The 56949-nt window shown below is 44.1% G+C and carries 64 protein-coding genes (1 of these 64 only partly in view); 8 read left to right on the top strand and 56 right to left on the bottom strand.

Annotated elements, in window-relative coordinates:
* The 3 genes from PGU50_RS13825 to PGU50_RS13815 all read right to left on the bottom strand — a co-directional run.
* Nucleotides 1–56, bottom strand: the 5' end (the start) of a protein-coding gene (locus PGU50_RS13825) for an ABC transporter permease (protein ID WP_118199185.1). The gene continues 844 nt to the left of window position 1, outside the view; 56 of the gene's 900 nt are visible here — the first part of the coding sequence; the start codon lies at nt 54–56; the stop codon falls past the left edge of the window.
* Nucleotides 49–1011, bottom strand: coding sequence for an ABC transporter permease (locus PGU50_RS13820; protein ID WP_044998647.1), 963 nt, complete (start codon nt 1009–1011; stop codon nt 49–51). The genes PGU50_RS13825 and PGU50_RS13820 overlap by 8 nt, the downstream gene beginning before the upstream one ends.
* Nucleotides 1012–1095: 84 nt before the next feature.
* Nucleotides 1096–2700 carry an ABC transporter substrate-binding protein gene (locus PGU50_RS13815; RefSeq protein ID WP_008370544.1) on the bottom strand — a complete coding sequence of 535 codons (1605 nt, stop codon included), beginning with the start codon at nt 2698–2700 and terminating at the stop codon, nt 1096–1098.
* A gap of 324 nt (nt 2701–3024) precedes the next feature.
* Here PGU50_RS13815 and PGU50_RS13810 point away from each other — a divergent pair, with 324 nt between their 5' ends.
* Nucleotides 3025–3906: an AraC family transcriptional regulator gene (locus PGU50_RS13810; protein WP_117834743.1), complete on the top strand. Its 882-nt coding sequence runs from the start codon at nt 3025–3027 to the stop codon at nt 3904–3906.
* A 113-nt stretch (nt 3907–4019) separates the two neighbouring features.
* Here the strand turns inward: PGU50_RS13810 and PGU50_RS13805 are convergent, their stop codons facing one another.
* The 17 genes from PGU50_RS13805 to PGU50_RS13725 form a co-directional block, all read right to left on the bottom strand.
* Entirely contained in the window at nt 4020–6344 is a 2325-nt protein-coding gene (locus PGU50_RS13805; protein ID WP_270247211.1) for a C40 family peptidase, read from the bottom strand.
* Between the two features lie 272 nt (nt 6345–6616).
* Nucleotides 6617–9244, bottom strand: coding sequence for an NlpC/P60 family protein (locus PGU50_RS13800; RefSeq protein WP_270247210.1), 2628 nt, complete (start codon nt 9242–9244; stop codon nt 6617–6619).
* A gap of 260 nt (nt 9245–9504) precedes the next feature.
* Nucleotides 9505–9804: a hypothetical protein gene (locus PGU50_RS13795; RefSeq protein ID WP_008370556.1), complete on the bottom strand. Its 300-nt coding sequence runs from the start codon at nt 9802–9804 to the stop codon at nt 9505–9507.
* A 223-nt stretch (nt 9805–10027) separates the two neighbouring features.
* Nucleotides 10028–11311: a bifunctional phosphoribosyl-AMP cyclohydrolase/phosphoribosyl-ATP diphosphatase HisIE gene (gene hisIE, locus PGU50_RS13790; protein ID WP_270203537.1), complete on the bottom strand. Its 1284-nt coding sequence runs from the start codon at nt 11309–11311 to the stop codon at nt 10028–10030.
* Nucleotides 11312–11333: 22 nt separating this feature from the next.
* Nucleotides 11334–11924 carry an imidazoleglycerol-phosphate dehydratase HisB gene (hisB, locus tag PGU50_RS13785; RefSeq protein ID WP_022220612.1) on the bottom strand — a complete coding sequence of 197 codons (591 nt, stop codon included), beginning with the start codon at nt 11922–11924 and terminating at the stop codon, nt 11334–11336.
* Between the two features lie 3 nt (nt 11925–11927).
* A complete protein-coding gene (gene hisD / locus PGU50_RS13780; RefSeq protein WP_118199182.1) occupies nt 11928–13226 on the bottom strand; it encodes a histidinol dehydrogenase in 1299 nt (432 codons plus the stop codon).
* Nucleotides 13227–13231: 5 nt separating this feature from the next.
* On the bottom strand, nt 13232–13888 hold the full coding sequence (gene hisG, locus PGU50_RS13775) for an ATP phosphoribosyltransferase (RefSeq protein WP_022220614.1): 657 nt from the start codon (nt 13886–13888) through the stop codon (nt 13232–13234).
* 10 nt (nt 13889–13898) lie between these two features.
* Nucleotides 13899–15137: an ATP phosphoribosyltransferase regulatory subunit gene (hisZ, locus tag PGU50_RS13770; protein WP_270247209.1), complete on the bottom strand. Its 1239-nt coding sequence runs from the start codon at nt 15135–15137 to the stop codon at nt 13899–13901.
* Nucleotides 15138–15285: 148 nt separating this feature from the next.
* Nucleotides 15286–15825 carry a Holliday junction resolvase RecU gene (locus tag PGU50_RS13765; RefSeq protein WP_008370565.1) on the bottom strand — a complete coding sequence of 180 codons (540 nt, stop codon included), beginning with the start codon at nt 15823–15825 and terminating at the stop codon, nt 15286–15288.
* Nucleotides 15798–16823: an RluA family pseudouridine synthase gene (locus tag PGU50_RS13760; RefSeq protein WP_270247208.1), complete on the bottom strand. Its 1026-nt coding sequence runs from the start codon at nt 16821–16823 to the stop codon at nt 15798–15800. Before PGU50_RS13760 ends, PGU50_RS13765 begins: the two co-directional genes overlap by 28 nt.
* Before the next feature lie 21 nt (nt 16824–16844).
* Nucleotides 16845–17420, bottom strand: a complete 576-nt coding sequence (locus PGU50_RS13755; RefSeq protein ID WP_117834734.1) for a hypothetical protein — start codon at nt 17418–17420, stop codon at nt 16845–16847.
* A gap of 12 nt (nt 17421–17432) precedes the next feature.
* Nucleotides 17433–18212 carry an SDR family NAD(P)-dependent oxidoreductase gene (locus PGU50_RS13750; protein WP_055260535.1) on the bottom strand — a complete coding sequence of 260 codons (780 nt, stop codon included), beginning with the start codon at nt 18210–18212 and terminating at the stop codon, nt 17433–17435.
* Between the two features lie 24 nt (nt 18213–18236).
* Entirely contained in the window at nt 18237–20288 is a 2052-nt protein-coding gene (locus PGU50_RS13745) for a YgiQ family radical SAM protein (RefSeq protein ID WP_270247207.1), read from the bottom strand.
* Nucleotides 20288–20956, bottom strand: coding sequence for an HAD family hydrolase (locus tag PGU50_RS13740; protein ID WP_055157179.1), 669 nt, complete (start codon nt 20954–20956; stop codon nt 20288–20290). Before PGU50_RS13740 ends, PGU50_RS13745 begins: the two co-directional genes overlap by 1 nt.
* Complete coding sequence (locus PGU50_RS13735) at nt 20950–21654, bottom strand: pseudouridine synthase (protein ID WP_270247206.1); 705 nt, start codon at nt 21652–21654, stop codon at nt 20950–20952. The genes PGU50_RS13740 and PGU50_RS13735 overlap by 7 nt, the downstream gene beginning before the upstream one ends.
* Nucleotides 21651–23036 (bottom strand): RsmF rRNA methyltransferase first C-terminal domain-containing protein, encoded by a 1386-nt coding sequence (locus tag PGU50_RS13730; protein ID WP_270247215.1) that lies wholly within the window; start codon nt 23034–23036, stop codon nt 21651–21653. The genes PGU50_RS13735 and PGU50_RS13730 overlap by 4 nt, the downstream gene beginning before the upstream one ends.
* A 38-nt stretch (nt 23037–23074) precedes the next feature.
* Nucleotides 23075–23893 carry a M23 family metallopeptidase gene (locus PGU50_RS13725; RefSeq protein ID WP_270247205.1) on the bottom strand — a complete coding sequence of 273 codons (819 nt, stop codon included), beginning with the start codon at nt 23891–23893 and terminating at the stop codon, nt 23075–23077.
* Between the two features lie 119 nt (nt 23894–24012).
* Here PGU50_RS13725 and PGU50_RS13720 point away from each other — a divergent pair, with 119 nt between their 5' ends.
* Nucleotides 24013–24951 (top strand): nucleoside recognition domain-containing protein, encoded by a 939-nt coding sequence (locus tag PGU50_RS13720; RefSeq protein WP_270247204.1) that lies wholly within the window; start codon nt 24013–24015, stop codon nt 24949–24951.
* A gap of 5 nt (nt 24952–24956) precedes the next feature.
* Here PGU50_RS13720 and PGU50_RS13715 read toward each other — a convergent pair whose 3' ends face one another.
* The 18 genes from PGU50_RS13715 to PGU50_RS13630 form a co-directional block, all read right to left on the bottom strand.
* Nucleotides 24957–25568, bottom strand: a complete 612-nt coding sequence (locus PGU50_RS13715) for a hypothetical protein (RefSeq protein ID WP_008370579.1) — start codon at nt 25566–25568, stop codon at nt 24957–24959.
* 29 nt (nt 25569–25597) lie between these two features.
* Nucleotides 25598–26077, bottom strand: coding sequence for a pantetheine-phosphate adenylyltransferase (coaD, locus tag PGU50_RS13710; RefSeq protein WP_195502716.1), 480 nt, complete (start codon nt 26075–26077; stop codon nt 25598–25600).
* 4 nt (nt 26078–26081) lie between these two features.
* A complete protein-coding gene (gene rsmD, locus PGU50_RS13705) occupies nt 26082–26690 on the bottom strand; it encodes a 16S rRNA (guanine(966)-N(2))-methyltransferase RsmD (RefSeq protein WP_082421123.1) in 609 nt (202 codons plus the stop codon).
* 122 nt (nt 26691–26812) lie between these two features.
* Nucleotides 26813–27712: a mechanosensitive ion channel family protein gene (locus PGU50_RS13700; protein WP_270247203.1), complete on the bottom strand. Its 900-nt coding sequence runs from the start codon at nt 27710–27712 to the stop codon at nt 26813–26815.
* Between the two features lie 3 nt (nt 27713–27715).
* The gene (pgeF, locus tag PGU50_RS13695) at nt 27716–28573 is read right to left on the bottom strand and encodes a peptidoglycan editing factor PgeF (RefSeq protein ID WP_270247202.1); all 858 of its coding nucleotides are present in this window, start codon (nt 28571–28573) and stop codon (nt 27716–27718) included.
* A 61-nt stretch (nt 28574–28634) separates the two neighbouring features.
* Complete coding sequence (locus tag PGU50_RS13690) at nt 28635–29012, bottom strand: YraN family protein (RefSeq protein ID WP_022220621.1); 378 nt, start codon at nt 29010–29012, stop codon at nt 28635–28637.
* A 41-nt stretch (nt 29013–29053) separates the two neighbouring features.
* Nucleotides 29054–29815, bottom strand: a complete 762-nt coding sequence (locus PGU50_RS13685) for a ribonuclease HII (RefSeq protein ID WP_270247201.1) — start codon at nt 29813–29815, stop codon at nt 29054–29056.
* On the bottom strand, nt 29808–30383 hold the full coding sequence (gene lepB / locus PGU50_RS13680) for a signal peptidase I (RefSeq protein ID WP_117558649.1): 576 nt from the start codon (nt 30381–30383) through the stop codon (nt 29808–29810). The genes PGU50_RS13685 and lepB (PGU50_RS13680) overlap by 8 nt, the downstream gene beginning before the upstream one ends.
* On the bottom strand, nt 30376–31233 hold the full coding sequence (ylqF, locus tag PGU50_RS13675; protein ID WP_008370590.1) for a ribosome biogenesis GTPase YlqF: 858 nt from the start codon (nt 31231–31233) through the stop codon (nt 30376–30378). The genes lepB (PGU50_RS13680) and ylqF overlap by 8 nt, the downstream gene beginning before the upstream one ends.
* A 14-nt stretch (nt 31234–31247) precedes the next feature.
* On the bottom strand, nt 31248–31841 hold the full coding sequence (lepB, locus tag PGU50_RS13670) for a signal peptidase I (protein WP_008370592.1): 594 nt from the start codon (nt 31839–31841) through the stop codon (nt 31248–31250).
* Between the two features lie 68 nt (nt 31842–31909).
* Complete coding sequence (rplS, locus tag PGU50_RS13665) at nt 31910–32257, bottom strand: 50S ribosomal protein L19 (protein WP_008370594.1); 348 nt, start codon at nt 32255–32257, stop codon at nt 31910–31912.
* Nucleotides 32258–32355: 98 nt separating this feature from the next.
* Nucleotides 32356–33126, bottom strand: coding sequence for a tRNA (guanosine(37)-N1)-methyltransferase TrmD (gene trmD / locus PGU50_RS13660; protein ID WP_270247200.1), 771 nt, complete (start codon nt 33124–33126; stop codon nt 32356–32358).
* A 24-nt stretch (nt 33127–33150) separates the two neighbouring features.
* Nucleotides 33151–33663 carry a ribosome maturation factor RimM gene (rimM, locus tag PGU50_RS13655; protein ID WP_270247199.1) on the bottom strand — a complete coding sequence of 171 codons (513 nt, stop codon included), beginning with the start codon at nt 33661–33663 and terminating at the stop codon, nt 33151–33153.
* Between the two features lie 179 nt (nt 33664–33842).
* Complete coding sequence (locus tag PGU50_RS13650) at nt 33843–34073, bottom strand: KH domain-containing protein (RefSeq protein ID WP_008370600.1); 231 nt, start codon at nt 34071–34073, stop codon at nt 33843–33845.
* Nucleotides 34074–34096: 23 nt separating this feature from the next.
* Nucleotides 34097–34342: a 30S ribosomal protein S16 gene (gene rpsP / locus PGU50_RS13645; RefSeq protein WP_022220623.1), complete on the bottom strand. Its 246-nt coding sequence runs from the start codon at nt 34340–34342 to the stop codon at nt 34097–34099.
* Between the two features lie 79 nt (nt 34343–34421).
* Complete coding sequence (gene ffh, locus PGU50_RS13640) at nt 34422–35786, bottom strand: signal recognition particle protein (protein WP_008370602.1); 1365 nt, start codon at nt 35784–35786, stop codon at nt 34422–34424.
* Between the two features lies 1 nt (nt 35787).
* Nucleotides 35788–36132 (bottom strand): YlxM family DNA-binding protein, encoded by a 345-nt coding sequence (gene ylxM / locus PGU50_RS13635; protein ID WP_008370603.1) that lies wholly within the window; start codon nt 36130–36132, stop codon nt 35788–35790.
* Entirely contained in the window at nt 36132–37076 is a 945-nt protein-coding gene (locus tag PGU50_RS13630; protein ID WP_270247198.1) for a S8 family peptidase, read from the bottom strand. The genes ylxM and PGU50_RS13630 overlap by 1 nt, the downstream gene beginning before the upstream one ends.
* 135 nt (nt 37077–37211) lie before the next feature.
* Between PGU50_RS13630 and PGU50_RS13625 the strand changes: the two genes are divergently transcribed.
* On the top strand, nt 37212–37478 hold the full coding sequence (locus PGU50_RS13625; RefSeq protein WP_117834725.1) for a chorion class high-cysteine HCB protein 13: 267 nt from the start codon (nt 37212–37214) through the stop codon (nt 37476–37478).
* 66 nt (nt 37479–37544) lie between these two features.
* Here PGU50_RS13625 and PGU50_RS13620 read toward each other — a convergent pair whose 3' ends face one another.
* Both PGU50_RS13620 and PGU50_RS13615 read right to left on the bottom strand, forming a co-directional pair.
* A complete protein-coding gene (locus PGU50_RS13620; RefSeq protein ID WP_022220625.1) occupies nt 37545–37676 on the bottom strand; it encodes a hypothetical protein in 132 nt (43 codons plus the stop codon).
* 37 nt (nt 37677–37713) lie between these two features.
* Nucleotides 37714–37950, bottom strand: coding sequence for a hypothetical protein (locus PGU50_RS13615; protein WP_044998655.1), 237 nt, complete (start codon nt 37948–37950; stop codon nt 37714–37716).
* Between the two features lie 265 nt (nt 37951–38215).
* On the opposite strand from PGU50_RS13615, the gene PGU50_RS13610 reads away from it, so the two are divergent.
* Nucleotides 38216–38518: a hypothetical protein gene (locus PGU50_RS13610; protein ID WP_270247197.1), complete on the top strand. Its 303-nt coding sequence runs from the start codon at nt 38216–38218 to the stop codon at nt 38516–38518.
* A 63-nt stretch (nt 38519–38581) separates the two neighbouring features.
* Nucleotides 38582–39316, top strand: a complete 735-nt coding sequence (locus PGU50_RS13605; protein WP_182420283.1) for a tRNA pseudouridine synthase A — start codon at nt 38582–38584, stop codon at nt 39314–39316.
* Nucleotide 39317: 1 nt separating this feature from the next.
* On the opposite strand, the gene PGU50_RS13600 is transcribed toward PGU50_RS13605, so the two are convergent.
* Together PGU50_RS13600 and PGU50_RS13595 are read right to left on the bottom strand one after the other, a co-directional pair.
* Entirely contained in the window at nt 39318–39722 is a 405-nt protein-coding gene (locus tag PGU50_RS13600; protein WP_117834723.1) for a secondary thiamine-phosphate synthase enzyme YjbQ, read from the bottom strand.
* Nucleotides 39723–39734: 12 nt separating this feature from the next.
* Entirely contained in the window at nt 39735–40592 is an 858-nt protein-coding gene (locus PGU50_RS13595) for a patatin-like phospholipase family protein (protein ID WP_117834722.1), read from the bottom strand.
* Between the two features lie 177 nt (nt 40593–40769).
* Between PGU50_RS13595 and PGU50_RS13590 the strand changes: the two genes are divergently transcribed.
* Entirely contained in the window at nt 40770–42410 is a 1641-nt protein-coding gene (locus PGU50_RS13590; protein WP_022220629.1) for an ABC-F family ATP-binding cassette domain-containing protein, read from the top strand.
* 143 nt (nt 42411–42553) lie between these two features.
* Here the strand turns inward: PGU50_RS13590 and galT are convergent, their stop codons facing one another.
* Entirely contained in the window at nt 42554–44044 is a 1491-nt protein-coding gene (galT, locus tag PGU50_RS13585; RefSeq protein WP_270247196.1) for a UDP-glucose--hexose-1-phosphate uridylyltransferase, read from the bottom strand.
* Nucleotides 44045–44186: 142 nt separating this feature from the next.
* Complete coding sequence (locus tag PGU50_RS13580; RefSeq protein WP_270205062.1) at nt 44187–45470, bottom strand: galactokinase; 1284 nt, start codon at nt 45468–45470, stop codon at nt 44187–44189.
* Nucleotides 45471–45678: 208 nt separating this feature from the next.
* Between PGU50_RS13580 and PGU50_RS13575 the strand changes: the two genes are divergently transcribed.
* Nucleotides 45679–46680 (top strand): LacI family DNA-binding transcriptional regulator, encoded by a 1002-nt coding sequence (locus tag PGU50_RS13575; RefSeq protein ID WP_270247195.1) that lies wholly within the window; start codon nt 45679–45681, stop codon nt 46678–46680.
* A 155-nt stretch (nt 46681–46835) separates the two neighbouring features.
* Here the strand turns inward: PGU50_RS13575 and PGU50_RS13570 are convergent, their stop codons facing one another.
* Entirely contained in the window at nt 46836–47468 is a 633-nt protein-coding gene (locus PGU50_RS13570; RefSeq protein WP_055248837.1) for a histidine phosphatase family protein, read from the bottom strand.
* Nucleotides 47469–47863: 395 nt separating this feature from the next.
* Here PGU50_RS13570 and PGU50_RS13565 point away from each other — a divergent pair, with 395 nt between their 5' ends.
* Nucleotides 47864–48343 (top strand): S-ribosylhomocysteine lyase, encoded by a 480-nt coding sequence (locus PGU50_RS13565; protein ID WP_117558667.1) that lies wholly within the window; start codon nt 47864–47866, stop codon nt 48341–48343.
* A gap of 127 nt (nt 48344–48470) precedes the next feature.
* Here PGU50_RS13565 and PGU50_RS13560 read toward each other — a convergent pair whose 3' ends face one another.
* The 11 genes from PGU50_RS13560 to PGU50_RS13510 form a co-directional block, all read right to left on the bottom strand.
* Nucleotides 48471–49028, bottom strand: coding sequence for a 5-formyltetrahydrofolate cyclo-ligase (locus PGU50_RS13560; protein WP_270247194.1), 558 nt, complete (start codon nt 49026–49028; stop codon nt 48471–48473).
* Nucleotides 49006–49227: a DUF896 domain-containing protein gene (locus tag PGU50_RS13555; RefSeq protein ID WP_008370794.1), complete on the bottom strand. Its 222-nt coding sequence runs from the start codon at nt 49225–49227 to the stop codon at nt 49006–49008. Before PGU50_RS13555 ends, PGU50_RS13560 begins: the two co-directional genes overlap by 23 nt.
* A 51-nt stretch (nt 49228–49278) precedes the next feature.
* Nucleotides 49279–49641 (bottom strand): hypothetical protein, encoded by a 363-nt coding sequence (locus PGU50_RS13550; RefSeq protein ID WP_055296647.1) that lies wholly within the window; start codon nt 49639–49641, stop codon nt 49279–49281.
* Nucleotides 49642–49736: 95 nt separating this feature from the next.
* Nucleotides 49737–51407, bottom strand: a complete 1671-nt coding sequence (locus PGU50_RS13545) for a putative polysaccharide biosynthesis protein (RefSeq protein WP_118219038.1) — start codon at nt 51405–51407, stop codon at nt 49737–49739.
* 23 nt (nt 51408–51430) lie between these two features.
* Nucleotides 51431–51925 carry an rRNA maturation RNase YbeY gene (ybeY, locus tag PGU50_RS13540; RefSeq protein WP_173685450.1) on the bottom strand — a complete coding sequence of 165 codons (495 nt, stop codon included), beginning with the start codon at nt 51923–51925 and terminating at the stop codon, nt 51431–51433.
* Nucleotides 51922–52929 (bottom strand): PhoH family protein, encoded by a 1008-nt coding sequence (locus tag PGU50_RS13535; RefSeq protein WP_270247193.1) that lies wholly within the window; start codon nt 52927–52929, stop codon nt 51922–51924. Before PGU50_RS13535 ends, ybeY begins: the two co-directional genes overlap by 4 nt.
* 3 nt (nt 52930–52932) lie before the next feature.
* Nucleotides 52933–54183: a sporulation protein YqfD gene (locus tag PGU50_RS13530; protein WP_182420282.1), complete on the bottom strand. Its 1251-nt coding sequence runs from the start codon at nt 54181–54183 to the stop codon at nt 52933–52935.
* 15 nt (nt 54184–54198) lie between these two features.
* Nucleotides 54199–54441, bottom strand: coding sequence for a sporulation protein YqfC (gene yqfC / locus PGU50_RS13525; protein ID WP_022219963.1), 243 nt, complete (start codon nt 54439–54441; stop codon nt 54199–54201).
* Between the two features lie 100 nt (nt 54442–54541).
* A complete protein-coding gene (locus PGU50_RS13520) occupies nt 54542–55303 on the bottom strand; it encodes a hypothetical protein (protein WP_270247192.1) in 762 nt (253 codons plus the stop codon).
* Between the two features lie 189 nt (nt 55304–55492).
* Nucleotides 55493–55708 (bottom strand): FeoA family protein, encoded by a 216-nt coding sequence (locus PGU50_RS13515; RefSeq protein WP_008370804.1) that lies wholly within the window; start codon nt 55706–55708, stop codon nt 55493–55495.
* Between the two features lie 336 nt (nt 55709–56044).
* Complete coding sequence (locus PGU50_RS13510) at nt 56045–56881, bottom strand: MBL fold metallo-hydrolase (protein WP_270247191.1); 837 nt, start codon at nt 56879–56881, stop codon at nt 56045–56047.
* Nucleotides 56882–56949 lie beyond the last annotated feature (68 nt).

The raw sequence follows: 56949 nt of genomic DNA, 5'->3' as shown, positions 1-56949 counted from the left end.
GAAATCAACTCCTGGGTTTTCTTTTTTTCAATTCGTTTAAATCTAGTATCAGTCATTTGCCATATCCTCCCTCTTGATTCTCGGATCTGCAAATGCATACAGAATATCTGCAATAAAGTTACCGACAACCAGAATAATTCCGGACAACATGACGTATGCCATAATCACCGGATAATCACGGACACCGATCGCAGTCATTGCAAGGGTACCTATTCCCGGCCATCCAAAAACACTTTCAATGATAAACGATCCACAGACTATGGATGCCAGATTCATTCCAAGCAATGTGATGATCGGAAGCAGTGTATTTTTCAAAATATGTCTTTTTAAAAGTTTTCCACCTGTCGTTCCTTTTGCTTTTGCTGCAAGAACGTATTCTTCTCCAAGCTGTCCGATCGTATTAGAACGGATATAGCGGATAAAGACTGCCAGGTTGGAAAGGCTCAGGGTGATACATGGCATGATCATATGCTTCACCGTATCCAGGAACGATTCATTTCCCACCGAATGCATCCCCGATGACGGAAGAATATGAAGCTTTGCTGCAAACACAATAATCAGCACCATTCCAAGCCAGAAAGACGGAATCGACATACCAATATAGGAAAGTCCACTGATGATATTATCAATCCAGGTATTCTTGCGGTATCCCGACCAGAGTCCGAGTGGGATTGCCAGAAGCACAGAAAGAACCAATGCGGCTCCCATCAGCTGCAGGGTTGCCGGAAGACGCTTGATGATCTGCTCAGATACGGAAGTATGGTTTGCAAGAGAAATTCCGAAATCTCCTTTCAGCACTTCTTTTGCCCATCCCCAATACTGCTCCGGCATACTTTTGTTAAGTCCGAGATTCTCTCTGATTGCTTCTTTTTCCTCATCTGACATCTGTTCATTCAAATACATACCGGAAATATCTCCCGGTGCTGCATAGATCACGGCAAATGAGAAAAAAGAAATCAAAATCGTGACAATAATCAGCTGAATCCCTTTCTTTACGAAATATTTTGCCATATTTCTTTTCTCCTTTAAAAGAGGGACCGGCACAAAGGTCATCTTGTGCTTCAGCCCCTCTTCGTCTGCTAAAATACGATATAATTAGTCTACTTTGATCTTCAGGTAATCAACGAATTCCGGAACAACCGGTACTGCATCCAGACCTGTTACATTTTTCTGAGATACCATCACATAATTGGTGTAAGTAAGTGGGTATTCCCAGTATTCTGATAAAGTCAGATCCTGCAGATCATTTGCAAGCTGCTTTGCTTCGTCTTTGTCTGCTGCTGCGTTTACCTTTGCTGCAAGCTGTCCGGCTTCATCACTGAATCCCCATGCTTTGGAGCTGCTGTTGATGTAGCTGTAAGCCTGTCCAAGACTGCTTCCACGCTCAGAATCCCATCCATTTGTACCAAGATCCCACTGATCTTCTTCCCCTGACTGGAACATAATTGCGAAGAATCTCTGGAAGAATGCGTTGGAATCCAGACCTTCTACATCAAGCGTTACGCCGATTTCTGCGAGCTGCTGCTGAAGAACTGTTGCAACTTCTTCCATGTTCGGACGGTCTGCATTGTAAACATATTTCAGAGTTGTTCCTTCGATTCCTGAAGATTTGGCAAGTTTCTTTGCTTCTTCAAGATCCTGCTCGTAACCTTTGCAGTCTTTGTTGTAAAGAGACTGATCTGGTGTCAGAAGACTGTTTGCAACCGTTGCAAGTTCGTCACTTCCGTATGCGGTATCGATGATCTCATCTGCATTGATTGCAAGGAAGATCGCTTTTCTTGCATCTTCTGTAAGTTTGTCTTTTGCAGGTCCGTAAGGATTGATCTGCAGGTAATTCAGTCTTGCTTCTGAGAAGGAGCTGATATTGTAATTATCGTCACCTTCATATTTTTTCAGTTCTTCCGGAGTTGTAATTCTCATGTAAGAGATTTCTCCGTTTTCAAATGCAACCTGTTTGGTGCTTCCGGAACCGATCGTCTTCATAACAACTTTCTTAACGCTCGGTGTTTCTCTGTAATAATCATCACGTGCAGTATATACGATACTGTCATCATTGATCTCTGCTACCGTGTAAGCTCCGGAAGTAGCCATATCTGTGGAATTAAAGTATCCGCTTCCTTCTACTTTTGTATAATCATTGTCAAATGCGTGTGACGGATAAATCATCATTCTGCCAATTGCTGCTGTATAAGTTGCATATGGTTCAGGAAGGACAATTTCCAGTGTCTTATCATCTTTTTTGTTAAATACAACTTCCTGTTTATTGATTGTATTATAAGAAGATTTTCCACCAGAATTTCTTCCGGCATAATTCATTGTAAATAAGATATCATCTACAGTAACCGGTTCGCCATCGCTCCAGTTTGCTTTCTCATTCAGATGAATGGTGTATGTTTTGGCATCTTCTGAAATATCAAGCTTATCTGCCAGATAATATTCGATTCCATCCTTTGTTTCTACAAATAATGGTTCAAAGATCGGACGAACCAGAGAGGTCTGGTCATCACTGGCTGTACTTGGCTCCAGAGATGTTGGCATATAATTCAATGCAACTGTAAAAGTCCCATCACTTTTTGCCTCTTTCTTCGTGTCTTCTGTCTTTGCGCTGCTGTCTTTCTTGTCAGAACTTCCACCACATCCGGCAAGCATACCGACTGCTAAAATTCCTGCACACAATAATGCGAGTGCTCTTCTTTTCATTTTCCTTTTTCCTCCATTGTATTTTCCTTAAGTTGCTCTGTCGGTATATCCCCTAGTTAACAACTCTTCAAAAATACTACCAAAATGTTTTTTTCTTTGCAAATAGCTTTTTTCTATCACTTTTTGTACTTATTGCTATTATTTATCAATAATTCCAGAAAACGGCGATTTCTCGTTATTTTTGTAACTTTTAACAATTTATTGTTTTTATCTATAACAAAAAACATAATTTTTTTACAATTTATTTTACCTTTTTTGCAATGTGTATTGTATAATGATTACAAAAGATTTGTTAAATTATTATTCATCATGAAAGGTTTATAAATGAAAAAATTATATGAGCAAAGCCCTGAAATGCATCTGTCCGGCAAACGCCATCTGCGCCATGTAAAATGCACGCACCACAAAGGATATCTGATGGAAGATCTTTCTATGATCAAAAGCGGATTTTATGAGATCAGCTTTTGTAAAAGCGGAGATTTTCTGTTTCGCATCGGCCAGAAACGGCATTTTATTACAAATGGCGATATTCTGGTTATTCCACCGGATATTCCACACTACTTTACCTCCAGTGATCTTGTTGCAAACTATTATGATTTTATCACTGTATGGCTGGAAAAATCATATATTTCCAATCTGAAAAGCCAGCTTCCGGCTCTTGAGGAATCTGTTTTCAATATTGACACACCTCATCTTCTTCATACTACCAATAAGCTGTGCAATTTTGAGGAAGAATTTGAAACCTTTTACCGGGAATATGCTTCTTATGGGGAGCTTTCCGAAACCTATGCCTGTGGTGCATCCACCTGTCTTCTGGTAAAAATCATCAATTATGCCCTGAAATATTCCACCGAATTTATTGAGATTGAATCCGATCAGACCAACCAGATTGTCCGCTATCTGGATCAGCATTTTCTGAAAGAAATCGGCGTGGAGGATCTGGCGCGTACTTTCCACATGAGCAAGAGCAGCCTGAACAAATTTTTTCAGAAACAACTGAATACGACCTGTCATCAGTATATTTTAAAGAAACGGCTGGCACTTGCGGTCTCGCTGATCCGGCAGGATGTTCCGCTTAAAACGGTTGCTGTCCAGTCCGGTTTTGGAGACTATTCTTCATTTTTTCGTGCTTTTAAGAAAATGTATCATATTTCCCCGACCGAATGTCAGGCAGACAATGAAAAACTGAAAAAGATCAAACATTAGCCGGGAGAATGACTTGTCTGAATAGTGTAGACATGCAAAAAACTTCGGATATTCTGGATTTTCGCCAGTGATCCGAAGTTTTTCTTGTTTAATATTTCTTTTTTTGATTGTCTTTATTTCACCAGATGTACTTCTGCCTTCTTCTCATTCAGCTTCTGTGCAGTCTCATGCTCATTGACATAGATACTGATATGTTTTTCTTTGCCGGAAGTATCGTAATCTTCAACAGTAAATACATGTCCGTCAATGATCACCTTTGTTCCATACGGAATCTCATCCGGGTCAACCGCAATGGTCTGCCCTTCAACAATCGGAGTTCCGGTTGCTTTGACTTTGCTTGCCTTCGCACGGCAAGTTTCGCAGGAACAATAATAATCAATGGTATACTCTCCAATACTGTCTCCATACTGTTCGGCTGTAGCGTTCTGTTCGTTCACATCCTTGCCTTCCAGATTATAATTTTCTTCCAGGATTCTGGTTGCCCAGACAGCTTCCGGAATATATACCGTTCCGGAAATGATTCCCTGGTCTTCATTTGCAGCTTCGATGGTCTTTCCGTCTCCTGCATACATCACAACATGATGGACATAACCGTCTTTTGCATAGAAAATCAAATCCCCCGGCTGTGCGTCTTCAACCGGAATCTTGGTTCCATACTGGCTCTGATCTTCGGCTACTCTTGGCAGATTATAGCCAAAATTCTTATAGATTTGCTGTACAAATCCGGAGCAGTCCGACCCTTCTGTCAGGCTTGTACCGCCCCATACATAAGAATTGCCAATGAACTGTGCGGCAAAATCCAGCATTGCCTGACGGATCGCATTCCCCGGTGTTCCCGGCTTTACAGAAGCATAGCTATAATAAAGTGCCTGGTTATCTTCCGGTGCGATCAGTTCTGTAGCTGTCTGGTAAGCACCTTCGCCTGCTGCTTCTACCTGCGCTTTTACTTCATCCCCAGTCTGAACAGCCTCTTTAGAGACAAACCCACGGACATCCCCGGACTCCACATAAATCCAGTCTTTCTCTGCATCCGCAAGGATATAACACAGATTACCCTGGGACATGATTCCGATCACACGTGACTGTCCATTTGCCTCTTCCTGGATTGCTACAGTTCCATCCGACTTTGATGCATCTGCCAGTGCATATTTTTTCGTAGCCAGTGTCTGATTTACGGTTGCACGTACATGGGTAAATGCCTGATTTTCATTTGCCGGAACCGTTTCTTTTGCAAGGGATGCTGTTCCTTCGATTCCAGTGTATGCAATCTTAGCTTTTTTTGCAGTTTTTTTTGCCTGCTTCTGGTATCCACTCAGCAGTACCTGTGCGGCATCTCCGGTATAAAGCTCGGATTCTTTTACAAATCCTCTGACCTTTCCGGATTCTACATACAGCCATCCATTCTTTTCTTCTTTCAGAATGTAGAGAAGTCCATCCTGTGAAATTTCTCCGACAGAACGCACCTTTTCGGCCAACTGCCGGGATGCAAGGGACGCATTTAAAGTATCATCCTGCAATGCTGTAGCAGTATCCGAGTTTAAGGATGACTTCTTTTCCGAAGTGTCTGCTGTGTTTTTTAATGTCCCGGCAGAAAATGTATTAAGCTGTACTTTCTTTTCCATTTTCGTCTTTTTCGCAGAAGATTTCGTCTTTGATTTCTTCGCTTTTACAGAAGTTTCCTTATGAAACAGTTTTTTAGCATCGGCTGTTGCTTCCTGAATATCACTTTCTGTCCGATCAGTATCAACGGCTCCACTGATATCTTCCGGAATTGCCTCACGTATGCTGATCTTTGTCTTTGCAAATGCATATTTTCTCGCAACTGTCCAGAAACGGAAATCTTCTTCGTATTCCGGAAGACTGACGATCTGCTGTCTCTTGACCAGTTCTTCATTGGTCATCTTGTGTTCATTATCCTGCGTATTTTTTTCCTGCTCCTGCGTTTTGTTTTTTTCTTCTGAGCCTTCTGTCTGATCTTCCGAAGGCTGCTGTTCATTGTTCACATTGCCATCTGAAGGCTGCTGTGGTGTATCCGGATTGACCGGATCTGTCGGTTGCTCCGGCGTAACCGGCACATCCGGATTAGCCGGGATTACTTCTACTTCATCCCCTGTTATCGGATCAACCTTCCATCCTGTTTTCGCTGCATCACGCAGGCCGGTATCTTCCAGATATCCTGTCTCTTCATTGTATCTTATTTCTTCATTCTGAATCATCTCCAGGACAAGATCTGATACTTCTGTAAGTGTATCACGCCCATCAATGGATTTTGCCTGTAATTTTTCTCCATTTTCTGATCCATTAGAAGTAACATCTGTAAGACCGCCCTCTGCCGCCCAAGCTGTTGCCGGAATACTGAAAGTAAGTCCGAAAACAAGTAATCCTGCGAGAATTTTTGCTCCTGTCATTTTTGCTACCTGTATATTTCTATATTTCAAAATCTGTTGCTCCTTCTTACAAATTCTGTAAAATCCAGTCCTTTTAGTCGAAACGCGACATTTTTATTTTACTACTCTTTGACAAAACCGTCCATATTTCATTAAAAATATTTCTGATAAAATTTTTCAAACTCAGAGAGTAATTTCTTTCGGAAAATATTTTGGTAAAATGAAAAAAAGGAAATGTCCTGACATATTTTACGTCAGAACATTTCCCTGTTTTTATGGCTTTAGATAAACTCCGAAAGAACAAATTATCCTTCGCTTAATTTTTATTTAACCAGATATACTTCTGCATTCGTCACGCCGAGAGCAAGTGCTTCTTCATGGCTGTTTACATAGACATCAATGTGGTTTTTCTTGATCGCACCACCACAGTCTTCAGCAGTAAATATATGTCCGCCGATGATGACTTTTGTTCCGTAAGGGATCACACTCGGATCCACCGCAATGGTCTGTCCTTCAATGACCGGGGTTCCGGTTGCTGTGATCCCGTCTGCTTTGTTACAGCAGATTTCACATGCACAGTAATATGTAATCGTAAAATTACCAAGATCTGCGCCGTACATCTCTTCTGTCGCATTGACTGTTCCGATTCCGCCACCTGCAACAGTATAATGATCGTCCAGGATCCGGGTTGCCCATACTGCATCTTTGTTATAAACAGTTCCGTAAATGATTCCCACATCTTCATTTGCTGCTTCGATCGTCTTTCCATCTCCGGCATACATCACAACATGATATACATAACCGTTCTTTGCATAGAAGATCAGGTCTCCAGGCTGTGCGTCTTCTACTGGAATCTTGGTTCCATACTGGCTCTGATCCTCGGCAACACGCGGAAGATCATATCCGTAAGCCTTGTAAATCTGCTGTACAAATCCGGAACAGTCTGCTCCGTTTGTCAGACTGGTTCCGCCCCACACATAAGGATTACCGACAAACTGGGATGCATATTCAATCATTGACTGGCGGATTTCACCACTCGGCGTTCCTTCTTTTGTAGAAGTCAGCGTATAGTAAAGAGCTTTATTATCTTCCGGATCCATGTTTTCCTCTGCCATTGAATAGGCATCAGCTCCTCTTTCTGTCACCTGTGCTTTGGTTTCAGCGTCTGATTTCAAATACTTCTTTTCCGCAAAACCTCTGACATCTCCGGATTCTACATAAACCCAGTCTGAATCTTCATCTGCGAGAATGTAGCAGAGCTCTCCTGTTGTCATTGTCCCAACAACTCTGGAATCCGCATTCTTCTCTTCTTGAATATTCAGGATTCCTTTTTTATCGGTATCTAGCTGATCGCTTACCAGTGCCGGTTCTTTATCTGCAACCGTCTGCTTCACCGTCGCACGGAGATAGGTATATGCCTGATTATCTTTTGCATCTATCAGTGCCTGTGCCGTCTTTGCGGTTCCCTCGATTCCGGTATAGTCTTTGTTTTCTTTGGAAGCTTTTAACCTGGCCTGTGTCTGATAGACATCCAGAAGTTCCTGTGCCGCATCTTCCGTATAAATTTCAGACGCCTTTACAAATCCCCTGACATTACCGGATTCCACATACAACCAGCCATTGTTTTCTTCTTTCAAAATATAAAGAAGCCCGTCCTGCGAAATCGTTCCGACCGAGCGGACCTTTTCTTCCATCTGCTGTGCTGCCAGGTCAGCAGTCACTTTTGCCGCCTGTTCTTCTTTTTGCTTCTGCAGATCCTTCTCAGCCTGTCTTGCTGTTTCAGCTCTTTTTCCAGCTTTTAGATTGGTCTGATTCGGCGCCTCTGCCTTTAATTTCGCTGATGAAAAAATGTTGAGTCCGGTCAGTTTGATCTGTGTAGATTTTTTTACACCTTTTGCCGTTTTTGTACGTTTCACTTTTTTCGTGTTGTATTTTTGATTCTCTTTATCAAATCCGGCTCTCAGCTCTTTTGCATCTTTTTTTGCCGCTTCAAGCTCTGCTTCTTTGGCTTCCTCGGAAGCATCTGCCCTGCCATCTGCAGCTTCCGGAATTTCCTCCCGTACATTGATCGCTGTTCTGGCAAATGCATATTTTCTTGCCACAGTCCAGAAACGGAAATCCTCTACCATCTCTGGCTGCTTCACAATCTGCTGACGGCTGATCAGTTCAGAATTACTGACTGCAGTTTTTGATTCGTTCTGACCGGCTGTTTCTTCTGCTTTGCCGATCTCCTGTGTATGGTCGATCTCACTTCCCGGAATTGGGTCGGTCTTTGTATCTTTCCGGTCTTCGGAAGAATCTGCCTTATCAGTATCCGGTGTCTGAATCGGATCTTTGGAATCGGATTTGCCGGAATCCGGGCTATCCGGATTTTCCGGAGTGCCTGGTTTTTCCGGTGTCTCTGGAGTTCCCGGAGTATCCGGCTTTTCTGGAGTTTCTGGTTTTTCCGGTGTCTCTGGAGTTTCCGGAGTATCCGGCTTTTCTGGAGTTTCTGGTTTTTCTGGTGTCTCTGGAGTTTCCGAAGTGTCCGGTTTTTCCGGTGTCTCTGGATTTTCCGGAGTGTCCGGTTTTTCCGGAACCTCTGGGTTTTCTTGATTTCCAGGGGTGTCCGGTATGGCTGGTGTCTCCGGAACATCCGGTGTCTCTGTCAGGCGTTCGCCTGTCTCCGGATCCACTTTCTGACCAGTCGAGGTATCTTCCAGATAGCCGGTTTCATTATTCAGCCTGACTGCTCCGCTTTCCATCATTCCCCATACATAATCAGATACATTCACAAATGCTTCTGATCCATCTGTCTTTTTTGCCTGCACTGTATTCTCTGCTACAACGGCCGTTTCCCCATCATCGGCAAATGCCGCCATTGGCGAACCAAGAGCCATTCCAAATGCCAGAAGACTTGCCAGTGTCTTTGTCCCGATCCTTTTTGCTATAAATTTGTTCCTAAACTTCAATAATTGATCCTCCTCTCGTAAATAGACTATAAGTTGTATGTTAATTTTTGAAGTTTTCAAAAAATTCTTCTTCGCATTAACAATTGCATTAATAAAATGTATGAAACATTAAATTTAGGGGTTTCATTCATCTTTTATTTGATTATTTTTAATTATAGCATAAATTCAACCATATGTGGTGTTTTTTTAGTAAAAATACACAATTCTACACCTTTTTCTACAAGTCCGTCTCCGCCATAGAACTGCTTTCCTATCTTCTCTTACCAGTTTCCAGTCATAATATCCGGTTGGTACTCAATCTGTGACACGATCTGTGAGGGCGTATATTTCCAGATTTTCTCTCCTGTATAATCTGCCGCCACAAACATCCCAAAGATAAGGAAACTGATAAACATCCGCGCAAAGAAACTGCTTCCGCCATTTTCTTCTGAAGAATGTTCTCCATATAATCCCCTGTATACATGCTGATACCTTGGATGCACCGCCGGGATACTGCCTTTTCTCCATTTTTGACGTGACATCCTAAGCAACTCCTCGCGGCGTTCCTGTGATTCGTTCATTCCAATCTCTCCCTTCTGCTAAAGCATCCAATTAAAATGAATGTGCCTCGGTGCATTCTACACCGAACGCAGTTACTTGCAACATTCTTCTTTGCGCGAGTGCGCATCTTTGGCAGGTAGTTCTTTTCATTTACCAGAAAGTTCTTTCCCAATTTCAGACAAACAAAAAGGACATATACCTCTACCTCAGTATATGTCCCTCTTTTTTTCAAATATGCTATTTTTACCGTTTTGCCATCTCTTCCATGATGTCATCCCAGGTGATCCCCCGTTCTGCCATCAGCACCATCATGTGATACAGGAAGTCGCACATCTCATATTTGAGTTCTTCCGGGTTCGGATTCTTCGCCGCAATGATGATCTCGGCAGCTTCTTCTCCAACCTTCTTCAGAATTTTGTCAATACCTTTTTCAAACAGATAGTTCGTGTAAGAACCTTCCTTTGGATACTCTTTGCGGTCCATGATCGTATGATACACGCTCTCGAATACCTGCTGCGTATTGATTTCTTCATACTGATCCCCTACGATTGGCTGGAAGAAGCAGGTCGGATTGCCGGTATGACATGCCGCACCTACCTGATCGACTTTTGCAAGCAGGGTATCTTTGTCACAGTCGATGGTCAGGGATTTGACATACTGAAAATGTCCGGATGTCTCGCCTTTTGTCCAGAGACTCTGTCTGCTCCGGCTGAAATAGGTCATCCGTCCGGTTTTCACTGTTTTTTCAAATGCCTCCTGATTCATGTATGCCACCATCAGCACTTCGGACGTCTTATAATGCTGTGTGACAACCGGAAGCAGTCCATCGGAATTTAATTTAAATTCGGAAAAATCCATCAGACTCTCAAAGGATGTCATACGAATTCCTTTCTGGCTGCACTCTTCTTTGAAATCAGCACAATTGATTTCTCTCTGACTCACATACATTCCAGAAAGTCCTTTCACACCCGGACATTCCAGGATCTTAAAAAGTTCTTCCTTTTCCAGTGTATCGGTCACAACCACACACGGAATATCCGTAATATTTACAACGGAATTCAGATCCAGACGGTGCATAAATACAATCTGGCTACTGTAAGTCTGGATCAGATGCTGCTGCTTAAATAATGCATCAAAGTCATTCAGTGACACCGCGATCTTCTCTTTCCCAAACCGCTTTGCCACCGATTCGATCAGTTTCTGTGAATCCGGCTTTGAAAAATTCAGCATGGCACGCTTTGCACCGGTGTAGAGGATTTTCTTCACATCCTCCTGCCGCTTTACATTTCCTCCGGCAACCATCGGGATCCGGATCACGCGGTTGATCTTTTTCATCAGTTCAATGGACTCATCATGATCCTGATCCGTGCTTGACAGGTCAAATACCAGAAGTTCATCCGCCCCGTTATCGCTGTACTCTTTTGCCAGCGCGATCACATCTTCAGATACAACTGTCGGGTCATCAAACCATTTTACCGCCTTCCCTCCAAGAATAAAAATGCAGGGAATCAATCTTTTATAACTCATACGAGAAACTCCTTTTATCTTTTTACAGACTGCCTTTTGTAGACCACACTTCTTTCATCCGTGGTTCTTCGGATACAGCCATATCAAGCGCTTTTCCAAATGCTTTAAACAACGCCTCTGCCATATGATGGTTGTTGCCGCCATCCAGGACTTTCAGGTGCAGGTTCATTGCACCACTGTAGGAAACAGCATAGAAAAATTCTTTTACCATCTCCGTGTCTAGTTCTCCTAATTTATCACAGGTAAATGTGGCGTCAAAATTCAGATATGGTCTTCCGGAAAGGTCGATTGCCGAAAGCACCAGTACCTCATCCATCGGAAGCATAAAATGTCCATACCGCTTGATTCCTTTTTTATCTCCCAGTGCTTTTGCAATGGTCTGTCCCAGCACGATTCCGGTATCCTCGATCGTGTGGTGGCTGTCTACCTCCAGATCTCCGGTAACTTTGACAGTCAGATCAAAAAGTCCATGTCTTGCAAAGCCGGAAAGCATATGGTCAAAGAAACCGATGCCAGTGGAAATGTCAGTCTTTCCTGTTCCGTCCAGATTCAGTGTCATCTCGATCTGTGTTTCTTTTGTCACACGACTGCAGGATGCAACTCTGCTCTCCATCTTTTAGCCCTCCTCTTCAAAACGTACATGGATCGAATTGGCATGTGCAGTCAGCTGTTCCGCTTTTGCAAAGCTTTCGATATCCTTATGTACCTTCTGCAGTGCTTCTCTTGAATAAGAGATGATACTGGATTTCTTAATGAAATCGTCTACAGAAAGCGGGGAAAAGAATTTAGCGGTTCCGTTGGTAGGAAGGATATGGTTTGGTCCGGCGAAATAATCGCCCAGCGGCTCGCTTGCATATTCTCCGATAAAGATAGCTCCTGCATTGCGGATCTTGGTCATCACTTCAAATGGATTTTTTGTCTGGATTTCCAAATGCTCGGATGCGATCTCATTTGCCACGTCGATCACATCTTCCATCGTATCGGCAAGCAGAATATATCCGTAATTATCCAGAGATTTGGAAATGATTTCTGCTCTTGAAAGTTCTTTTAAGAAACCATCTACCTGATCGGATACCTCATGTGCCAGCTTTTCACTTGTCGTAACAAGAATTGCGGAAGCGAGCTCATCATGCTCTGCCTGGGAAAGCAGGTCTGCCGCAACATATCTCGGATTAGCTGTCTCATCTGCCACAACCAGGATTTCACTTGGTCCTGCAATGGAATCAATGCTGACATGACCGTAAACTGCTTTCTTTGCAAGTGCTACATAGATATTTCCAGGTCCTACGATCTTGTCAACCTTCGGGATACTCTCTGTTCCGTATGCAAGGGCTGCAATTGCTTGTGCACCGCCGACCTTGTAGATCTTATCCACACCGGCTTCTTTGGCTGCAACCAGTGTATTCGGACTTACTTTTCCATTTTTTCCAGGAGGCGTTACCATGATGATCTCATCCACACCGGCAACCTTTGCCGGCATCACATTCATCAGTACCGAAGACGGATAAACTGCCTTTCCTCCCGGCACATACACGCCGACTCTGTGAAGCGGAGTGATCTTCTGCCCAAGAATGGTTCCGTCCGGTTTACTGTCAAACCAGCTGTTCTGACGCTGTTTTGCATGATAACTTTCGATATTGTCTTTTGCTTTGCGGATGACTGTAAGAAGTGTATCATCAACCTGCGCATATGCTTCTTCAATTTCTGCATCTGTGACTTCAATCGTATCTGCAGTAAGCTCTGCCCCATCAAATTTGGCAGTGTATGCAAAAACTGCCGCATCTTTTTCTTCTTTTACTTTATCTAAAATTTCTTTTACGCTTGCCTCATACTGTCCATAATTGTTCGGACTTCTTTTCAGCAGATCTTCCAGCAGATTTTTCTTTGTATCGCTGTTCAGCTTTTGTATTCTCATGTGCATTAAGCCTCCCTTTTTAATATACTTCTGAGTTTATAAAGAAGTTCCTTGATCCTGTCATTTTCCAGACGCATGCTGACCGGGTTTACGATCATACGCGCTGATAACGGGCAAACCTCATCGAGAACTACAAGTCCGTTCTCCTTCAGGGTGGATCCGGTTTCCACGATATCCACGATCACCTCTGAAAGGCCAACGATCGGTGCAAGTTCAATCGAACCGTTCAATTTGATAATCTCTACCGTCTGGTGTCTGGTATTATAAAAATAATCCTTTGCAATATTCGGATATTTTGTTGCCACACGGATCAGTTCGTGATTCTCCAGATATTTTTTCGCATCTGCCGGTCCGCATACGCACATCCTGCATTTACCAAAACCAAGATCCAGTACCTCATGTACCTTCTTTCCCGCTTCCAGAATCGTGTCTTTTCCGACCACGCCGATGTCCGCCGCACCATATTCTACATAGGTCGGTACATCCGGTCCCTTCGATAAGAAAAATTTGAGTTTTAATTCTTCATTCACAAAAATCAGCTTTCTGGAATCTTTATCTTTCATTTCCTCACAGGTGATCCCCAATTCTTCCAGAAGCTCCAGTGTCTGTTTTGCGAGCCGCCCCTTACAGAGCGCAAATGTCAAATATCTTGTGTCTTTCATCGTCTCACCCCTACCCTACAATTTTCTCTTCGCCGGTCATCAGGTTCACCATCTGCACATCTCCTTTGCTGCGAAGATACAGCATGCTTCCTGCAAGACTGCGTTTTCCATAATCCACATAGAATTCCAGCGACTTATCCGATGCTTTCTGAAGGATCTGGGTATTCTTGTCCTTTCCTCTGAATTCCATGGCAAGCTGGATTGCATCCTTCAACCGTTCTTTATCATATAAGATCAGGGAACTCTTCTCGCCACTTGAGATCTGGATCTTCTGGCGGGAAAGTGCGCTCATCAGTTCATCTACTACGATCGCAAAACCGATCGCCGGCTCTGCTTTTCCAAACTTTTCAACCAGGTGGTCATAACGTCCGCCTTTTACAATGGCATCCCCGGTTCCAAAAGTGTATCCCCGGAAGATAATACCGGTATAATATCCGTAAATTCCGCTCATGCTCAGATCAAACGTAATGTACTGTTCCATTTTGTAGACAGATAAGATCGCGTATATTTTTTCGAGACGCCGGATTGCTTTCATCGCTTTTTTGCTTGGCGCTACCTTTTTCGCCTCCTCCAGGATCTCCACACCACCGACCATCTCTGAAAGTGCAGAAAATGCTTTTCTTGACACCGGTTTTGCATCAGCCTCTTCTAAAAGTTCGTCTGCACCGAAAAAGTTCCGGTTGTTAATCAACTCACGCAGACGTTCTTCTGTCTCATCATCAATCTCGGATTCCTCGATCAGACTCTGGAAAAAGTCTACATTTCCTATACTGATCTGAAATTCTTCCAGTCCGGCATTCTTCAGACAGTCAATGACAAGTGCCAGCATCTCCGCATCAGCATCCGCCGCATCCAGTCCGATCATCTCCGCGCCCATCTGGGTACTTTCCTTTAATCGTCCCTGATAACTGGAATGATTGATAAATGTATTCCCCATATAGCAAAGCCTTGCCGGGAGCTCATCATCCTTAAACAAAGTTGCCGTCGCACGTGCGATCTGCGGAGTGATATCCGGTCTTAACACCAGTGTGTTGCCGTCTCTGTCAAAAAATTTATATAATTCCCTTGAAGGAATGGTTCCGATCTCTTTTCTGAATACATCAAAATATTCATACATAGGAGTCTGGATATCATGATATCCGTACAAATGCAGAGTCTTATGAAGTCGGTTCTGAAGTGCCAGCTTTTTGGCGCATTCTTCGTGATAAATGTCTCGGACCCCTTCGGGTGTATGTAATAACTGCTTCATAGATTGTAACTCCTCTTTTTTGTTTATTCGTCACTTTAGTATGTTACCATATTAAAACGTGACCTTGTTGTATTATACGAACTTTGACGCGGCTTGTCAAGCCTGCATACTCAGAAGTTCTATCCTGCTAATCTCTTTTCCATGCTTCTTATCTTTCTTCCCGGTGATCCAGATCCTTCTGGAGCATCTCCAGATACGGAACGAATACGCCCTGCCTTAGCTGCATAAAATATTCCTCATCCAGTTCTTCAAAGCGTACGCTTTTCCGTCCGCCCTGCTTCATCCGCTCCCAAAACACTTCTATTTCTTCAAAACGCATGTAATAAAGCAGGTTTTTTGTACTGTAATAGATAAGAAAAAAGGAAATTCCATCCTGTTTTTCAAAATCCCGCATAAAGTTCATCTGGTGTTCATGGATATTGTGTAGTGGAAAGGTATCCATACTGCACTCTTTTGCGTCAAAACATACGGGAATTCCCTGTACTGCTCCAATATAATCGACCGTACTGCGCTGGTCAAAATAGGCCAGCGTGATCTGGCGGTGATCTTTGTCCATTCGTACCGGAGTGATCGGTGTCGGGATTTTCTGAATGAGCGCCAGTCCCTGCTGCTGATAGCGTTCATTCGTCCGGTTAATAAAATCCTCCAGGGTTGAACCTCTTAGCCCTCTTGAATTCCAGGTTCCCATTCTAATCCTTCTCCTTTTATGATGGTTGTAAATCCTTCCGGAAGAGGCGCGGTAAGCTCCTTTTCCGATACCTTTGCAAGCGCATCCTCTCTTTTCGGGAACTGCATTTTCCATGCATGTAAAAGTTGATATTTTAACGCATATTTTTTCCGGAAAATAGAATTGACCTTTGGATTACCATACTTGCTATCCCCGATGATCGGATGACCGGTCGAAGACAGATGTGCACGGATCTGATGGGTCCGTCCCGTGATCAGATGCACCTTCAGAATCGTCTGCTGACCATTATCCGCAAGCGGAATATACTCTGTGGCTATCGGCTTTGCCTCGCCTTTTGCTTCTTTCAGAATTTTCACCTGATTGGTCATCTCATTTTTCAGAAGATATCCTTCGATCTTCTGACGGTCTTTTATCACCCCATCCACGATCGTGAGATAATATTTTTTCACGGTCCTGTCTCTTAAAATCTCGCTGAGCTGCTGTAATCCCGCAAGGCTTTTCCCTGCGGTTACAAGACCACTGGTATTCCGGTCCAGGCGGTTACAGACAGATGGGCGGAAAGTAGCAAGCTCAGCTAGTTTCAGATCGCCTTTTTTCAGCAGATAAGCGATCATATATTCATTCAGGGAAAGGTCAGACGGTGCTGCTTTCTGAGAAAGCATGCCTGATGGTTTGTTCAGGATCAGAATATCCGGATCCTCATAGATTACCGACAGCCGGATGCTGCTTTTCATTGCCCGTGCAAGATCTGCCGGAAGCTGCTTTTCTGCTCCCGGTGCTCCTGCGAATTTCTGCCAGGTATCATCTGAGAGAAATACTTCAACCAGGTCTCCTTTTGTCAGTTTTTCATTTCCCTGCGCTTTTTTCCCGTTTAACTTGATGTTCTTTTTCCGCAGCATCTTGTAAACAAAGCTCATCGGCGCATTACTTAAATATTTTCCAAGAAGCTTGTCCAGACGCTGTCCTGCTTCATTTGCCGAAACGGTTATTTTCTGCATGCTTTTAATTCCTCCTGCCTTTTACAGTGAAATGTCCAGGAGGAGTCCTTTGATCATCTCTTCGTGTTTTCTTGTATCCTGCTGTTCTACAGAAGCAATGTTGTTCATTCCCTCGGCGCGGGTCAGAAATGCTTTGTAATCATGGAAAAGCTTGACCACCACCTTGTCGAACTGGTTCTGCTTCATAATGGATTTGATATGCTTTGCGGCATAGTCCACATCCACTTTTTTCACCGGCACATAGCCACAGATCGTATTGTTGTAAATTGCAACAGCTGCTACCGGCATTGCCTTTTTCTCACTGGTGATCACAAGATCGTATGCAACGGTAAGTTCTTCGGTGACAGCCGAGATTTCAAGCTCAGTTGCCTCATCGATGGAATCATGCGGCATGACCATGATCAGATTGACCAGGATCCGGCTTGCCGGAAGACATCCGAGTACCGCTACTACAGTGAGCAGATTGAGCTTTGTCTTTGTTGTTACATAACCGGCGATTATCAGTGCGGCAACCAGTCCAAAAGAGACAACAGCTTCTAGTATCAATAATCGTTTTCTTCTGCGCAGATAACCTGCATCTCCTTTTTGTATCTTCATCTTGTCTTTCGCTTACTCCTTTGTTATTTTCTCCATCATTGACATGGCTTTTAAGATCATTCCATGCGGAAGTACTTTGGTTGCAGCTTCTGCCCCTTTCATTGCCGTGCCATATACAGAAACCTCTTTTTTGTATTTGGCATCAATGAGCGCCTGCTTTACAACCTGTACCGGATCTGCCATCACAGCCTCTTTCATGCCACCGGGCAACTTCCCTGACACTTCAAAAAACGGGGTGTCCACAGGTCCCGGGCAGACCGCTGTGACGAAGATTCCTTTTTCCTTAAGTTCAGCTGCAAGGCTTCTTGAAAAGCTTAGTACATACGACTTTGTCGCTGCATAAACTGCGAATTTTGCCTGCGGGCAAAAAGCTGCTGCGCTTGCCAGGTTGATGATCCTGGTTCCTTTATGCATCCAGGGCAGACAGGTACAGGTCATCTCGGTCAGTCCCCGGCAGTTCAGGTCGATCATGCGGAGCTGAAGTTTCTTGTCTTCCTTTGCAATCTCCTCTACTGTCCCGGTCTTTCCGAATCCTGCTGCATTGACCAGCATACGGATATCAGGATTCTGATTCTCCAGCCGGTTTTTCACCTGCTTGTATACCAGATCCTCTTCCATGTCCCCTGCAAAGATCCGGATATAGGTCTTGTGGCTTTTCTTGATCTCTTCCAGCTTCTTTTCACTGCGGGCAATCACCCAGATTTCGTCCAGTTCCCTGTAAAAACGTTCAATCTGTCTGACAAATTCTTTTCCCATGCCGGAGGATGCCCCGGTAACAATCGCAATCTTCATAAGCGGTTCTCCTTTCTCCTGTGACTACTTCCGTTTGTGTACATTACGGATGGATTTCTTTTTCTGCGGTCTTGACGAGGACTCACCTCTGTCGTTTCCTGTAAATGCAGGCTTTGTATTCTTATGCCCTGCATTTGAATTTTTATAATTTCCGTTTGGCTTTCCTGGATTTTTGTTATTTCCATTCGGGTTTTTGCTCTTTCGGTCCGTGCCGCCATGAGTTCCGCCATGGTTTCTTCCGCTGTATCCATTCTTCTCCTGCATTTTTTCCGAATGCAGTTTTCTCGGACGAATCAGACATTTTTCATCGAATCCTACCAGATCCATACGGTCCGCAATTCGCAGTGCCTCCATGACCAGATCATAATTCTTCGGGTTCCGGTACTGGATCAGTGCTCTCTGCATCGCTTTTTCATGCGGATTCTTCGGCACATACACCGGCTTCATCGTCCGCGGATCTACACCGGTATAATACATACAAGTGGAAATCGTAGACGGTGTCGGGTAGAAATCCTGTACCTGCTCCGGCATATAACCGAGATCCCGCAGGTATTCGGCAAGCTTTACCGCTTCTTTCATAGTAGAACCCGGATGGGACGACATCAGATACGGAACCAGGTACTGTTTAAGTCCTAGCCTTTTATTGATCTCTTCGTATTTGTGGGTAAAACGTTCATAAACCGCATTTTCCGGCTTGCCCATCATCTGAAGAACCGGGTCTGCTACATGCTCCGGTGCAACTTTCAGCTGACCGCTGACATGATACTGACACAGTTCTTTGAAAAACGTGTCATCCGGATCTGCCAGCAGATAGTCAAACCGGATACCGGAACGAATAAATACTTTTTTAACTCCCGGTATCTTTCTGAGATCCCTGAGAATGCTTAAGTATTCTTTATGATCTGCGATCAGATTTTTACACGGCTTTGGAAAAAGACACTGTTTGTTCGTACATGCCCCGTATTTTAACTGTTTCTTACATGCCGGCGCACGGAAGTTCGCGGTCGGTCCGCCTACATCATGAATATATCCTTTGAATTCCGGATCCTCCGGAAATGTCTTTGCTTCAGCGATCAGTGATTCCTTACTTCGTGTCTGAATGATCCTTCCCTGATGGAATGTCAGTGCACAAAAACTGCAGCCTCCAAAACATCCCCTGTTGCTGATCAGACTGAATTTGATCTCCCGGATTGCCGGAACTCCACCTGCCGTCTCATAAGATGGATGGTAGGTCCGCATGTAAGGAAGTGCGTAGACATCATCCATCTCCTGCCGGGTCAGCGGTTTTGCCGGAGGGTTCTGTACCACATACAGATGATCCGAATAGGGCTCAACCAGCCGCTTTCCGGAAAATGGATCTGTGTTGCAGTACTGTCTGTAAAAGCTTTTGGCGTACAGAAGCTTATCTTTTTTCATCTCTTCATACGGTTCCAGAATCTCTGCATCATACACACTGTCCAGATTCTTGACCTTACAGACCGTTCCATCGATATAAGTAATGTCCTTGATATCCAGTCCGGCATCCAGTGCCTCTGCAATCTCAATGATCGAGCGTTCGCCCATTCCATAAGAAACCAGGTCTGCACCCGAATCCAGAAGAATGGAACGCTTAAGCTGGTTGGACCAGTAATCATAATGTGCAAGTCTTCTAAGACTCGCCTCGATACCACCCAGAATGATTGGTGTCTTCTTATATGTCTGACGGATCAGATTGCCGTACACAACTGCTGCATAATCCGGTCTCTTTCCCATCACTCCGCCCGGTGTATAAGAATCCTGCTGCCGTCTTTTCTTTGATACAGAATAATGGTTGACCATGGAATCCATATTTCCCGCCGACACCATAAATCCAAGCCGCGGCTCTCCAAATTCTGTAATACTTTCTTTATCCTTCCAGTCAGGCTGTGCAATGATCCCCACGCGGAAGCCATGTGCCTCTAAAAGGCGGGTGATGATCGCATGTCCAAAAGACGGGTGGTCTACATAGGCATCTCCGCTTACATAGACAAAGTCTACCTGATTCCACCCCCGTTCTTCCATCTCTTTCCTGCTGATCGGTAAAAATCCATGATTCATTATAATACCTCGTATGTCTGATTGGTAATGTCTTCATAGCTGTGAATAAAATAGTCGGCAAGTTCCCGCTTTTTCGCATCCTGTGGGCGTGAAAACCAGTCGTCCACCGCGCACACACGCATTCCTGCATTTTTCCCGGCGAGGATTCCCATCGGAACATCTTCAAATACCAGGCAGGCAGAAGGCTCTGCACCCAGCTGCCCAGCTGCCTTCAGATAAACATCCGGTGCCGGTTTCCCTTTATTCACTTCGCAGCTTGTACAGATCGTATCGAAAAGATGGGTGATCTGTCTTGCCTTTAAAAATTCTTCCACCAGTTTCCGGTCATTGCTGGTTGCGATTCCTGTCCGGATCCCTTTCTCTTTCAGCATCTCCAGAAATTCCTTTACCCCTGGCTTTAGTGTGACCTCTTTTGTATATTTATCCACAGACATATCATACCATTCTTTTTTGATCTCCTCCACAGTATGCGGAAGCTCCGGAAAAATCTTCAAAAAGTACTGCGCTGTCTCGGTATAGCTCATCCCTTCCATTGCCTCATGAAAATCTTCCGGCGGATTCAGATGATATTTTCTGATATAATCTTCATCTATCGCTGTCCACACCCACATGGAATCTACCAGAGTCCCATCCAGATCAAAAATGACAGCTTTAGTATGCTCTAACATAATTTTTTTATCTCCTCTTCGGTCAGTGACCGGTATTCTCCCTTTGTAAGTGTCTTATCCAGAGCAAGGCTTCCCATAGAAAGCCGCTTCAGATAGATTACCTCTTTGCCGACTGCATGAAACATCCGCTTCACCTGATGGAAACGTCCTTCAGTGATCGTAAGCTCGATTTCCGACTCCTCCCCACTTTTCAGGATTCGAAGATCTGCGCTTTTAGCCGGCGTATCGTCTCCGATATCCACTCCATCTGCAAATGCTTTCACATCAGATTCATCTACCTTTCCCTGTACTTTCGCATAATACACCTTATCCACATGCTTTTTGGGGGAAAGCAGGCGGTGTGCCAGTTCTCCGTCATTGGTGATCAGAAGAAGTCCTTCCGTGTCCTTATCCAGACGTCCTACCGGGAACAGATCATTTCTTTTTTTATCTGTGATCAGATCCAGAACTGTCTTGTCCCGGTCATCTTTTGTTGCGGAAATAACACCTGCCGGTTTATAGAGCATATAATACTCTTTTTTAGTGTATCCAATCTGTTTTCCTTCAAGACTTACTTTCTGTGTGGTCTCATCGATTTTAAGTTCCGGTTTTTTCACCGTCTCTCCATCAACCATAACACGTCCGCTGCGGATCAGTTTTTTGATTTCACTTCTGGTTCCCTGCCCCATCTCGGCAAGATATTTGTCTATGCGCATCATGCAGACTGATTCCTCCATCCAGGCAGATATTTGTTCTTCAAAGTTCCGTTCGTGACTTTTCCCCATCCAAGTGGGAAACCGTCTGTACAGACCAGATGCCAGCCTTTTGCCTTAGCCGGAATCAGATCCTCCACATCGATTGTCTCACCTTTCAGATAACGCATCAGTCGGTTATCATCAGAAGACAAGTTCAAAGTATGCGCGTACTCTTCCATTTTCAGGTTCATCGCCAGTGCCTGGCTCGGTTCAAAACGCTTTTTCTTCAGTTCGCCAAGGAGCAGTCCGCTTCTTAAAAATCTTGCGCCTTTCAGTTCCGGAAGATTCTCCGGCATATAGTACACGCGCTCTCCATGGATATCCAGTCTCCACGGCTTCAGATCCCACTTTACATCACGGAAGAATTCCTCCAGCTCTGCCGGGATCTTCTTCACTTTCTGTTCTGCGACCGGGGAAGACGGGCAGATTGCATCCTCACTCTTTTTCAGCAGTGCGAGGTAATGTCCCTCCCCTTTCATATGATGTGGAAAAATACGGACAGTCTTAGCAAAATCCGGACCCTTTGACTTGGTTACTTCCGGCCTGCCCGGTGCAAATCCTTCATATCCTGCGATTTCCTGAATCTCGAATTCCGGATATTCACCGAGCAGATATTCGATCGTCCCCTCATTCTCCAGTGGATCAAACGTACAGGTTGAATACAGCATCATGCCACCCGGCTTTAACATTCTTGCCGCCTGGGTGATAATGCTTCTCTGCAGCTTCGAGAAAAATTCCGGTCCATGTTCTTCCCAGGCGCGTACCATCTTCTTATCCTTACGGAACATCCCTTCCCCGGAACACGGCGCATCGATCAGGATCTTGTCAAAATAACCGCTGAAATAGCGTTCCAGTCGTCCAGGTTCTTCACTCATGACCAGCATATTGCCGATCCCGAAAACTTCCAGATTCTTTAAGAGTCCTCTTGCTCTGGAGCTGCTGATATCATTTGCGACCAGAACACCTTCGTTCTGAAGCTTCGCTCCAAGCTCGGTTGCCTTTCCACCGGGTGCGGCACAGACATCCAGTACCCGGTCCCCCGATTCTACCGGAAGACGGTTCGCCGGTGTCATTGCACTCGGCTCCTGCAGGTAATAAAGTCCTGCAAAATAATACGGATGCTTCGCAGGAGATATCTTCTCTCCGTCATAGTAAAAACCGTTGTCGATCCACGGGATCGGTGTGATCTCAAACGGACAGATCTTCACAAAATCCTCCACAGAAATCTTCTCCGTATTCACACGAAGTCCGTAATATCTCGGCTCGTCATAACATTTTATATAATCCTCAAATTCATCTCCGAGGAGTGCCTTCATCTTCTCTTCAAATTCATTTGGTAAATTTATCATTCTTTCGTCCTCCATATCATTTAAGTATAGCATAGTTAGAAAGAACAGGAAAGTTTTTTCTCCCCGGCAAGTCTTAAAATCCAATAGGGATTGTAGCTGGTTTCTTTGCCGTCCGGATACAGATAAATCCCCAGATGCAGATGCGTGGCAAACATCCCTTTCGTCCCCTCCGGACCATATCCGGTATTTCCCATAAATCCAATGATATCCCCTGCCTTCACCTCGTCCCCCTCCTGATAACTTCCATAAGAGTCCAGATGTGCATAATAGAAATATGCACCGGACGGTGCGGTAATCCCGATCCTGTATCCTCCCTTTTCCAGCCAGCCTCTTGCCGATACTACCCCATCTGTCATACTCACAATCGGATAGAGACCGGGGATATCTTTCGATGCCATCAGATCACAGCCTTCATGTCCCCTTTTTCCTCCGTAGGTGCGCTCTCCCATCCAGCTGTCCACAAAAGATACCTGATACTGTGGATGTTTCGGTGATTCCGGAACAGGAAAATAGCGGATATCATTCCAAAGAGCTGTACAGATCTTTTCAAAAGATTTCCACTCTTCTTTTTCCGACCATTTTTCAAACAGCTCTTTTTCGTCATCCTGTGGAAACAGGCTGTTTTCCAGAAAATAAATGGCATAAAGTCTTCCTCTTTTTTCATGATCTGTCTTCGCAAGAACCTGGAAAAACGCCTCCTCCATCCCAAGCTTTCTGAATTCTTCTGTGCTTCCTGTTTTTAGGTTCAATCGGTTTTTTTTAGCTTTCTCGTCGATCTGTATGCTTGCTGCCACGCAAAAAATCAGCAATAAAAAAAGGAGCAGAAGCGATCTGCGTTCCAGTCTTTTTTTCAAGATTTCTCCATTTTTCTTTTATTCTATTCACACTGAATCTCTTCTATGCACATGTGCCCCGGTATATCTGTCTGCGTTTTTTCATAAACTATTGCAAAAGAATACGACAGGTATACACGATGAAAACAAAAAAACTGTCTGTGTTTTTTCTGATCGGACTTTTCCTTCTGATGCTTTTTTCCCCGGAAACTGTTGCCACAGGTGCCGCAAACGGACTGCTGCTCTGGTATAGGCAGGTGCTTCCGGTGCTCTTTCCTTTTCTTCTTATAACCGGTCTTATGATCCGCACAGAGAGCATTTCCCTGATCAACCATACCCTTTCTCCGATTCTGAAGCCTTTTCTTGGCATTTCTGAAAATGCTTCTTTTTCGGTGGTCTGTGGATTTCTCTGTGGCTTTCCAGTAGGGGCAAAATCCTGCTCTGACCTGACTGATAAAGGGGAAATTTCTTCTGCTGAAGGAGAATACCTGCTTTCCTTCTGTAACAATGTCAGTCCTGCGTTTCTGACCGGGTATGTGGCAGTACAGAGCCTCAAGCAGCCTGAAATGGCGCAGATCTGTCTGCTTTTTCCTATCCTTGCCGCACTGTGCTGCTCTTTTTTGTTCCGCAGATGGTATCTGCCGCGGAATCCTTTTGCGGTCGTAGGAGAACAGGCTGATCCCAGACAATTTCTTCCTTTTTCCGAGGCTCTTGACAAAAGTATTCTGTCAGCATGTGATTCCATAACGAAAATCGGCGGATATATGATCGTTTTCTCAGTGCTCATTTCTTTTATGGAAAAACTTTCCTTTCAGAATTTCTTCTGGAAATTGTTGCTTCTTCCCGGAGTGGAACTGACCGGGGGAATCCGCATGCTCTGTCAGCTGGACCTTACTTCTGAACTGCGGTTTCTTCTCGTTATGGCGCACTGTTCTTTTGGAGGAGTCTGCGCGCTTTTCCAGACAAAATGCATGATCCGATCCCAGAACTGGTCTTTTCCTCGCTATATAGCAGAAAAGCTGATTACCGCAATGGTAACCAGCCTGTTCGCTTTTTGCTATATGAAATTGTTCGGATAAAGAACTTATTCTCTCTGTCCCTGGTCCGTCTGTCCGGCTTCTCCGCCGAATTCTGCTTCCAGTCCGCGTGAGGACTTATCCGGAACTTCCAGTTCTGCACGGTTGTTACGGACAACATCATAACATTCCTGAAGGGATGTTACCAGACTGTCATACTTGCTTGTGTAACTGTTCAGTGTATGACCGATGATGCTTTCAGCATTGGCAAGAAGATCATCTGTATACTGCACTGCCCCGATACGAATATCGTTGGCATCATTAGTCGCATTATCCAGAATCTGCTGTGCCTGGTCTGTTGCTGCCATAACGATCTCGTTTGCCTGTGCGTATGCCTGCTGCATGATCTCATGCTCGCTTACCAGTTCACTTGTCTGTGCATGTGCTTCTTCAATCATGCTTTCTGCTTTCTGTTGTGCATCCGCAAGGATCGCATCCTTGTTCGCAATGATCTTCTGATAACGCTTGATCTCATCAGGTGTCTTCATACGAAGTTCACGGAGAAGTTCATCGATCTGGTCTTTATTCACGATAATCTTTGTAGTTGATAATGGCTGAAACTTACAGCTGTCAATGTACTCTTCAATTTCTTCAATAATCTGCTCAATACGGCTGCTCATAATTTTGCACTCTCCTTCTTGTCACAGACCTACTGTGACATCTTTTCTTTTATACTTTTGGCGACAGTCTCCGGCACGAACTGGGAAATATCCCCTCCGAAAGCTGCGACTTCTCTTACGATTGTAGAGCTAAGGTAAGAATACTTGAGATTGGTTGTAAGGAACATGGTTTCTACTTCCGGTTCAAGCTTATGATTCGTCTGTGACATCTGGATCTCATATTCAAAATCTGTGATCGCACGCAGTCCGCGAATCACAAGACGTGCCTTTTGCTGTCTTGCAAATTCTACAAGCAGCCCGTCGAAAGGCACTACTTTCACATTATCGAGATCTTTTGTCACTTCCTTTAACATTTTAACACGTTCTTCTACAGAAAACAACGGGGTTTTTGCTTTATTCATCAATACTCCGATTATAAGTTCGTCTACAATTTTACTGCTCCGGGTAATAATATCCAGATGTCCGAAAGTTACCGGGTCAAAGCTTCCCGGATAAATCGCTCTTATCATGAGTCTACTCCTCCACAGATATAAATACATGCATATTAGTCTTGTATTTCTTTTGTTTGATCATTAAAAAACCAAGTTCCTCCAAATAAGAAAAATCAGTCGCCAAAGATGCTTCCACGATGATCAGTGCATCCTTTTCCAGCAAGTCTGATTTTGCAAGATAAGTAAGCACCTCTTTTTCCAGCATATGGTTGTACGGTGGATCCATAAACACATAATCGAATTTTTCTCTTCCATCCAGCCTGCGAAGTGCCGAAAATACATCCTCCCGGATTACTTCCGCCTGGTCTTCAAGCTGTGTCTTTTTCAGATTCTCCATAATGCACTGGATTGCATTCGGATTGTTTTCCACAAAAACCGCCTTTTTTACACCTCGGCTGATCGCCTCAATCCCGATTGCCCCGCTTCCGGAAAAAAGATCCAGAAATGTACAGTCGCAGAGTCCGTGTGCGATCATATTGAATAAGGTTTCTTTGGTTCTGTCGGTTGTCGGACGTGTCTCCATTCCTTTTACCGTCACAAGTGGTATTCTTCTGGCTTTCCCTGCTATGACTCTCATCTTATCGTTCTCCTGATTTATGATGTCAGAAACTACTCCATCATTCCAAAACATAGGGTGTTTTGTCTTTTAACCCTGACAACATATTATACTTATTTGTGATTATTTTGTCAATTTCCCCGCTTGTATTTTACCAGATACATTTTTTATATCTGTCTTTTTTCAGATACAAAGCTCTACTTTTCCGACTCCATATGTGCCTGATGGACAGTGATCTGCTGATATGGAATATCAATATGATTTTCATCCAGTGTCAACTTGATATTTTCCAGCATCCGCCATCTTGTCGGCCAATACTCTTCACTTTTTACCCAGGCACGGACACCAAGCACCACTGAACTGCTCCCAAGCTCATTTACAAAGACATTATGTTCCATACTCTGGATGACGGACGGATCATTTTTTACAAGTCCCTGCAACAGTTTCTTGGCAAGGCGCAGATCCGCTTCATATGTAATATCCACCTTCAGATCCAGCTGACGGTAATCTTTGTCCGTCACATTGGTAAGGCTTGTGTTGGCAAGTGTTCCATTCGGCACAATGATCGTCTTGTTGTCAATGGTGGCAAGCTTAGTGTAGAAGATCTGGATCTCTTTGACCGTTCCTTCATTGCCATGGCTGTCTTCTATAATATAATCCCCGACAACAAAAGGCTTCAAAAATAAAATCAGCATCCCACCGGCAAGGTTGGAAAGACTTCCCTGCAGGGCAAGACCAACTGCCACGCCTGCCGATGCAACCGTTGCTGCAATCGATGCAGATTCTACACCGAGCGAATTGATAATTGCCAGAAACAGCAGAATATGAAGTCCGTATTTCAACAGAGAATCCACAAACTGTCTTGCACCGGTATCCGAATTGGCGCGTTCCATGGATGCCCGCGTAATCTTGCGGATCCAGTTGATCACCTTATGGCAGATGATGAATATGAGCAGCGCCATCAGAATCCGGATTCCAAACGCAATCAGGTCCGGACCTTTCTCCTGAATGAATTTGTTAAATCCGGTGATTGTATCCACCGTATCCTGCACGGTCTCCTCTACCTCACTTCCTGCGGCTGTCTGTGTCAAAAGCATGTTTTATCCCTCCTTCAGTGCAATAAATGCTGCAAGATTCCCCCTCTTTCCTTTGGATGCGCGATGGGAAAATAAAAGCTCCGGGTTGCAACAGGTACACACATTAGTAACCGCCATATGTTCCGGTCTGATCCCTGCATCTGTGAGAACCAGTTCATTTGCCTTCCAGAGATCCAGCTGGAACTTTCCATTCTCCTTGGCATAGAACAGACGGTCATATTCAGACTCTCTGAAATTTGCGCGGAACATATCGATCACATCTTCACTGACTTCATAGCATTCCTGACAGATGGACGGTCCCACACAGGCAAGGATATTCTTTGGATCACAATTGAATTCTTTCTGCATCTTTTCAACCGTCACCTGTCCCATCCGGTTCACGGTGCCTCTCCAGCCGGAATGGCTGGATGCTACCACCTTTTTCACCGGATCCAGAAACAGAAGCGGTACACAGTCCGCGTAAAATGTTACCAGACAGATCCCCGGTACATTTGTGATCAGTCCATCTACATCTGTGTAATCTTTTTCTCTTGTAACACCTTTGCCGGCATCTTCTCTTGTCACGATCCGTACGTTCGTCGTATGGGTCTGATGTGTGCAGACCATATGCTCCGGCTTCACGCCGATTGCAGCTGCCATTCTTCTGTAATTCTCGTCCACATACGCGGGATCATCCCCTCTGGTATAACTAAGGTTCATGCTTCCCAGGAAACCTTCACTCACTCCTCCAAGTCTGGTCGAAATTCCATGTTCTACAAGCCCTTCCTTTTCAAGGATCGGATATTTGAGAAATGGTACGCCAGCACTTATGCATTCGTCAAAGATATGCTCCTCGTTTTTATATTTTAATCCTATTTTCATCTGTATTCTCCCGTATTGTGATATCTGCAGGTAGCCATCTGCCTTTCCCCGGTATCATAACTCATACAATTCCAAAATCTCCGCAGTACTCAAATGCATTTTTCCGCAAAGAAATCTTATTCCCCGCGATTCCTATTACATCGAAGCGGCATGGTATCTCTGTGCAGCCGTTCTTCATCAGATAATAAACGGCTGCTCCGGACAGGCGCATCTGTTTGGGCACAGATACCGCCTCCAGAGCAGCCGAAAGCCCTCCTGTTTTGCGAAATTTCACCTCACAAAAGACCAGATATTCTCCGTCTTTTGCAACAATGTCAATCTCCGCATAACGGCAGCGGAAATTATACTCCAGTATCCGATATCCTTGCTTTTCCAGAAATTCACCTGCTATTTTTTCATATTTTGTACCGGTCCTTCGCCGGTTTTTTTCATTCTCCAATCGCCTTTTGGATCTGATCTTCTACCTGTTCTGACGGATTTTTATACGAAGTGTCCGATAAAACTTCTTCTGTGGATCAGTGTCGGTCCAAGCGTCTGAAGCGCTTTGATATGTTCTGCTGATCCATAACCTTTGTTGGACGCGAATCCATATCCCGGAAGTACCTTATCATACTCTTCCATCAGACGATCTCTTGTTACCTTTGCCACAATACTTGCTGCAGCGATGGATACGCTTTTCGCATCTCCCTTGATGATTGGAACCTGTGGAATCACAACCTCCGGAATGGTAACTGCATCATTTAAAAGCAGATCCGGCTTGACTTTCAAATTGCCTATCGCCTGGCGCATGGCTTCGTAAGTTGCCTGCAGAATATTGATCTCGTCAATCCTTGCAGGGGAAGCCATCCCGAGACCTACCGCAACTGCTTTGTCCATGATCTCATCATAAAGCTCATCTCTTTTTGCTGCGGAAAGCTTCTTGGAATCATTTATATAAAGGATCTCGCACTCTTTGGGCAGGATCACGGCTCCTGCAACCACCGGACCCGCAAGTGGTCCCCTTCCCACCTCGTCAATTCCACAGATAAACGCATGGTCAGCATATTTTTCTTCGTACTGACGCATTTTCGCAAGGCGCTCTTTTTCGGCAAGCAGCTTTTCCTTCTGCTTTCTGTACTTTTCCAGAAGCTTTTGCACTCCGGCTCTGTCATCCGGCGCATAGACCTTCATCAGCTGCTCCTTTTCGGCATCCTCTGCCATTTTTAAACGGCTGTCGATCTCTTTGATACTTTCTTTACTCATGCTTTATCACTCCGATTTTGTTGAACGGATAAATTCTTACCCAGGCACGCCCGATTAGCATATCACGGGTAAGTACACCCACACTTGCCACACGACTGTCCGAGCTGTGATTCCGGTTATCTCCCAAGACAAAATATTCATCATCTCCCAGTTTAATCGGCTCTGCTGCAATTCCCGGATCTTCCATCACCTCTGCACCATAATGTTCATCCAGCTTTTTGCCATTAATATACATATATCCATCGATCACCTGCACAGTCTCACCGGGCAGTCCAATGATACGTTTGATATAATAGGTATTCTCTGCATGCTGGTAAGGGAATACAATAATATCATATCTTTCCGGATCGCGGAAGCGGTAGCTGAGCTTATCCACGATCAGGTTATCTCCGTCTGAAAGTGTCGGCTCCATTGAATGACCGTCTACTTTTGTGCGCTGTCCGACAAAGGTGACGATCACCCATGTCAGCAGAACAATGACCAGAAGATACAGAAGAGTTCCTCCCAGTGATCTCCATATACTCTGCTCCTGCTCCGGAGCTTCTTCCTTGTTGTCTCCCTTACTCATTTGTATACTCCTTTACAAATTCAAGTGTGATCCTTCCGAGTCTTCCATTTCGGAAATCATCCAGCAGCATACCAGCTGCTTTTGCGGTATCTAATTCATTTCCACGCACCAGACAATGGCGGCTCTCAGCAATTGCTTCCAATACACTGTAGCTGTTCTGCTTTTCGTTGATCGTATATTTCTCAGCAAGAACACCCGGATAAGCATCCTGCATAAAGCTGATCAGCTCCGCCGCAAGCTCTTCCAGATTCATGATCTCATCCTTGATCGACCCGATAAATGCAAGGCGCAGTCCCACCTGCTGGTCCTCAAACTTCGGCCAGAGAATTCCCGGTGTATCGAGAAGCTCTACGTTCTTGTTTAGACGGATCCATTGCTTTCCTTTGGTCACACCCGGTTTGTTACCGGTCTTTGCACAGGCTTTTCCGGCAAGTGCATTGATAAAAGTAGACTTTCCGACATTCGGGATTCCGACTACCATCGCACGGACCGGACGGTTCAGAATCCCTCTCTTACGGTCACGCTCTGTCTTTTCTTTACATGCTTCCTGGATTACCCCCTGAATAGACTTAATCCCACCGCCTTTACGGGAATTAACCTTAACTGCCGAATATCCTTTTCCGCGGAAATAGCCGATCCACTCTTCTGTCTGCTTCTCATCTGCAAGATCTGCCTTATTGAGCAGGATCAGTCTTGCTTTATTCTTTCCAAGTTCATCGATGTCCGGATTCCGGCTGCTCATCGGAACTCTTGCATCAACCAGTTCGATCACAAGATCGATCAGTTTGATATTCTCCTGCATCATCCTTTTGGCCTTTGTCATATGCCCCGGATACCATTGAAAATTCATCCAGTTTCCTCCTTCTATTTACCAAGCAGTCCGAAACGGTCTTTCGGGGAAAGGATAAACCATACTTTCCCTTCAATCTCGGAACGCTTTACATTTCCAATATCAGCCATTCGGCTGTCTTCACTGCTCTCCCGGTTGTCGCCAAGGACAAAATACTCATCTCCTCCGAGAACGATCTTCTCACTGGCAATACCTGTATCTGCAATTGCAGTAGTCTCATACTTTTCATTCAGCTTTCTGTTGTTGATATAAATCTCTCCATCCCTGATCTCAACACTTTCGCCCGGAAGTCCGATAATCCTTTTAATATAGGAATGAAGGTTCTCATTCCCCTTTGGTTTGAACACGATAATGTCTCCGCGCTTCGGTGTACTGGCATCATATACGATCCGGTTTACCAAAACCACATCCCCATTCCGAATCACCGGGTTCATGGACTCTCCGATATTACTGATCTGATGCCCGAAATACCACACAAACACAAATGCGCACAGGCAGACGAGCACAATTTGGAATACCCATCCAAATACTTCGGGAATCCATTTCAAATTGATATGTTTTCTATGCTTTCTGTCAAATCTGAGTTCTTTTCTTTTTCTATGTCTCATCTGTTATCATATCCTATATTAGCAAAAGGGACAAGTACCTGTCGTATTTGTCCCTCTTTAAGCATTTACTATTTTACTAATTCTTTAACTTTTGCTCTCTTACCTACACGATCTCTTAAGTAGTTCAGTTTTGCACGTCTTACTTTACCTTTACGAACAACTTCTACTTTTTCAACGTTTGGTGAGTGAAGCGGCCATGTCTTCTCAACGCCGATTCCGTTAGAGCTCTTTCTTACTGTAAATGTTTCTCTTGCTCCGCCGCCCTGTCTCTTTAATACAGTACCTTCGAATACCTGAATTCTCTCACGGTTTCCTTCTTTGATCTTACCATAAACTTTTACAGTATCTCCTACGTGGAATTCCGGAGCATTTTCTTTTAACTGAGCTGCTTCAATGTTCTTAATAATTTCGTTCATGTGTGAACCTCCTTCATATTTTGACGTTCTTAATACGCTTTTCTATCGTATCAGAGGACCATCTCTGTTTTCATCACAACGTGCTATATATTAACACATTATTCTTCATTTTTCAAGTCTTTTTCTCGATTTTCTATAATCTCTTCTGCAAGTTCTCTTTCTTTCATGGTAAGCTCTGCGTCTTCCAGAAGGTCCGGACGCCATTTTGCAGTACGGATCACTGACTGCTCTCTGCGCCATTTCTCGACATTGGCATGATGACCGGATAAAAGGATTGGTGGAACCTGCCTGTCGTGCCAGATCTCCGGTCTGGAATACTGCGGATATTCCAGGAGATTGTCCTGAAAACTCTCAAATTCGGCAGATACATCATTATGCAGAACACCCGGGATCAGGCGGGATACCGCATCCACGATCATCATTGCCGGAAGTTCACCGCCTGTCAGTACATAATCGCCGGCTGACACATAATCCGTTACGATCTCCTCCAGCACACGTTCATCGATTCCTTCGTAATGTCCGCACAAAAGCACCAGTTCGTCTTCTTTCGCAAAATCTTCTGCCATCTTCTGGTTAAACGGCCTCCCCTGCGGGGAAAGATAAATCACACGTGGTCTCTTTCCTTCCGGGAGGGCTGCTTTTTCCTGAATGGCAAGATAGGTCTGGTAAACCGGCTCTGCCTGCATCAGCATTCCTGCGCCGCCGCCATACGGATAATCATCCACACTGCTGTGCTTGTTAAATGCGTAGTCCCGGATATTCCAGGCTTCAATCTCAAGAATTTTATTCTTCACGGCTCTTCCGATAATACTGGTTTCCAGACCGTTCATCACCATCTCCGGAAAAAGCGTCATGATATCAAATCTCATATTGTTCTCCTACTATTCTGTCGCTTAAATCAGTCCGTCCATCAGATGAACAGTCATTTTCCTATTCTCAGTATCTACATCCAGAATACAGTCATGGATTGCCGGAAGAAGCACCTCTGTGTGCGCCTCTGTCGATACCACATAGACATCATTCGCACCGGTTTCCATAATATCTTCCAGGACACCGAATTTTTCACCGTCCTCAGTGTAGACATCCATGCCGATGATATCTGCGATGTAATACTCATCCTCTTCCAGTTCCACGGCATTCTCACGAGATACAAGAAGCGGCATCTTTCTGTATTTATCAATATCATTTATGTTATCGATCCCTTTGAACTTCAGAATCACATACTGCTTAAAAAATTTTACACCTTCAATTTCAAGGGGAATCTGTTCTTTTCCTGTATCAAGAACCACATCTTTCAGAGCACGGAAGCGGTTTGGATCATCCGTTGTCGGAAATACTTTGACTTCACCTTTGATTCCGTGGGTAGATGTGATCACGCCAACTTGCAGGTAATCATTTTGTTGCATACTTTGTCCTTTCTTAGCATAAGATAAACTTTACACCGAAAAAGTCTGTTTTAGTCTTTTAAAGCGACTTTTTCTCCATCCTCAGATACAGTGAATCTGTCATTGGCAGCTTCACTTGCATACTAAGGTATGATAAAAAACGCAGATAAAAATAAATTTACCTGCGTTTTATTTTTATGCTATTGCATAATTTCAACCACGACTTTTTTGTCTTCTTTGGCCGCGGCTGCCTTTACAACGGAACGGATTGCTTTCGCAATTCGGCCTTGCTTACCGATCACCTTTCCCATATCATTATCTGCGACATGTACTTCGATCACGGTAGTCTTGCCTTCCTGTTTTTCCGTAACCACGACGCCTTCAGGATTGTCCACAAGTGCTTTCGTAATTACTTCTACTAAATTTTTCATCACTCGCACCTCCGCGAAGCAACCTATTTTTCAATACCTGCTGCCTTAAAGATTTTTCCAACTACTTCTGTAGGCTGAGCACCGTTGTTTAACCATTTCTTAGCTGCTTCTTCATCTACTTTGAATACGCTAGGATCCTGAGTTGGATCGTATGTTCCGATTTCTTCGATGAATTTTCCGTCTCTTGGTGATCTAGAATCAGAAACAACGATTCTATAGAAAGGAGCTTTCTTCTGTCCCATTCTTCTTAATCTGATTTTTACTGCCATTTTACTTTCCTCCATAAAACAATTTGTATTTATAATAGTTTATCTATATATCACGCATGGTCTGCGGAATATATCTCCTTTAGAAAGGCATCTTGAACTTGCCTTTTTTACCTTTCCCGCCCATCATTCCCGGGAAAGACTTCATCATCTTGCGCATCTGCTCGAACTGCTTCATCATCTTATTAACTTCCGAAATGTCAACTCCGGCTCCTGCTGCGATTCTTCGCTTTCTCTGCGGAGTGATGATGTCCGGATTCTGACGTTCCTTGATCGTCATGGAATAAATGATTGCTTCGACTCTTGCCATCTTCTGTTCCGCATCATCCGCATCAATATCGGGCATCTTGCCTTTACCAAGACCACCCATGCCGCCAAGTCCGGGAAGCATATTCATGATACTTCCAAGACCGCCCATCTTGCGCATCTGTTTCATACTTTCCAGATAGTCCTCAAAATCAAACTGCGACTTTTTGAGTTTTTCTGTCATCTTACGTGCCTGTTCTTCGTCGATCTCTTCGCCGGCTTTCTCGATCAGGCTGAGTACATCCCCCATACCAAGGATTCTGGAAGCCATACGATCCGGATAAAACTGCTCCAGATCTGATAATTTCTCACCCATACCCACATAAAGGATCGGGCATCCGGTGACTGCCTTGATTGAAAGTGCCGCACCACCTCTGGTATCGCCGTCAAGCTTTGTGACGATTACTCCATCTATACCAATCTTCTCATTAAAGTTCTCTGCAACATTCACGGCGTCCTGACCGGTCATTGCATCGACAACGAGAATACTCTGATGAACCTCGACCGTGTTCTTAATCTCCTGCAGTTCTTCCATCATCTCTTCATCAATATGAAGACGTCCTGCAGTATCCAGAATAATCACGTTGTTGCCATTCTTTTCAGCATGCTCCAGTGCTGCTTTAGCGATATTCGCCGGCTTCTGGTTATCTCCCATGGAGAACACTTCCACACCCTGCTTCTCTCCGTTGATCTGCAACTGTTTAATAGCTGCAGGTCTGTAGACATCACATGCTACCAGAAGAGGCTTCTTACCTTTCAACTTGAACTTTCCTGCAAGCTTTGCTGTGGTCGTTGTCTTACCTGCTCCCTGAAGACCCATCATCATAATGACCGTCTTCTGGCTTCCCGGCTGGAATTTAATCTCCGTTGTCTCAGAGCCCATCAGATTCACCAGCTCGTCATTCACGATCTTGATCACCATCTGTCCCGGATTCAGTCCGCTCATCACATCCTGTCCGACTGCACGCTCCTGCACACTTTTTACAAAATTTTTGACAACTTTGAAGTTAACATCTGCCTCCAGAAGAGCCATCTTAACTTCACGCAGAGCCGCTTTTACATCATCTTCTGTAAGTCGTCCCTTGCTTCTTAAATTCTTGAATACGTTCTGAAGTTTTTCTGTCAAACTGTCAAATGCCATGTTATAACTCCTCTATGATCTCTCCTGAAAGCTTTTTCACTTTCTTTATCAGTTCTTTTTCGTCCTGTTCTTCATAATTCTCAAGAAGCAGATCGATCTCATGGACTTTTTTTTTCACAGACATGAACTTCTCCACCAAATGCAGCTTCGCTTCATAATCCTCCAGACTCTTGTTACAGCGCCGGATCATATCATGAACACCCTGTCTGCTGATCCCCGCATCTCTTGCAATCTCGCTGAGCGAATAATCTTCAAGAACTGCCTGTTCATAAATCTCTTTCTGATGTTTTGTTAAAAGCTCACCATAAAAATCATATAATAATGTCTGCTTTAAAATCTCGTCCATCACTTATCACCTGTGCTATCATATAACAGATTTTCATTGGTGTCAAGTATTTTTTCTTGACATTCAAGAAGTTTTTCTACATGCAGGTTCCCATGTCCCTGTCTCTGGTCATAATACCTGCCCTTTTCACAGGAATTCCACAGTCTGTATTTAAGTTCCAGATTACACATATCCGGGTATTTCTGCAAAACCAGAGCCGCTGCCCCGGACACTACCGGAGTTGCCATAGAAGTCCCGGTTTTCGGAATATAGGCATAAGGACTCCGCACCGGATACAGGTAATTGCAGGAATAGATCCGGTTCCCCGGCACGGCAAGATCTGGTTTTTTAATACAATCTCCGGTCGGCCCACAGCCGGAATACTTCTTTCCCAGTTCTTCATCCGCCCCAACTGTGATCACCTTCCGGCTGTTTCCAGGTATCGTTACGCTCCCTTCCTTTGGCCCTTTGTTTCCTGCCGCCGTCACGACTACCAGACCGGCATCCCAGAGCCGTTCTACCCAGAACAGCAACAATTCATCTTCCGGATCCTTCTTATGAGGAAGAGTTCCAATCGAAATATTGACGATCCGGATCTTCATTTCCTTTTGTTTTAACAACACGTACCGGATTCCGTTTATCACATCCCGGATTTTTCCACCACCTCTCTGATTCAGCACCTTGACAGCAAAGATCTGCGCCTCCGGTGCCATTCCGCTGTACAGGTCTCTTCCGCTTTTTCCATTTCCGGCAAGAATTCCTGCCACATGGGTTCCGTGTCCGTTGTCATCATATATGGTTTTCTTCCCCTGTACACAGTCCTTCCATCCCACGATGCGGCCGGCAAGATCCGGGTGCTGTGTGATCCCTGTATCCAGAACGGCACAAACGACGCCCTTTCCAGTGATTTTGTTTTGCATTGTATCCGAACACCAGTAGTGGATTTTCCGTTTCAAATCTTTCATATTTAAAATATCCTTTTTCTATTAGAATATTCTTTCTGAAATCAGATGCCAATTTCTTCGGAACTTTTTTGAAACACTGACATGCCTCCTTACATATGATGAAGTGTAAAGAAACCTTACTGGAGGCTATCAAATATGAGTGAATTAAGTGCAACAAACTGCGGATGTGGAAATTCTATGGATAACTGTGGATGTGGCTGCGGAATGTCTTCCTGCGTATGGATCATTCTTCTCCTCTGCTGCTGTGGCGGATGGGGACGCAATGGCGACGGATGTGGATGTGGAAATGACAGCTGCCTGTGGATCATCCTTCTTCTCTGCTGCTGTGGTGGATTCGGTAACGGATTCGGTAACGGATGCGGATGTGGAAACGGCTGTGGCAACGGCGGATGCGGCTGCTAGTTACGAAACTCAGATCTTATTCGTTCAGACAGACCAGAGGCGGGGCAAATTATATCCCCGCCTTCTTTATGTTTTGTTTTTGCGCTTCTCCTGTTGCTTTTCGTGTTCCTCTTCCTGCTCCTTTTCCTTTTTCTTTCGCAAACATTCTTCATCCACTTCATAGATCGCATTCCCATCAATAATAATCCGGCTGCTCATTTAACAAAATCCTTCCATTAGTTCTTCCTTTGCTTTATTATATGTGGATCTCATATTTTCCGTCTTCTTTACATATATATTTATAACGCTGAACCGTGGAGGACATATGGAAAAGAAACCGCCCCTTGTCATGACGCCATTTGACGAGTCTCTCACGAATGATTTTCTGCAGCTTGTCAAAATCATTCTTCCCTATCTGCCCGATCACGTTCAGCGTATAGCTGGCATTTATGTGAAACTTACGGAACTTATGAATGCCTTTTACTGTTTCCAACCTCCTTATTATCATAATCGCAGAGGGCGGCTACGAAAGCAGGAGAAAGATCCGGGCAGCATGTTTGAAGCAGTTGTACCCTATCTTTCTCCTGAAAAAAGAGAAATGTTCGATTCCTTTTCCGGAATATGGCAAATGATGGAAATGATGAAAGAGATGGACTTTGGAGATCCTGCAAATATGGCAGATATGATGAATGAATTTCAGGCAGCACAGGATATGACGGATATGATGAGTGGATTTCAGACAGAAAGGATGGATGAAAATGAACGAATGGATGGAGCATCCGGATCTTGCGAATCTGGATCCGCTGAAACAGGAGCTGATCCGGACAGCAGCGTTGAAAGCCGGCGGCAAAAACGGGAAAGCACTGGTCCCGGTGATGATGTCGCTGATCACCGGCGCGAATAAACGGGGAATCCAGTTTACCCCTGATGAGATTTCGCTGATCCTATCAGTGATCAAAGAAGGGAAAAGCAAACAGGAGCAGGCACAGATCGACCAGATGGTGCAGATGATCCGGACAATACAGGCAGGGAAACAACCACCAAGGTCCGGAAGGCAATAAAAATTGCCTTGCCCGACAATCAATGCTATAATGAACGGCAGAAATGCACTTCAGGAGGAGCTTATGACAACGATCAAACTTACCATAGAATACGACGGAACCCGCTATCCGGGCTTTTCCACAAAGAAAAAAAGCGCCAGTATCGAATCAAAGCTTACTCTGGCGATCAGGGATGTAACCGGACAGTCCACACAGCTTTTTGCTGCCGTAAAGACGGAACCGGGTGTTCACGCAGCACACCAGATTGTAAGTTTTCAATTAGAAAAAGAATCTTTTTCAGACAATACAGAACTGTTAAAAATGAAATTAAACGCAGCGCTTCCGGCGGATATTGCAGTCACCTCGCTGGAAATCGCAGATGAACGTTTTGTGGCTTCTCTCGCGGTAAAAAGCTGTACCTATACCTGCCGGATCGCCACAGATCCTGCCGCAGCATTATTTTCCCGTCCGTACACCTATGTTGTAACCGGGTCTCTTGACCTGAAATCCATGCAGCAGGCAGCGCAACTTCTTATCGGTACGCATGACTTTGCCGCATTTTCAAACGGACGTACCAGAAAAAGTACAGTGCGCACTGTAGAAACGATCAAAATTAACCGCGAAGACCAACTGATACAGATTCAGCTGACTGCAAATAGTTTTCTCCGGCATATGCCGCAGCTTCTTGCCGGTACCATTCTCACAGCTGGAAAAGAAAAAAAGACAGACGGAACTACGCTGACTCTCACTGGTGTAGAATCAGCAGCTCCTGCCTGTCCTTCGCATGCATTCACCCTGACGGATGTACAACTCCGTTAATCTATCCTTCGATGATCTTCACATAAAAGGTACGGTTTCTTGGTCCGTCAAACTCGCAGAAATACAGATCTTGCCAGATGCCAAAGACGATCTCTCCATCATGGATGATCAGCGTCTGTGACGGTCCGACCACCGTCGTCTTCATATGTGCATGCGAATTTCCCTCTGCATGCTGATAGAAGAACTGTTCTGCCGGAAATACTTTTTCAAAGCTACACAACATATCATGCACCACATCCGGATCTGCATTCTCATTGATCGTAAATCCGGCTGTCGTATGTGGTGAGAAGATCACAGCAATCCCTTCTCTTACACCGCTTCTTTCGATGTCTTCCCTTACCATTTCTGTTACCTTTGTCATTTGCTGCGATGCGTTTGTCGCAATCTGATGTTCGTACAGATGCATATGCACACCTCCTTACTTTTCCAGATAAGCTTCGAGTCTCGGAAGCTCTCTTTTCATCATTTCATAGCCATGATCGTAGAAAGTCATCAGCTTATCATAATCTTTTTCCAGTCTGGATACCGGCTTCATTTCCGGGCGAAGGACGAAGATATTTCCTTCTTTTTCCAGCTTTTCTATGTATTCTTCTGTCCGGTTATACATCACCGGTCTTCGGATACAGGTGCGGACAAGTGCCGGATATTTGCTGTACATCTTCCGGTATAACTTGCCGACCGCTTTGGAAGTTGGTTTTTTGCGGTAGCCTTCCGGTCTCGTCAAAATGAGAACTATTTTTTTCAGTCCCTTTTCCTGCACATGCTTTACCGGAATGGAATCGGCAAGTCCACCATCCAGATACGGAATCCCGTCTACATTTACAATTGGACATACCAAGGGCATACTGCTGCTGGCGCGGCAGATCTTCATCAGCCGGTCTCTGTCGCTCTCTTCGGTCATATATTCGGCATTTCCCGTAAGACAATTGGTTGTCACAATCTCACAGGTCATATCATTTGAAAAATAAGTATCAAAATCAAACGGAAAGAGTTCATTCGGATATTTATTGAATACCATATCCATATCCAGAAGACTTCTTTCTTTTACAAAATCTTTAAGTCCGTAATAATAGCTGTATTCCTTTCCTCTGTGGATCATACAGTCCCTCGTCCTGCCAATCTGCTTTGAGACATAATCGACTGCGTTACAAGAACCTGCCGATACACCGACCACGTATGAAAAATACAGATCTTTTTCCATCAAATAATCCAATGCGCCGGAAGTAAATACACCTCTTGTTGCACCGCCTTCCAACACCAGTCCTGCTTCTGTCAAAACACTCGCTCCTTTCGTCCTACCATGCTGTATATTTCGTGTATGATTTATAAGTATACCACAAATTCTTCCTTATGTTAATGCTTATTCTCTTGCGAAAATTGTGCAGTCATGTTACCATAATGAACGTAATGCAAAAATTGAAACGATAATTCTATTTGAATAAGGAGAATTTTTATGATTAGTACAAGTAATATCACCCTCCGCGTAGGGAAGAAAGCCTTGTTTGAAGATGTAAATATCAAATTTACAGAAGGCAACTGCTACGGTCTGATCGGAGCGAACGGGGCCGGAAAATCTACATTTCTTAAGATCCTTTCCGGGCAGCTTGAGCCGACCAGCGGAGAAGTCATCCTCACACCAGGTGAGCGTCTTTCTTTCTTACAGCAGGACCACTTCAAATACGACCAGTATCCGGTTCTTGATACTGTAATCATGGGAAATGCCCGTCTTTACGAGATCATGAAGGAAAAAGAAGTGATCTATGCCAAAGAAGATTTCACAGACGAGGACGGGATCAAGGCAAGTGAACTGGAAGCAGAATTTGCAACCCTGAACGGATGGGAAGCAGAATCTGATGCCGCATCTCTTCTGAACGGACTTGGAATTGAGACAGAGCTTCACTACAATATGATGAGCGAGCTGACCGGTGCACAGAAGGTCAAAGTCCTTCTTGCACAGGCACTTTTTGGTAATCCGGATATTCTTCTTCTGGATGAGCCTACCAACCACCTGGATCTGGATGCGATCGCATGGCTGGAAGAATTCCTGATCAACTTTGACAATACCGTTATTGTTGTTTCCCATGACCGTTATTTCCTGAATAAGGTCTGCACACAGATTGCCGATATCGATTACGGTAAGATCCAGCTCTACGCCGGTAATTACGACTTCTGGTACGAATCCAGCCAGCTGCTGATCCGTCAGATGAAAGAAGCCAACAAGAAAAAAGAAGAAAAGATCAAGGAGTTACAGGACTTTATTTCCCGGTTCAGCGCCAATGCGTCCAAGTCCCGTCAGGCAACTTCCCGTAAGCGCGCCCTGGAAAAGATCCAGCTTGATGAGATCCGCCCATCCAGCCGTAAATACCCTTACATCGATTTCAAACCGAACCGCGAGATCGGTAATGAAGTTCTGATGGTCGAAGGCTTATCCAAAACCATCAACGGGGAAAAAATCCTGGACAATCTTTCCTTCACACTGAACCGGGACGACAAAGTTGCATTTGTCGGTGGAAATGAATTTGCCAAAACTGTTCTCTTCCAGATCCTGATCGGAGAAATGGAGCCGGATGAAGGTACTTATAAATGGGGAATCACCACTACACAGGCATATTTCCCGAAAGACAGCGGAAAAGAATTTGACAATGACGATACCATCGTAGAATGGCTGACTCAGTATTCGGAAGAAAAGGATGTTACCTATGTACGTGGTTTCCTTGGAAGAATGCTTTTCGCCGGCGACGACGGTGTAAAGAAGGTTAAAGTTCTTTCCGGCGGGGAAAAGGTACGCTGTCTGTTATCCAAGATGATGATCTCCGGTGCCAACGTACTGATCCTCGACGAGCCTACTGACCACCTAGATATGGAATCCATCACTGCGCTCAACAATGGAATGAAGAAGTTCCCTGGCGTACTTCTGTTCTCTTCAAGAGACCACCAGATCGTTGAAACGACAGCAAACCGTATTATGGAAATCCTTCCGGGCGGAAAGATGATCGACAAGATCACAACTTACGATGAATATCTTGCGTCTGACGCAACTGCTGCGAAAAGACAGGCAATCCTGGATCTGAATACGGAAGAACAGGATGACTAAGAATTTATCTTATCGGTACATTTGTGCTGATATATAATAAATCAGGACTAAAACTCAGGTAGTTCCCCCGAACAATTGAAGTTCGGTCCGACACCCGAGTTTTAGTCCTTTTTTATCCTTTTATATTCTTTTTTTGCTCTATATTACAGGCTTCCAACAAACCGCTCAAATGCTGCCCTGCCTTCTTCTGTCTGCTTATAAACACCGGCATCTTCCAGCACCTGGTTAAACACCTGTCCGATTTCCTCATGGAGAATGTCCATGATATTTTCTTTCGTAATGTCTGTATATTTTGGAAGGAATTCTTCTACCCAGTCTGCATGCTTTTCAAGCACTTCATTGCTGCGGATGTCCTTTCCTTCAAGGATTGCATCTGCAAGCTGTTCCATCTCACTTTTCAGTCTTGACGGCAGCACTGCAAGTCCCATCACCTCGATCAGACCAATATTCTCTTTCTTGATGTGATGTAATTTTGCATGCGGATGGTAAACGCCAAGCGGATGTTCTTCTGTCGTAATATTATTTCTGAGAACAAGATCCAGCTCAAAATACCCATCCCTGATTCTGGCGATCGGAGTGATCGTGTTGTGCGGTTCTCCGTTCGTCTCGGCAAAGATAAATGCTGCTTCGTCTGTATAAGATCTCCAACACATTAAAATGTGGTCAGCTGCGCTGATCAGACGTTCTTTGTCTTTGCCCTGCAGACGTATAACAGACATTGGCCATTTTACCATTCCGGCGCGCACATCTTCATACCCCGGAATCACATATTCTTTAATAACCGGAGCTTTTGCCATTGCAAATTCATGATTTCCACCCTGGAAATGATCATGGCTTAGGATCGATCCTCCTACGATCGGAAGATCTGCATTGGAACCAACAAAATAGTGTGGAAACTGGCTGACAAAATCCAACAGCTTTGCAAAGGTTGCACGCTCAATTTTCATCGGCACATGCTCTCCGTTGAAAACGATGCAGTGTTCATTGTAATACACATACGGTGAATACTGAAATCCCCAGTCTTTTCCATCGATCCTGATCGGAATGATCCGGTGATTCTGTCTTGCCGGATGATTGACGCGACCGGCGTAGCCTTCATTTTCCTTACACAGCTGGCATTTCGGATAACCGCTCTGCGCGGCATTTTTTGCTGCCGCGATCGCTTTCGGATCTTTTTCCGGTTTGGACAGATTGATGGTGATCTCCATCTCCCCATATGGTGTCTCTGTGATCCATTTCTGATCCTTTTTAATCCGGTATCTTCGGATATAATCGCTGTCCTGACTAAGCTTGTAAAAATAATCGGTCGCCTTTTTCGGTCCTTCCTGATACAGTTCATAGAATTTATGGCTTACCATGCTCGGTAACGGGACCAGTTTTCCCATGATTTTTGTATCAAACAGATCCCGGTACACGATTGAATCTGCAATCAGTTCTTTTTCCACTGCATAATCTGTAATCTCCTTCAGAATCTGTTCCAGCTCCTCTGCACCCCTGCTTCCTGGTATCTCCTCGTAAGACTCCAGCCCAAGTGCCTCTAAAATCTGATTGGTAACAAATATTTTATCTTCCGGTGCTACAAGCCCCGTATCTAATCCATACTGAACCAATTCTGTAATTGCCTGATCGATCATTTTTCTTCCTCCAAATCTTTTTGCTCATCCTTTATCCATCCATTTTCAATGCGGCACATTTTTACACCGAATCCTTTATTTATTCAGATAGCAAACTAAAATCTGTATTTATGTCTAACCTTGACAGCTAGCATATTTTCGTTTACGCGATTACTTTCATTCCGCCATATTTACGAACCTTTAATACGTGGCAGGATCCTTCTCCAAATACTGCATCCAATGCTTTTCTGTACTCTTCTACAAAATCATTCTTCACAAATGCCTGAATGGTTCCGGCAAATCCGCCTCCATGCACACGGCATACTCCATGGTTTCCGAGTACATTTTCGCTGACTGCAAGGGCAATGGATACTGCCTGGTTCTGCACGTCACGGTTAGTATATACATTCTGAAGATATTTGAAAGAGGAATCTCCGGATGCTTTGATCATATTAAGGAAATCTTCAAATCTTCCTTCGCGAAGGGATGCAACCTGTGCTGCAACTCTCGCATTATCACCGAAGAAATGCATAGCCCGAAGCACCGGACGGTCTCCAAGCTTCTCGCGGAGTGCCGGGATCGCTGCAAAAAATTCTTTTTCATCTACGTCACGGAGAACTTCTTTTCCAAAATATGTTGCAATAGCTTTCATATCCGCCGGAATCTGTGCATAATCCGGTGTCAGATCCTGATGAGAACCTTTGGTATCTACGATGCACAGACTGCATGCATGATTTTCAAAATCTACATCTACTTTTTCTACAACCGGAGCCTTTGGATCTTTGAAATCAATGTGGATCAGTCCACCAACCGCGCAGGCTGTCTGGTCCATCAGACCACTTGGCTTTCCAAAGTAAACATTTTCAGAATACTGACCAATCTGTGCAATCTCTACCATGCTGATCTGCATATCGTTGTAAAGTCCGGAAACAATGGTTCCAATGATTGTTTCAAATGCAGCAGACGAGGAAAGTCCTGCTCCGATCAGCACATCACTTGTCACATAAGCATTGAATCCACCAATCTTGTATCCGCGTTCTTTCAGTCCTGCAAGTACGCCACGGATCAGTCCGATAGATGTCCCTTCTTCTTTGTCAACCTTTTCTACATCATTCGCATCGATAATGATCATATCATATCCTTCAGATACCACACGGACGGTCATATCTTCATTTTTATTTACAATTGCGATCGCATCCAGATTAATAGAGGTTGCAAGCACCATTCCGTGCTGATGATCTGTATGATTTCCACCAACTTCACTTCGTCCCGGTGCGCTGTATACTTCTACTTCTCTGTTCCCATACAATTTCTGATACTCTGCCATCGCTTTTACATAGCGTTCTTCCTGATGTGCAATCACACTTTCATCAATATAAATATCTTTTAATGTATCACGGTACACACCCTGTTTCATTTCTTCCATAAGTTTTGTAAGCTGTTTCATCTTCATTTCCTCCAAATACATTTTCGATTCTGCTTTGATAATTGTATTATAAAATATATTTAGTAAATTTGCAATATATATTTACTAAATATTTTAATAAATTTACTAGTGAATTTTTGTACAGTTCTACATAATTCTTTCACTTTCCATTTTTTTACTCCTCTGTTATAATAGAAGAATCAGAAATTTTTTAACAAGGGGGCCGCTTATGGCAACAATCAAAGATATTGCTTCTGCTGCCGGTGTTTCTGCCGCAGCAGTTTCACGTATACTGAATAATGATGAGACGCTCAATGTCTCACCGGAAACCCGACAGAAAGTACTGGATACTGCAAGAGAGCTGCATTATGTAAAGCGCGGACGTCCTTCTGTCAAATCACTTTTTACCCTTGGGATCATTCAGTGGTTCTCTTCCCAGCAAGAACTGGAGGATAATTATTATCTTCTGATCCGTCAGGGAATTGAAGATTACTGCCTCTCACACAATATCCAGATTGTGCGTACCTACAAAAGCGACATCAATTACATGGACGTTCTGAAGGATGTAGACTGTCTGATCTGTATCGGCAAATTCAGTCAGGAGGAAATTTCTTATCTGTATGAGATGAATTCGTGCATCCTGTTCCTAGATATGCCGGTAAACGATGACCGGATTTCCACGATCATTCCGGATTTCGGCGAAGCAGTTACAGAAGCTCTGGATTATCTGACCGGGATCGGGCACCGGGAGATTGGTTTCTTTACCGGAAAAGAATATATCGGTGAAAACCATCTCTATCCGGATTACCGAAAAAAAGTCTTTATTGATTACTGTGATGCACACGATTTGATTTATGAGCCTTATATCCAAGAGGGTGTCTTCCAGATTTCTTCCGGTTATGAGATGGCATGCAATCTGATCAACGGCGGCAAGCTGCCGACGGCGATCTTTGCAGCAAGCGATCCGATCGCTTTTGGTGCGATCAAAGCCTTTACCGAACACGGGATCCGTGTTCCGGAGGATATTTCCATCGTAGGCTTTGATGATATCAATATGGCACAGTTTTCTGCTCCACCGCTGACAACGGTCAGTGTGCCAGCTTATCATATGGGAATGTACGGAGCTTCTATTCTGCAGCATCTCCTGAGGGAGCATCCGGGGCCTGCACTTAAGATCAAACTGCCGTGTAAGCTGGTTGTCCGGAATTCGTGTAAAGCGATTGAAAAATAGCTCCTTATCTGTCTAAATATACCAATGAATTTTGTCAAACATCAAAAAGCTCCCATCCGGAGAAGAAATGAGTTATAATTAGCTCACATTTCTCCGGATGGGAGTTTTTTTATTAAGCAATTTATCAGAAAGCCTTTAGGACATCAAATAACTTTCTACCAGTCCTGCACTGACTCTTGATAATAAGTCACATTTTCCTGTAAAATTTCTATTTTCCCATCTTTCACTTCCGCAATTGATACCGCACAGTTCTTATGTACCCCCTGCTGCCAGTACCCGGAAATCGGCAGACCTTTCATCAGGCTCAGAATCCCGCAAAGTGCTGCACCATGTGTGGATAAAAGTACATTTTTATCCTGAAGCTCTTCTTTCTGATAAAGCTCTTCCAGAAAATTATTCAGACGTGCACGCACTTCTTCAAAGGATTCCCCTCCTTTTGGCGGCTGGTACACTTCCGGTGCATTAAAAAAGTTGCGAAATCCCGGATCCGGAATATTCCATCCCTCTTCCCTGCAGCAAAGTCCCTCAAATTCTCCAAAGCTCATCTCCTGGATCCGCTTATCCGGAACGATCGGAACCTCCCTGTCCCCCAGGACGAGCCGTGCCGTCTCTGCCGCCCTTTTCAGCGGGCTTGTGTAACAGACCGCAAATGGAACATCTGCGAGTGCCGGAGCCGTCTCTTTTGCAAGTAGTTTTCCAAATTCATTCAGTGGAATATCCACCTGTCCCTGTAATTTTCTTTTTTTATTCCAGTCCGTCTCTCCATGACGGATCATATATATTTTCATCTCTTAGCTTCCTCCTGCTATCATTAAAAACACACGCATCCTCCGTGTCAGTCAGCATAGCGATTGGCACGGGAGTTAACAGTAACGATTATAGCACATTTTTCACCTTTCTTCCACCAAAAGGCTTGTTATTAAACTTTATGACAGTTATAATGATGTTGGGGTCAAAAGGTATTTTGACCTATTTGATACCAGATTGCTACGTGCTTTGCACTCTCGCAATCCTCAAAAACATTCGTAATCCGCTCATTTTTCTTTGAAAAATGGCTACTTACTCATGTTTTTGGCGGGTCAAGATGTCAAAAACCTCTTGCAAGCAAGCTTGCATCGGCTTTCTGACCTTTTTACCCTGGTATCTTATAATAAACGTAGTACAAAAAAGGAGATACTTGATTATGGAGAAAATTACCAGTTTCACAATAGACCATTTGAAGCTTGTTCCTGGGCTTTACGTCTCACGTAAGGATTGTGCCGGCGAACAGGTCATTACAACCTTTGATATCCGCATGACCAATCCGAATGAAGAACCGGTTATGAATACTGCAGAGGTTCACACCATCGAACATCTTGGTGCAACCTTCCTTCGTAATCACAGGGACTACGCATCAAAAACACTTTACTTTGGACCAATGGGATGCCGTACCGGCTTCTACCTTCTTCTTGTAGGTGATTATGAATCAAAAGATATCGTTCCACTGATGAAAGAAATGTTTGCTTTTATCGCAGACTTCAATGGGGACGTACCGGGAGCTGCTGCAAAAGACTGCGGAAACTATCTGGACATGAACCTTCCGATGGCAAATTATATGGCAAAAAGATATCTGACTGAGGTTCTGGAAAATATTACAGAAAAACAGCTGGTTTATCCTGAATAAGCCTTACTATATGAACCTGAAAATGGGAGTCAAACATACTATCCATTGATTTTCTTCAAATGTTCCTGTATGTTTGCTCCCATTCCTGTTTTCAATCAAAACTCTCTATGATACACTTCCGGAATTTCTACCAGAACCTCTCTTCCGTTGTAACATAATCTGCCGGAAGATCAAATTCTTCGGTCTCAATTTCTTCTACGATCTGCATTTCATAAGCAGCTGCGATCCGGCAGATATCTTTCCGTTTTTCAAAATAACGATCATAAAATCCACCGCCATAACCGACACGGTTCTTTTTTTCATCAAAAACACTTCCCGGCAGGATTGCCAGTGTAGTCTGCCCTTCTCCGGCTTCATAAACAGGGCATTCTTTTTTCGGCTCCTGGATGCCATAAGTCCCCTTTTCCAGATCCTCAAAAGAATGTATCCGATAAAACTCCATCTCTTTTCCCGCTACCCGTGGCACATAGACCTTTTTTCCAAGCTCCCATGCCTTCTCGATCAGTGTTCCGGTTGCCACCTCTCCACGAAAATCAATATACGCAAGAAGGTTGTCTGCATTTTTAAATGTCTCTGTCTCTTCAATGCGTCTTATGATCCGCAGGCTCTTCTCCCGAACCTCTTCTTTTGGAAGTGCCTGTCTCATTTTCAGAATTTTTGCTCTAATTTCCTTTTTTCTGTCCATATTTCTCACCCAGATTTGTAATGGATCCATCCTTCTCCTTGATTGAAATGTTATTAAGTTGTCCACGAAGATTTCTTTTGAATGCATCTACATATTCCCGTCTGAGAATCTGCTGTTCTTTTTTCTCTTTCTCTGTCAGTCCTTCTGCTTTTGATTTTCTATATAATTCATTAATGCGTTCAATTTTTGCTGTCTCCATTTTTCTTTTGTCCCTTCTTTGTTTTTCTATATAATAATGTTATCTTTTTAATCAGCTGGAATAATTTTCCAGGAACCCATAAAGCTTGTCTTTTCCCTCTAACCGCTTTCCCTCCCGGATCTCATTCTGCAGTTCTTCCGGAAGCTCTTCGACACGGATATTCGTATATTCATAAATACTTGTCTGGTCGTCCAGATAAACAATCACATATCCGTTGCGGTTTTTCAGATAATACACCCCTTCTTTGTGTGCGCCACCCTGAGTGCTGACTGTCTGTTCTGTTTCCTGCTGCTCCGTCTGTTCTGTCCTTGCAATTTCTTTCCTGTAATTATAATCTGCATAATATGCATAAGATAAGATTGCAAGAATCAGAAGAGTCCCCGTTAAAAGACCAATATGATATCTTGTTTCCATAAGGAACACTCCTTTTTCTACAAGTATTGGTCTGCTTGGAGGATTTTATTCATTATGGGGGAATTTTTAGCTTGTGATATCAAATCATCCACAGCTTAGTAATATCTGCGTTCTTTTAATAAATGGCATTTTTTGCAGACTATTACAATTTGGTGACCTTTTGGGAGACCGAGGAGTTCTTTTTCGGACATGCCACCCATTTTAAGAAGAACGACTGCGTATACCGCTACTGCCACGATGAGGGCGATCAGGGTTGCGATTCTTCCTCCGATGAAGGTGTCAAGTACGAAATGCACTGCCCATGCCAAAATTGCCATAACAGCTCCGGCGATAGACGGAATAACAAAAGTCTTACGGCTCTCCTGAAGATATCCACATGCTTCACGGATATCATGTGCATTCATGATACACATGCATAAAGAGAACACAATCTTACTTCCAATCAGTGCATAAATGCCCCATTTGAACATAACAAGCATAATAAACAGAGATACAATATGTAGTATCAGGGATACCATTGCATTTTTTACCGGTTCCATCATACGGTCCAGACCTTGAAGCACTGTATTCGTAACGGTTGAAAGTGAATAAAATACCAGAGAAATTGCTCCGATCTTCAGCATAATTCCCTGTGTTACATTATCTACATTCGGCCACAGGAAATCCATGATCGGCTGACCAAGTGCAAAAAATCCGAACGCGCTTGGAATCGCGATCAGCATCGTATAACGGATAACCGTGTAAATCCGGTTATGTAACAGTCTTCTGTCATGATTCTCTGCCGCGCTTACAAGCCCCGGGATCACAGATGATCCCAATGCACTCGCAACGGCAAGCGGTACGTTAAACAGGGTATAATACTGTCCTAATTTACCAAGAAGCTCTGCACAGACCGCCTCACTAGTTCCCTGTGCACCCATGATCTTATTGAACATTGCACTGTCAATAACATTTGCACTGTTATAAATTGTTGTACTTAAAATGATCGGTGCGATCGTCAGAATCAGGAGTTTGAAAATCGCACGGTAATCATCCAGTTCTTTCGAGGTGTCCCGCTTCATCTGCCGCATCATCGGCTTGCGGAATGCCACATAGCAGAACAGTAAGAACAGCAGACCGAGCAGCGCACCGGCTACTGTACCAAGTGTCCCTCCTGCTGCGGAATAGGCTGGTCCTAAAAGGTTATTCCCCTGCACCTTAGCCATCTGTTTTCCATTTTCCAGAAGAACGGCTGCACCTACAACACTGACAATCGCATTGAGAAGCTGTTCAATGATCTGCGAAATTGCAGTCGGGATCATTGTTCCCATCCCCTGGAAATAGCCACGAAAAACTGCCATAATCGCACAAATCAGGAGTCCGGGAGCAAGCACCTTCAAAGAATAGCAGCTCATTTTGGCTCCCATCAGATATTCTGCGATCGCCTCTGCTCCAAAAAATACGATCACCATGATCGTGACACCAGATAGCGTAGCTATGATCAGTGATGCCTTCAATACCCTGAATGCATTTTTCCGCTCTCCTGCCGCCATTTTGAGAGACACCAGCTTTGATACCGCAACCGGCAGACTGTAAGACGAAATGATCAGAGCAATAGAATACACCTGAAATGCCATATCATAATAGCCCTGTCCTTTAAGCCCCATAATATTGAGCATCGGGATCCGGTATACTGCCCCGATGATCTTTGTGATAATGCCGGCTGCCGCAAGGATGCTTCCCTGCATCAGAAAACTGCCGCCCTTTGATTTTTTCTTTTTACCCATACGTTAAAACCTCATACTTTTATCTATCTTGTAATTCCCAGTATCTCCAGAACTTCCCGCTGTTTCTTTTCCATCACGAGCCGTTCTTCATCTTCCATATGGTCATAACCTAACAAGTGCAACATACTGTGCGCAATAAGGAAAGCAAATTCACGTTCTACCGAATGGCCATATTCTTCTGCCTGTTCCTTTGCGCGCTCTTTGGAAATCACAATATTGCCGAGCATCAGTTCTCCGGTCTCCGGATCAAATGAACTGTCATCTGTATCCAGATATGCATAATCAGCCGGTGACGGGAATTCCGTCATCGGAAATGACAGGACATCTGTTGCACGGTCGATTCCGCGAAATTCCAGGTTCATCTGTCGGATCTCCTCATTCATCGTAAGAAGAAGTTCTACCTGCGCCTCGTATGGACACTTCTCATAATCCAGGACTGCATCTGCAACTTTTGTCGCCAGTTCTTCATAAGGCAGCTTTAAATCCAATGCTCCCTCATCCTCTAAAAATAGTCTCATCTTGTTCCTCGTTTCTTTCTGTCTCTAGTGTGGGATTTTTTCTGTTCCTGCTTCTGCTCATATTCCTCGTATGCTTTAACAATTCGCTGTACCAGCGGATGTCTGACAACATCCCGGCTGGTCAGACGGCAAATCGAAATATCTTCCAGATTCTTGACTACACTCACTGCCACATCAAGTCCGGATGTCTGTCCTGCCGGAAGGTCTTTCTGTGTAGAGTCTCCAGTGATCACGACTTTGGATCCAAAACCAATACGTGTCAGGAACATCTTCATCTGCGCCGGTGTGGTATTCTGTGCCTCATCCAGAATAATAAAAGCGTTGTCAAGGGTTCTGCCTCGCATATAGGCAAGAGGCGCAACCTCGATCAGCCCTTTTTCTGAATTCTTGATAAAACTTTCTGCTCCCATGATCTGATAGAGTGCATCATAAAGTGGTCTTAAATATGGATCGATCTTGCTCTGCAGATCTCCCGGCAAAAAGCCAAGCTTTTCTCCTGCTTCAATTGCCGGACGTGTCAGAATGATACGCCCCACTTCATTGCGTTTGAACGCCGTGATTGCCATTGCCATCGCCAGATAAGTTTTACCGGTTCCGGCAGGGCCAAGACCAAAGGTGATCATCTTTTCCCGAATCGCATCCACATATTTCTTCTGTCCGAGCGTCTTTGGTTTGATTGGCTTTCCCTGAAGTGTATGACAGATCAGGTCTTTATCAATTGTCAAAATATCTTCCGCGCTGTCTTCCATCGTAAGGGACAGGACATAGTCTACATTCTGCTCCTGGATCATGTTCCCGCGCCTGGAAAGCTCGGTAAGCTGCGACAATACCTGCTGCGCCCTCTCTACATTCTTTTCTTCTCCAAGGACTTTCACCTTTCCATTTCGCGCGATCAGTGTAACATGTAAAGCTCTCTCAATTTTTTTTGCAAATATATCGAACTGGCCAAACACATTTTTTTCATGTTCAGCCGGTATGTCTATCATGGTCTCAAGAATTCCCATAAATCAGTTTCCTTCCTGCTGTATATTTTCTGCATCTGCCTTCGGCAGTTCATGTACCGTTCCTTTTTGTACAATTCCGAACGGTCCGGATAAAACCAGTTTCCCCTTTGCCGAATACCGGTTCGTCTCCCTGTATATTTTAACATCATTCTCTGAAATTTGAACCCCTTTTTTCTCTAATCGGGCGCAAAACTTCTCAAAATTATAGGACAGAATTTCTCTTGCTTGCCTGTCTGTATAAGAAATCTCCTCTTTTCTGCTCTCTTTGCTCCGTTCAACTCTTACCGAGACCGGAAATGGAAAGTGTCTCTCCAAATACAGGGTATATCTGCAGGTCAGCGCATTATATTCCGGGTAAGGTAGCTCCCGCCTGCCAAAAAGATACAGCCTTCCCGGTGTTTCTATCCAGAACCTCCAGCTCTTCTTGCCGGTATCTTTCCATACCGGATGCAGCCTGTCAAGAATATCTGTATACGCAACCGTTGTCTGTGCTATTATGTCTGCATCCGATACCCGGTACTGGTATCCTGTCACCTCATCTGAATCATTCTTTACTTCCACACTTCCACTCACAAGGATCTCTCCTTTTTTTACCTCACTGCCTTCCCGGACAAGCGGATTCCCTTTTCGTGTAATGATCTTCTGAATGATCCCGTCCGCTTCTGCCACAATATCCATCGGCGCTTCCGCCTCAGCTTCTGTCTGCAGCTCCTTCCGGTCAGGATTCTCCCTGACTTTAATCTTCAGACAACTCCCATGAACATAGGCTGAAACCCAGATAATATCGTCGTATTCCATACGAATATCTTTTTCAATCCGGTCACAGTCTACATTCTTTTTTGCCATTCCACAGGCAATTCCTTTTTCCGTCAGAAAAGAAAGCAAAACCTCATCTGTCCTTGCAAGGTTTCCATCAATCTGAATCCTCCATATAAAAGAAGAAAGCAGAAAGATCAGACAGATTGCGATGACCGATCCTGTAAAAAAAAGCTTCCGTCCACGGTATTTATGTATAAAAAACGGGACTCCTCTTTTCTGGATGATCCGTACCTTTGCCCTGCTCTTCCTGACCATTGGTCGCAGTCTGCGGAAATCCCGGACGCGGATATTCATCTCATATGCCCCTTTTGCCGGTCTCAGATTCCAGAGAAAAATCCCATGATAACAGCAAAGATTTAAAAAACGTTCCGGTGAATATCCTTCGACTCTGATGCGCAGGTATCCGGCAAGATTATTCAGAATATATCGCAGCATCTTCGTCATCCCTTCCTAAGAATACTCAATTTTCTCTACCTTTCCGGTAATCTTCATATCGGTTGTTGTATAGTAGTTGATCTCAAGTGATTTCCCTGTGATGCGAATCTGTCCGCTACGTACATTTATACGGATCAGCTGTTCGGTATATTCCAGAATTCCACGGTAATTCTCTATATTCACTTCATAATGCCCTGTAAGAGTCAGAATCGGGACACCCAGCACCACATCCTTCGGCAAATTTGCTGCATCTGCCATGCGATACCTTCGTGTCCCGTCTTCTTGTTCGGATCTCTGTCTCATATTGCCGCATATACCGTTTTGTTGACAGTGTATGCTTCAGAACCACATAATATTCCTATGCTGTATAATTGCTGAATTTTCCCGGGAGCAGTCTTCCCGCACATGCATGAATTTCGATCTGACCTTTTTCTCCGGCAATAAACTTTAATGCCGTTGTATCATCTGACAGTTCCGGTGTCGGTCTGCCAATCGTAAGCACATTCTTCTTTGCGTAAGTTGTAAAGGTATATTCACTGCCCGGCCGCAGAGAACAGATGGGTCTGCCATTTAAGAAAAATGCATCCTGTCCGCCGGTATAACCGCCCTCTTCTTCGATAATATGGATCGTTGCCGGAGCAAAAAGGCAATCCGGTTCCTGCTGTGGCTGTTCCCAGACATTCTGTTGATTGTTCCAGACATTCTGATTCTGGTTCCATCCATTTTGCTGATTATCCCAGCTGTTCTGATTCTGGTTCCATCCATTTTGCTGATTGTCCCAGCCGTTCTGGCTCTGATTCCATCCACCTGACTGATTATTCCATCCATTTGGCTGGTCTTCTGGTCTGTAATTTCCCATCGGTGCTTTTTTTGCAACCCAGTAAGAAGTGAAACCACCAATTGCAGCTCCGATAATTCCAAAAACATATGCCCCGTAAAATGCATTATCACCAGCATTCAAAAGCTGCATCAGCCAGGCTCCGACAAAAGTACCGGTAAATTCAAGGCCAAACCACAATCCCAGTGTCAATGCACGATATTTTTTTGGATTCTGTCCTCTTTCTATCGCGTGCTTTCCATTCACACGCCAAAGCCATATAAGACAAATAATTTCTAACATTTGTTTTCCCTCTTTCGCGCTTCTATTTTGTTACATAAATGTATTATATCTTCAATCGCAGCTGAAAACAATCCGTTATTCTGTGAAAACTTTATAAAATCGAACAGACTGGCTCCTTCATGATCCGGATATACAAAAAAATCGATCCTACTTTTCCTGTGATTGTAAGATCGATTTTTCATTTCTTTGTTATACTTGAATTCTCGCGGCGGCATCCTGGCTGATAGCGAACCGCTTCTGGTCAGATGCTATAATCATCATACCACTGGCATCATTCTGGATCACATGGATTTCGCTGCCCTCTTTGATTTTGAATTCCTTTAATTTTTCCAGCACCTCCGGTACTCCGAACATCCATTTGATCGTGTACCATTTTCCCGGAACAGCTGTTGATAATGCCTGCATTTTTACACCTTCTTTTTTTCTCCTTTGACTTTACTACAGTATACTCGCTTTCATATTGGTTAGTCAACGACAATGTTTTTTAGTTATTATATACACAATTCCATTCAATAGCCATATTTAACAATTATTTTCAGAATTCAACTTCTGTTTTATCACCCTCACTATAAGCTGGTCCTGGAAGAAAATCTGATCAAGGCAGACGAGCTGGATGAAGTTCTGGATGCTTATGCAATGACCGAACCTGAAGTCATACTCATAAAAGAAGCAATGTAACAAGACAAAAGCCCCAGAATCTATCAACTCATTACCCGTGATAAATCCTGGGGCTTCCTTCATTTAAAATACCACCGTTTCCCCTGTTCCAAGTGCATGTACCATTTCGCCAAGTTCTTTTTTCAGAATCCTGAATGCAATATTTCCGGTACAGTGACCGGTATAGATTTCCTCTACGCCAAGCCCTTTCAATTCCTGCGCAGTTTCCACAACCTCTTCCTCTGGTATGGCAAGTGTATCCATGCCCGAAAGCTTCATCATATGGAATCCACCGACAACCGCATAGACCTTTTGCCCGCCGAGTGCCATCTGCACTTCTCGCACAATATTGACAATTCCCCCATGGGAACAGCTATTAAATATCACCAGTCCTTTTCCCGTCTCAAAAACCACACTCTGCTCATGTGCAAAATCATCTGCAATAAACTCTTCACCGATTTTCCGGTACATGTGTGCCCTGCGTCCCATCTCATCCAGACCGCCGGTAAAATGCGGTACGACCCAGACGCCTTTTTCAACTTCACATACTGCATTTAACGGACGGAACCGCTCTTTATAATTTTCCAGAAGATGCTGCGGAATTCCAATATATTTCTCTTTTCCTTCTGTCCGGTAAAAGCAATTCTCATCAGACATCTCCTGCATATAGACCGCTGCTTTGTCATTCTCCTTAAAAAACTCCTCAAAACCGCCACTGTGGTCATAATGTGCATGGGATAAAAACGCCGTATCTACTTTCGAAAGATCAATCCCCAGCTCCTTTGCATTTTCTGCAAAGAGCGCTGTTGCGCCAGTATCCAGAAGGTACGTCTTTCCCTCATATTCGATATAAACCGACAGCCCATGTTCTGCACAAAGTCTGCATCTGGAACTGTTTTCTACTAATACTACCATCTTCATATGAATCAGCCGTTACTGAAAACTTATAAAAAGTTACAAACTTCTATGTTTCATTCCTACTTCAACGA

The organism is Coprococcus sp. AM11-30B (assembly GCF_027674365.1).
In the GTDB taxonomy this organism is placed as follows: Bacteria; Bacillota; Clostridia; order Lachnospirales; family Lachnospiraceae; genus Allocoprococcus; species Allocoprococcus comes.
The sequence above is the reverse complement of the archived record's forward strand: the minus strand, read 5'-3'. Positions and strand labels throughout refer to the sequence as shown.

Coding starts and splice junctions, on each gene's coding strand:
- PGU50_RS13820 (WP_044998647.1), bottom strand. CDS start 1,011: ATGGCAAAATATTTCGTAAAGAAAGGGATTCAGCTGATTATTGTCACG.
- PGU50_RS13815 (WP_008370544.1), bottom strand. CDS start 2,700: ATGAAAAGAAGAGCACTCGCATTATTGTGTGCAGGAATTTTAGCAGTC.
- PGU50_RS13810 (WP_117834743.1), top strand. CDS start 3,025: ATGAAAAAATTATATGAGCAAAGCCCTGAAATGCATCTGTCCGGCAAA.
- PGU50_RS13795 (WP_008370556.1), bottom strand. CDS start 9,804: ATGAACGAATCACAGGAACGCCGCGAGGAGTTGCTTAGGATGTCACGT.
- hisIE (WP_270203537.1), bottom strand. CDS start 11,311: ATGAGTTATAAAAGATTGATTCCCTGCATTTTTATTCTTGGAGGGAAG.
- hisB (WP_022220612.1), bottom strand. CDS start 11,924: ATGGAGAGCAGAGTTGCATCCTGCAGTCGTGTGACAAAAGAAACACAG.
- hisD (WP_118199182.1), bottom strand. CDS start 13,226: ATGAGAATACAAAAGCTGAACAGCGATACAAAGAAAAATCTGCTGGAA.
- hisG (WP_022220614.1), bottom strand. CDS start 13,888: ATGAAAGACACAAGATATTTGACATTTGCGCTCTGTAAGGGGCGGCTC.
- hisZ (WP_270247209.1), bottom strand. CDS start 15,137: ATGAAGCAGTTATTACATACACCCGAAGGGGTCCGAGACATTTATCAC.
- PGU50_RS13765 (WP_008370565.1), bottom strand. CDS start 15,825: ATGGGAACCTGGAATTCAAGAGGGCTAAGAGGTTCAACCCTGGAGGAT.
- PGU50_RS13760 (WP_270247208.1), bottom strand. CDS start 16,823: ATGCAGAAAATAACCGTTTCGGCAAATGAAGCAGGACAGCGTCTGGAC.
- PGU50_RS13755 (WP_117834734.1), bottom strand. CDS start 17,420: ATGAAGATACAAAAAGGAGATGCAGGTTATCTGCGCAGAAGAAAACGA.
- PGU50_RS13750 (WP_055260535.1), bottom strand. CDS start 18,212: ATGAAGATTGCGATTGTTACCGGGGCATCCTCCGGCATGGGAAAAGAA.
- PGU50_RS13745 (WP_270247207.1), bottom strand. CDS start 20,288: ATGAATCATGGATTTTTACCGATCAGCAGGAAAGAGATGGAAGAACGG.
- PGU50_RS13740 (WP_055157179.1), bottom strand. CDS start 20,956: ATGTTAGAGCATACTAAAGCTGTCATTTTTGATCTGGATGGGACTCTG.
- PGU50_RS13735 (WP_270247206.1), bottom strand. CDS start 21,654: ATGATGCGCATAGACAAATATCTTGCCGAGATGGGGCAGGGAACCAGA.
- PGU50_RS13720 (WP_270247204.1), top strand. CDS start 24,013: ATGAAAACAAAAAAACTGTCTGTGTTTTTTCTGATCGGACTTTTCCTT.
- PGU50_RS13715 (WP_008370579.1), bottom strand. CDS start 25,568: ATGAGCAGCCGTATTGAGCAGATTATTGAAGAAATTGAAGAGTACATT.
- coaD (WP_195502716.1), bottom strand. CDS start 26,077: ATGATAAGAGCGATTTATCCGGGAAGCTTTGACCCGGTAACTTTCGGA.
- rsmD (WP_082421123.1), bottom strand. CDS start 26,690: ATGTTTTGGAATGATGGAGTAGTTTCTGACATCATAAATCAGGAGAAC.
- PGU50_RS13700 (WP_270247203.1), bottom strand. CDS start 27,712: ATGCTTTTGACACAGACAGCCGCAGGAAGTGAGGTAGAGGAGACCGTG.
- pgeF (WP_270247202.1), bottom strand. CDS start 28,573: ATGAAAATAGGATTAAAATATAAAAACGAGGAGCATATCTTTGACGAA.
- PGU50_RS13685 (WP_270247201.1), bottom strand. CDS start 29,815: ATGAGTAAAGAAAGTATCAAAGAGATCGACAGCCGTTTAAAAATGGCA.
- lepB (WP_117558649.1), bottom strand. CDS start 30,383: ATGAGTAAGGGAGACAACAAGGAAGAAGCTCCGGAGCAGGAGCAGAGT.
- ylqF (WP_008370590.1), bottom strand. CDS start 31,233: ATGAATTTTCAATGGTATCCGGGGCATATGACAAAGGCCAAAAGGATG.
- lepB (WP_008370592.1), bottom strand. CDS start 31,841: ATGAGACATAGAAAAAGAAAAGAACTCAGATTTGACAGAAAGCATAGA.
- rplS (WP_008370594.1), bottom strand. CDS start 32,257: ATGAACGAAATTATTAAGAACATTGAAGCAGCTCAGTTAAAAGAAAAT.
- trmD (WP_270247200.1), bottom strand. CDS start 33,126: ATGAGATTTGATATCATGACGCTTTTTCCGGAGATGGTGATGAACGGT.
- rimM (WP_270247199.1), bottom strand. CDS start 33,663: ATGCAACAAAATGATTACCTGCAAGTTGGCGTGATCACATCTACCCAC.
- PGU50_RS13650 (WP_008370600.1), bottom strand. CDS start 34,073: ATGAAAAATTTAGTAGAAGTAATTACGAAAGCACTTGTGGACAATCCT.
- rpsP (WP_022220623.1), bottom strand. CDS start 34,342: ATGGCAGTAAAAATCAGATTAAGAAGAATGGGACAGAAGAAAGCTCCT.
- ffh (WP_008370602.1), bottom strand. CDS start 35,786: ATGGCATTTGACAGTTTGACAGAAAAACTTCAGAACGTATTCAAGAAT.
- ylxM (WP_008370603.1), bottom strand. CDS start 36,132: ATGGACGAGATTTTAAAGCAGACATTATTATATGATTTTTATGGTGAG.
- PGU50_RS13630 (WP_270247198.1), bottom strand. CDS start 37,076: ATGAAAGATTTGAAACGGAAAATCCACTACTGGTGTTCGGATACAATG.
- PGU50_RS13625 (WP_117834725.1), top strand. CDS start 37,212: ATGAGTGAATTAAGTGCAACAAACTGCGGATGTGGAAATTCTATGGAT.
- PGU50_RS13620 (WP_022220625.1), bottom strand. CDS start 37,676: ATGAGCAGCCGGATTATTATTGATGGGAATGCGATCTATGAAGTGGAT.
- PGU50_RS13610 (WP_270247197.1), top strand. CDS start 38,216: ATGAACGAATGGATGGAGCATCCGGATCTTGCGAATCTGGATCCGCTG.
- PGU50_RS13605 (WP_182420283.1), top strand. CDS start 38,582: ATGACAACGATCAAACTTACCATAGAATACGACGGAACCCGCTATCCG.
- PGU50_RS13600 (WP_117834723.1), bottom strand. CDS start 39,722: ATGCATCTGTACGAACATCAGATTGCGACAAACGCATCGCAGCAAATG.
- PGU50_RS13590 (WP_022220629.1), top strand. CDS start 40,770: ATGATTAGTACAAGTAATATCACCCTCCGCGTAGGGAAGAAAGCCTTG.
- galT (WP_270247196.1), bottom strand. CDS start 44,044: ATGATCGATCAGGCAATTACAGAATTGGTTCAGTATGGATTAGATACG.
- PGU50_RS13580 (WP_270205062.1), bottom strand. CDS start 45,470: ATGAAACAGCTTACAAAACTTATGGAAGAAATGAAACAGGGTGTGTAC.
- PGU50_RS13575 (WP_270247195.1), top strand. CDS start 45,679: ATGGCAACAATCAAAGATATTGCTTCTGCTGCCGGTGTTTCTGCCGCA.
- PGU50_RS13570 (WP_055248837.1), bottom strand. CDS start 47,468: ATGAAAATATATATGATCCGTCATGGAGAGACGGACTGGAATAAAAAA.
- PGU50_RS13565 (WP_117558667.1), top strand. CDS start 47,864: ATGGAGAAAATTACCAGTTTCACAATAGACCATTTGAAGCTTGTTCCT.
- PGU50_RS13560 (WP_270247194.1), bottom strand. CDS start 49,028: ATGGACAGAAAAAAGGAAATTAGAGCAAAAATTCTGAAAATGAGACAG.
- PGU50_RS13555 (WP_008370794.1), bottom strand. CDS start 49,227: ATGGAGACAGCAAAAATTGAACGCATTAATGAATTATATAGAAAATCA.
- PGU50_RS13550 (WP_055296647.1), bottom strand. CDS start 49,641: ATGGAAACAAGATATCATATTGGTCTTTTAACGGGGACTCTTCTGATT.
- PGU50_RS13545 (WP_118219038.1), bottom strand. CDS start 51,407: ATGGGTAAAAAGAAAAAATCAAAGGGCGGCAGTTTTCTGATGCAGGGA.
- ybeY (WP_173685450.1), bottom strand. CDS start 51,925: ATGAGACTATTTTTAGAGGATGAGGGAGCATTGGATTTAAAGCTGCCT.
- PGU50_RS13535 (WP_270247193.1), bottom strand. CDS start 52,929: ATGGGAATTCTTGAGACCATGATAGACATACCGGCTGAACATGAAAAA.
- PGU50_RS13530 (WP_182420282.1), bottom strand. CDS start 54,183: ATGCTGCGATATATTCTGAATAATCTTGCCGGATACCTGCGCATCAGA.
- yqfC (WP_022219963.1), bottom strand. CDS start 54,441: ATGGCAGATGCAGCAAATTTGCCGAAGGATGTGGTGCTGGGTGTCCCG.
- PGU50_RS13520 (WP_270247192.1), bottom strand. CDS start 55,303: ATGTTAGAAATTATTTGTCTTATATGGCTTTGGCGTGTGAATGGAAAG.
- PGU50_RS13515 (WP_008370804.1), bottom strand. CDS start 55,708: ATGCAGGCATTATCAACAGCTGTTCCGGGAAAATGGTACACGATCAAA.
- PGU50_RS13510 (WP_270247191.1), bottom strand. CDS start 56,881: ATGAAGATGGTAGTATTAGTAGAAAACAGTTCCAGATGCAGACTTTGT.